Source organism: Paractinoplanes rhizophilus (assembly GCF_042664765.1).
Classification (GTDB): domain Bacteria; phylum Actinomycetota; class Actinomycetes; order Mycobacteriales; family Micromonosporaceae; genus Actinoplanes; species Actinoplanes rhizophilus.
Genome location: NZ_JBHTBJ010000047.1, coordinates 1 through 50,799, shown reverse-complemented (window position 1 = coordinate 50,799; position 50,799 = coordinate 1). Strand labels below are relative to the sequence as shown.

The following is a 50,799-nucleotide window of genomic DNA, read 5'->3' as shown; positions in this document are numbered from 1 at the left end:
TACACCGTCACCCTCACCGCCGCCGCCTGAACACATCACACGCCACCCCGGACCGGCCACCGGCCCGGCACCCCCACCTGCCCAAACACCCCACCATGGCCAAGCTTCTATTTTCCGGTCAGAGCAAAGCGGCGCGCACCCCCAGGTCAGACCACGGAACAGACCTCGATCCCGGCACCTCCTAGAGGCTGTGGGCCTCGATGTCGCCGCGCATGGTGGTGGCCCGGATCTCGAGCCCGGCGCTGCCGTCGTTCTGGAGGGCGTTGCGGACGCGGCCGTAGCTGGTGCCCGCGTCCAGGGTGGCCGATGTGCCGGCGGCGGCGCCGATCGAGATGCTGCCGTCCATGGTGGTGAGCACGACCGCGCCACGCGCGGCCTCGGTGATCCGGATGTCGCCGCGGTTGGTGCTGATCTCGGCGGGACCGGTGAGCCGGCCGACCTCGACGTCGCCGTCGATCGCGGTGATGCGGACGCCGGCGGCCTCGTCGATCTTGATCTGGCGGTACGCGCCCTCGAACGCGACCTCGCCGAGCCGGCCGACACCCCGCAGCTCGGCGGCGGCGGACTTGCCCTCGACGCGGGACCCGGCCGGCACCTGGACGGTGACCTCCACCGAGCCGGACGGGCCGAAGAGCTCACGTCGGGGCTCGGGGGTGTCGACCCGCAGCACGCTGTCGGCAAAGGCGACCGTGGTCCGCTCGGCCGCCTCCACGTCACGGCTCTTGCCGGGGTTGGCGGGGCGCACGTCGACGGTGGTGTCGCTGCGGGTCGCGGCGATCACCTGGACCCGCCCGGCGGCGAGGTGGATGACGGCCGTGACCGGGGTGGGGGTGTCGAACTTCTGCATCGCGGTCTCCCTCATTGTTTCCGACATGAGAAACGCTACGTTGCTTTCCAGATTCCGACAACATACTGATCGGCATATCCGCTGTTCCAGCCCATTATTTCGTTGCAACAGGTCGGACGAGTAACGCAACATTGCATTGCAATGGCGGGTGGTGAACGCTATAGTCGCCGGGTACCGGAAGGAGACCGCGATGCCCGGAGGCCGGCTGACCCAGCAGGAGCGCCACCAGATCGCCGTGGGGCTGGCCGACAGCCTCGCCTACGCCGAGATCGCCCGGCGGCTCGGCCGCCCGACCTCGACGATCACGCGCGAGGTGATGCGCAACGGCGGCCCCAACGCCTACCGTGCCGACCTGGCCCACCGTGCCACCGAGCGCCGTGCGCACCGCCGTCGTCCGGCGACGCCGAGCGCGGCGCCGCCGGTGCTCGGGCGCAACGCCGAGGCCATCGCGGAGTACGAGGAGAATCTCACCACCGTCCTCATGGCCTCTGGCTTGCCCAAGATGTCGGCCCGCGTGCTGACCTGCCTGTTCACCACCGACGCCGGCAGCCTCACCGCGGCCGAGCTGGCGCAGCGGCTGCAGGTCAGCCCGGCGTCCATCTCCAAGGCGATCGCGTTCCTGGAAAGCCAGAGCCTCGTCCGCCGCCAGCGCGACGAGCGCCGCCGCGACCGCTACCTGGTCGACGACGAGCTCTTCTATCAGGCGACGCTGGCCAGCGCCCGGGCCAACGACCAGCTCGTCCGGGCCGCCCGCCAGGGCGTCGCCATCCTCGGCCCGCACACCCGGGCCGCCGCCCGCCTGGAAAACATCGCCCGCTTTCTCGACTTCATCAGCGAGAGCATCACCCGCGCCGCCACCCAGGTACGCGAGGTCCTGCACACCGGTCCCGCCGATCCAGCCGGTCCCGCCCGTGCCGAGTGACGCGATCCGGCGGGCCTACGGGTCCGTTGTCGACCTCTACATCGAGCTGTTCGGCACGACCGAGCTGACCCACGCCGACGACCTCGCCTTCATCGCCGCGCATCTGGGCGGCGTCCGCGGCCCGGTGCTCGATCTCGGCTGCGGGCCCGGCCACCTCACCGGTTACCTGCGCACCCTGGGCGCCGACGCGAGCGGCATCGACCTGGTTCCCGAGTTCATCGCGCACGCGCGCGCCACCGACCCCGGTGGCGATTACCGCGTCGGCTCGATGGACGCGCTCGATGCCGCCGACCACTCCGTCGGCGGCATCCTGGCCTGGTTCTCGCTGATCCACCGCCGCCCGGCGGAGGTCGACGGCGTGCTGAGCGAGTTCCGCCGGGTGCTGGCGCCGGGCGGTGCCCTGGTGGTCGGCCTGTTCGAGGGCGACGCGGTCGAGCCCTTCGACCACAAGGTGGCGTCGGCCTACCGCTGGCCCGCCGACGAGTTCGCGGCGCGGCTGGCGAGGGCGGGCTTCGCCGAGGCCGGCCGCGCGCGCCGGATCGCCGAGGGCACCCACCGCCCGCTCGTCGCGCTCGCCGCCCGCGCCGCTTAGATCGCCAGGACGCCTGGCTGCCCGCGCCGCTCGGATCGCCCGCGCCGCCTTACGGCCCGCGCCGCCTGGCGGCCGGTGCGCCGGTGCGGTGGGGCGGTGGGCGGTGGAGCGGCGGGGCGGGCATAGTGGCACCGTGACCGCGCCGTCCTGCCCCGTCGAGACCCGCCTCTACGAGAACGGCCGGGCCATCGCCGAGGACTTTCCCGCCGAGCAGGTGCCCGACATGCTGGCCCGGCACCCCGAGGCGGTGCTCTGGCTCGACCTGTACCGCCCGAGCCCGGCCGACCTGACCGTGGTCGCCGAGGAGTTCCACCTGCACCCCCTCGCCGTCGAGGACGCCACCCAGGACCACGAGCGCCCGAAGCTCGACCGCTATCCCGACCACCTGTTCCTCAACGTGTACGCGGTGGACGTCTCGACCAAGCCGGAGGAGCCGCCGTTCGGCAAGACCGAGATCAGCGCGTTCGTCACCGGGCGGGCGCTGATCACGGTGCGCAAGGCGCCTAGCGACACCGCGAAGTTCATCGAGCGCTGGGACGCCGACGCCAAGCTGAACGCGGCGGGCGGCGTCGGCTTCCTGCTGCACGGGCTGCTCGACGAGGTGGTCGATGGACACGTCGCCGCCGCGGAGGAGCTGGACGTGGCGATGGACGGCGTCGAGGACGCGCTGCTCGAGGAGGGCGGCGCGCCGCGCGAGGTGCGCATGCACGGCCTGCGGCTGCGCAAGACGGTGGCGGCGCTGCGCCGGGCGGTGGAGCCGATGCCGGAGCTGGTCGCCCAGGCGATGCGGCCCGAGCTGGCGCTGGTCGACGAGCACCTGGCGCCGTACTTCCGGGACGTCGAGGACCACTCCCGGCACGCGAACGACCAGGTCGAGCACCTGCGCGAGCGGATCGAGAGCCTGTTGCAGGCGGACCTGGCCGAGCAGGGCAACGTCCTCAACGACATCACCCGCAAACTGGCGGCGTGGGCCGCGGTGATCGCCGTCCCGACCGCGCTGACCGGCTACTTCGGACAGAACCTGCCGTATCCCGGCTTCGCGAAGACCTGGGGATACGTGCAGAGCCTGGTCCTCATCGCGGTGTCGGCCGGCGGCCTCTACTGGTACCTGCGACGGCGCCACTGGCTGTAACCTGCCGGGTGACTTCGCGGGGGAGGTGGCATGCTGGCCTTGGTCTTGAGCGCCGTCCGCAGCCGCCGCGCCCAGGTGCTGACCGTCCTCGTCCTCACCGCGCTGGCCACCGCCGTGGCCGCGGCCGGGCCGTGGTTCGCGATCGCCGGCAGCGCCCGGGCCGCCGAGGCCGATGTCGCCGCCGCCGCGGCCGGCGATCGCACCATCTCGATCCGCAAGATCATCGAGACCGGCGGCGACCCGGCCGGCGCCGTCGACCAGTTCGCCGCCAACGCCCGCGGGCTGGTCCCGCTGCCGGCCACCGACCCGGTCAGCGGCCTGACGCTGCCGCTGATCATCAGCCGCGGCGGCCAATCCCCGACCATGGCCATCGCGTACCGCGAGGACGTCTGCGACCACCTGCGCCTCGACGGCCCCTGCCCGGCCGTCCGGGGCGAGGCGGCGATCAGCGTGCACACGGCCCAGCAGCTCGGCCTCGGCCGCGGCGGCCGGGTGGAGCTGCGCCGCCAGCCCGACTCGCAGCCACTTGCGCTGCGCGTCGTGGCCACGTATTCGCTCGACGACCCGGCCGGCGCGTACTGGAGCAACCCGCTGTTCGTGGCGGACGCCGGCCTCGACCCGGCCTTCACCACGATCGACACCTTCGCGGACGAGGAGCTCGGCGACCCCACGGTCAGCTACGACGTGCAGGTACCCGACCGGCTGATCCGCGGCGACGACGGCTACGACCTGGCCGGGGTGCTCCGCAAGGCCGACTACGATCTGGGCCGGCAGGGGCTGCGGCTGGTCAACACGGGCGGCGCGCTGCTGCGCACGATCGCCCGCGACCGCGAGGCCATCCGCCAGGGCGTGCTCGTCGCGGTCCTGCAGGTGCTGGTGCTCGCCTGGTTCGCGATCGGGCTGGCCGGCCAGTACACCGGGCGGGACCGGCGCGGTGACGCGGCCCTGCTCAAGCTGCGCGGCAGCGGCCGCGGTGCGATCGTGCGCCTGGCCTGGGGACAGCACCTCGTGCCGCTGGTGCTGGGCGCGCTCGCCGGCCTGCCGCTGGGCTACCTGCTGGCCCGGTGGCTGGCGGGCCCGGTCGGCCCCGAGCGGCAACCGGCGGCGCTGGCGTTGTCGGCCGCGGCGGCCGCGAGCGTGCTGGCCGGCGGCCTCGCCGTGCTCGCGCTGATCGAGCTGGTGGCCCTGCGCCGCCCGGTCTCCGACCTGCTGCGCGAGGTCAGCGGCGGGCGTGGCGGCTGGCGGGCCGGGCTCGCCGACGTGCTGCTGCTCGCGGTGGCGGTGTCCGCCGTCTATCAGGCCCGGTCCGGCGTCGCCGAGGGGCTCGCGCTCGCCGCGCCCGCGCTGGTGGCGCTGGCGGTGGCGCTGCTGGTGGCCCGGCTGCTCGGGCGGATCGCCGACCGGGGCGGCGGCGTGGCCGTGCGCACCGGCCACCTGCGGCTGGGTCTGACCGCCGTGCAGGTGTCCCGCCGGCCCGGCGGCGACCGGGTGTTCGCGCTGGTGGTGGTCGCGGTCGCGGTGTTCGCCACGGCCGTGGGCGGCTACGCCGGCGAGCGTACGGCCCGGGCGCAGCGCAGCGGCGCCGAGCTGGGCGCGGCCCGAGTGCTGACCGTGCGGGCGCCCAACCGCACCGCGCTGCTGACCGCGGTGCGGGCCGCCGATCCGGCCGGCGACCAGGCCATGGCGGTGACGGTCGACCGCACGAGCAACCCGCCGGTCCTGGCCGTCGATAGTGGACGCCTCGCCGCGATCGCGCGCTGGCGGCCCGAGTACGGCCCGATCGAGGCCCTGCCCACCACCGCCGGCCCCGAGCCGTTGCCCCGGATCACCGGCGGCCGGCTCGCGGTGCGGGTCAGCCACCGGGGCACGGCGCCGATGGAGCTGACGCTGATGCTTCAGCACGAGGGCACGGGCGCGCCGGTGCCGGTGTCGTTCGGGCGGGTGGGCACGGGGGAGCGGACGCTCGAGGCACCGGTCGCCGGCTGCGCCGCCGCACCGGGCTGCCGCATCTTGCGCTGGGATGTGCACGGTCCGGAGCCCATTTCCGTACGGGGACTCCAGCAGCTCGATCCGCCCGGCGTGATCCTCGACCCGGCCCGCCTCGCCGACATCGCCCGGTGGCGGTCCGGCACGACGGGCGTGGCGCTCGACCTGACCGCGGCCGGCGGCGCGCTCACCCTGGCCCTCGACGCCGGCCAGGACCGGCTCCAGGAACGCGGCACCACCGCGTACGCCGTCGACACCGTCCTGCCGCTGCCGGTCGTGCTGGCCGGCGCCGCCCCGGAGGGCTGGCAGTTCGGCGAGCCCACCCTGCTCTCGCTCGGCAGCGAGCCCACCCCGGTGCGGGTGGTCCGCACGGTCGCCGCGCTGCCGGTGGTCGGCCGCGGCGGGGTGCTCGCCGACCTCGACGCGACCCGGCGGGTGATCGGCGACGCCACCCCGCCCGGCGAGTTCCAGGTGTGGCTCGCGCCCGGCGCCCCGCCCGGCATCGTCGGCGCGCTGACCCGGGCGGGCCTCACCGTCGCCACCGACGAGACGGTCGGCGACCGCACCGCCCACCTCGCCGGCCAGGCGCCAGCGGTGGTCACCCGCTTCTCGCTGATCGCCGGGGCGGTCGTGCTGCTGCTCGCGGCGGCGGCCGTCGGGGTGGCCGGCACGGTGGACCGCCGCTCCCGGCTCGAGCAGCTGCGGGCGCTCCGCGTGCAGGGGCTGCCGGGGCGGGTCGCGGTCGTCACGGCGTACGCGGGAATCGCCGCACCGATTCTCGCCGGCCTCGCCGCCGGTCTCGCCTCGGCCGCGCTCGCGCGGCCGCTGGTGCGCATCACCCTGCCGCCCTTCACCGACGGCTGGGACGTGCTGCCCGCGCCGAGCGCGCTCGGTCTCGCCCCGCTCGCCCTCGCCGGCCTGATCGCGCTGCTCGCGCTGGGCCTGACCGGATGGCTCGCGGTGCTGCCGCTGACCCGCCGCCTGCGCCGCGAGGCGGGCCGATGATCCGCCTCGTGCTGTCCATGGTCTGGATCCGCCGTGGGCAGTCGCTGACGCTCGCGCTGCTCGCTCTGCTCGCGGTGGCCGCCGCGGTCGCCGCCCCGGCCTACCTCGCCGCCGCCGACCGGGCCGTCGCCGCCGGGCAGATCGCCACCGCCACCCCCGCCGAGCGCGGCATCGTGCTCAGCTCCGGCCAGGACGACCGGGGCGGCAACAACGGCAATCCCGACTTCAGCAACGTCGGCGCCGCCCTGGCCGGCCTGCCCGGCTTCGAGTACCGCTACTCCGCCGAGTTCCCGGCCATCGGCATCGAGCCCGACAACGTCATCCCGTCGCGGGTCGTCTTCCGCCAGGACGCCTGCGGCCACCTGCGCATCGTCACCGGCCGCTGCCTGATCGGCGAGGGCGAGGCGATCCTCGGCGCCGAGACCGCGAGGCGCGCCGGGCTCGCGGCCGGCGACGCCGTCACGCTCACGTTCGCCAAGAGCAACAACGACGACCACAACCCGCAGTACGTCCCCGACGGCCAACCCAAGCGGCTGTACGTGGCCGGGACGTACACGGTGCCGCAGCCCGGCGACGTCTACTGGGGAACGCACGGCTACTTCACCGCCGTGCCCGGCCACGGTCCCGGCGAGCCGGTCTTCATCGGCGCGGCCACGCTCGCGGTCATCGACCGCGGCCGCACCGAGAAGGCGATCGACGGCACCGCCGGGCCGCAGGCGTTGAACGTCGACCGGCTGCCGCAGCTGCGCGCCGGCCTGGAGCGGCTCAAGTCGCAGGCCGCCCAGCTCGGTCCGACCGTGCAGATCAACACGGACCTGCCGTTCCTGCTCGACCGCATCGACGGCGGCCGCGGCAACGCCCGCCTGCTCGTGCCGGTGCTGGCCGTGCCGCTGGTGCTGCTCGCCTGCTTCAGCATCTTCCTGGCGGCCGGCTACGGCGCGCAGGGCCGGCAGCCCGAGCTGGCGATCGTCGCGCTGCGCGGCACCCGCTGGTGGAACCGCTGGTGGCTGGCGACCGGGGAGAGCCTGATCGCGATCCTGGCCGGGGCCGCGGCCGGCTGCGTCGCCGGTCAACTGCTCGTCGACGCCGTGGCCGCCGCCCGCTTCCCCGGCGTGGGCGTGGCCGCCGGCTGGTCGTCGCTGCGGTACGCCCCGATCGCCGCCCTGGCCGCCGGCGCCGCCGCGGTCCTGGCCCAGCGCCGTCAGCTGCTGAGCCCGGTCGCCACCCTGCTGCGCCGCAACCCGACCCGGGCCGGCCCGCGCGCGGTCGCGGTCGAGGCCGTCGTCGTGCTGCTCGCCCTGGTCAGCGGTATGCAGCTGGCGGTCTCCGGCGGCGAGCTGGCCGGCGTCGCCCTGTTCGCCCCGGCGTTCGGCATCCTGGCCCTGTCGCTGCTCGCCGCCTGGGCCCTGCTGCCGGCGGTCACCGCCTACGCCGGCCGGGCCCTCGGCACCGGCCGGCTCGGGCCGGCGCTCGCCGCCTTCCAGCTGTCCCGCCGCCCCGGTGCGCAACGGCTCTTCGCGCTGCTGGTCGCGACGGTCGCGGTGGCCGGGTACGCGGCGTGCGCGGTCGACGTCGGCGCGCGCGGGCGCGAGGTGCAGGCGAGCCTGGGCGTGGGCGCCGAGCGGGTGCTGAGCGTCGACCCGGTGCACCGCAGCCGGCTGCTGAACGCGGTCGAGCAGGCCGACCCCGGCGGCCGGTTCGCCATGGCGGTGGTGCGGCTGCCCAGCTCGTCCGCCGAGGAGTCGCTGGGCCTCGCCGTCGACACGCGGCGGCTGGAAACGGTGGCGTCGTGGCCGGGCGGCGGACCGTCCGCGCGCGAGGTGGCCGCGCGGCTGCGGCCCCCGGCGGCCGAGCCGATGGTGCTGCCGGGCCAGGATCTCGCGGTCGACGTGACCACCACCGGGATGACCAAGGGCAAGGAGCTGAAGCTGCTCGTGGCGGTCTCCTCGGCGGCCGGCCTCGGCGGCGAGGTGGTCGACTTCGGCACCCTGCGGCCCGGGCGCAGCAGTTATCAGCAGCGGGTCGCGGCGTGCCGGCAGAAGTGCCGGCTCAACGGCATCCAGCTCACGATCGCCACCACCGCCATCGGCATCACCGGCCGCGTGGTGATCCACTCGCTCGGGCCGGCCGGCGGCCTTCCGCTCGCCGACCCCGCGCGCTGGCGGGTCGGGGAGGTCGGCGCCATCGCGGCCGAAGCCGGCGGCCTCGCCATCGACGCGACCGCGCCGGGCGGCCTCCCGGCCGGCGTGTGGGTCAAGCCGGTCGACGCGCCGTCGCCGTTGCCCGCCGCGTACGCCGGGGCGAGACCGCCCGAGGACCGGATCACCGGGCTGGACGGCAAACCCCTCACGGTGCGGCCGGTCGACCGGCTGCCCGCGGTGCCGCGCATCGGCGATCGGGCGAGCATGGTCGACCTCGAATACGCCGACCGGCTGGCGGCGGACGCGGCCGTCGCGGTCGACCCGCAGGTGTGGCTCAACGAGCAGGCGCCCGCCGACATCGTCGACCGGCTGGCCACGCAGGGCCTGACCATCACCGGGGACACCAGGTCGGAGCAGGTGCGCGAGCGGCTCGCCGAGCAGGGGCCGGCCCTGTCGCTGTCCTTCTACTACCTGGCAGCCGGCCTCTCCGTGCTGCTCGGGGCGGGCGCGCTGGTGCTCGCGGCGGCGGTCGACCGGGTGCGCCGCGTCGAGGATCTGTCCGCGCTGCGCGCGCAGGGGCTGCGGCGCCAGGTCGCGGGCCGGGCCACGCTGTGGACGTATCCGGTGCTGGTCGCGGTCGCGGCGGTGGCCGGCGTGCTGACCGCGCTGGCCGTGTGGGGGCTGACCGGGTGGGCATTGCCGCTGGCCGGGGCCAGCCCGCCGCCGTTGCCGCTGCCCGGGTGGCCGCGCTTCGTCGTCGTGCTCGCCGCCGGGGGTGCGGTCCTGTCGGTGCTGGCGGCGGTGGCCGCCGCGACCGGGCGAGACCTGCACCGCCGCATCGAGCCGCGACCCGCATCGATTCGCTCCGGTGCGGGGCCCGCTCCGGCGCGCTCCGTCCCGCGACCCGCGCCGGGGCACCCCCGTTCGCGGTCCGCGCCTAATCTCGAAACGCACCTGCCCGCAGCGACGCTAGGAGACGAACGTGAAGACACTGACCGTTGAGGCCGCCGACCTCGCCTGGGACGGTGGCCCGCCGGTGCTGACCGGCGTCACGGTCACCGCCCGGCCCGGCGAGATCCTGGCCGTCACCGGCACCTCGGGCGCGGGCAAGACCACGCTGCTCAGCGCGATGGCGGGGCTGCTGCCGCCGGTCGGCGGCAAGGTGCTGATCGACGACGAGCCGCTCGGCGACCGCGACCACGCCGTGTCGCTCGGGGTGGTGCTGATCCCGCAGGACAACGGGCTGGCCGCGATCCTGACGGCGGCCGAGAACATCTCGGTCGCGGTGATCGCGACCGGTGGCACGCCCGCCGAGGCGCGCCGGCGGACCGCGGAGGCGCTCGAGCCGCTCGGCCTGTCCGGGCAGGCGAACCAGCTGATCGAGGAGCTCTCCGGCGGTCAGCAGCAGCGGACGGCGATCGCGCGGGGGCTGGCGCTGCGGGGTGACGTCCTGCTGGCCGACGAGATCACCAGCGAGCTGGACGCGGCCAACCGGCAGCGGGTCATCGAGCTGCTGCGGGCCGAGGCGACGCGCGGGGCGGCGGTGGTCTTCGCGACGCACGACCCGGAGGCGGCCTCGGCCTGCGACCGCGAGCTGCATCTGGTCGACGGCGAGGCGACCTGGGCGCGCCCCTGAGCGGCGCGCGCTAGACACCTTTTGTGATCAAGGTCTGGCCGGTGTTGGTGGAGATAGACCTGTTCCGGTGAGGTAGCCGTCGATCAGACGGGTGCGGTATTGCATGCGTTTGAGGCGGTTCTTCACCGCGGCGGCGAGGCCGGTGGCGGTGTGCACGGCGAGGTTGGCCAGGCTGCCTTTCATCGTCGACCAGACCTTCTCGACCGGGTTGAGCTCGGGCGCGTACGCGGGTAGCTCATAGACGCGCAGCCACGACCGGGCAGCCATGGCCGCCCGGATGGCGGGGGTCTTGTGCAGCGACAGCCGGTCCCAGACCAGCACGATCGGGGCCTGCAGCTGCTGGTGAGCTGCGTCCAGCAGCCGGATCAGGTCCGGCTCCCGGAAGCCTTTGGGTTCGCCCTTGCGGCCGCGATACAGCAGGGTGCGATAGATCAGCCGGGAGCGTTCGCCGGGCCGGTAGCAGCACAACCCGGCCACCGAGACCCGCACGGTGCCCTTGGCGGTGACCTTGAGAATCGGCGTTTGCCCTTTGGGCGCCCAGGTGGTGGCCTTGTGCGCCTTCAGCGTCTGGCCACACTCGTCGGCGAACACGATCCAGGCGGACGTGCGGGCGGCGACTCTTTTACCGCCGGCCACTGGTACCGGCGCCACCGGGCGATCGCGGCCTCGTCCCGCTCGATCGCGCGGTGGATTGGCAGCTGCGGGGTGTAGCCGAGCCGGCGCATCGCCTGCCACGCCGTGGTGATCCCGACCCGCAGACCGAACATCGTCGCGATCAACGCCACCACCCGGGCCAGAGTCCAGCGCTGGTCCTCGCCGTAGCCGGCCGCAGCCGGACCCTGTTCCAGCCGCGCCTTGAGCCGGGCCAACTGCTCGTCGGACAGTTTCGGGTCCGGCCCCGACGGCCCTTTCGAGGCCAGCGCCTGGGCGCCGCCGGCGACCCACGCCCGCCGCCACTGATACGCGGACTTCGTCGACACCTCCAGCACAGCGGCGACCTCGACCGCCGACTTCCCGTCAGCGAACATCTGCGCCGCTTGCTGCCGCACCCGCTCACGCCGTGCCCGTTCTGCCTGGTCAAGACCACCGCCATCGCCGTATCGCATACCGATCAGCAGAGCCGACACGGACCTACCGCGACGATCACCCTCAAGCGTCACAGTGGATCTGCGCCAGACCCCCAACCCGAAAGGTGTCTAGCGTGGCGCCGCGCGGCCGGTGGCTCTGTCAGGCGGCGTGGTCGGTGCCGCCGGGGACCAGGGTGACCTCGCCATCGATGTGCTGGACCGTGAACAGGGTGCCGGGCGGGTAGCTGCCCAGCACCTCGGGCGGCAGCTGCACCGTGCCGTCGCCGGCGACCACGGCGAAGTCCTGGCCGTCGCGGCCCTCGGCGCCCACCCGGCCGTCGCGGATGGTCACCGCGCGGCCCAGGCGCGCGCCCACCTCGTTGTCGTGGGTGACCACCACGATCGTGGTCTGGCGTTCGGCGTTCACCGTCTCCATGGCCGCCAGGACCTCGTCGCGGCCGGCGGTGTCGAGGCGGCTGGTGGGCTCGTCGACCAGCAGCAGGCCGGGGCCGGTGGCGATGCCCACGGCCAGCGCGGCGCGCTGCCGGCCGCCAGGGGTCAGGTCGGCGAGGCGCTGGCGGCCCTGGCCGGGCAGGCCGACGAGGTCGAGGATGCGGTCGGGGTCGTCGAGCTTGATGCCGCGGGTGTGCGCGGCCCGGCGCTGGGCGAGCCAGATGTTGCGGTGCAGGGACGCGTACGGCAGAAGGTTTCGCGAAGCGCCCTGCAGGACCACACCGATCTCGGTGCCTCGCAGCCGGGAGATCTCGCCGTCGGAGAGCTTGCCCATGTCGTACGTGCCGATGTTGATGCGGCCGGCCGACGGCCGCATCAGGCCGGCCAGCAGCGCGATCAGCGTGGATTTGCCGGAGCCCGAGGGGCCGACCAGCGCGAGCGTCTCGCCCGGCGCGATGGACAGGTCGACGCCGGCGAGCGCGACGACGTCGCCGGCCTCGGCTCGATAGATGTGCACGACCCGGCGGCAGGCCACGGCAAGTCCGTTCATGCGCCCACGCTAGCGGCTACTCGGGCAACGCGTCGTCCCACATCCCGGCGAGCCATCGCTGCAATCCGATGAAACCCCGCGGCGCGAGGGCGTAGAGGTTGCGGGTGCCCGCGCTCTCGTGCACGACGAGGCCGGCGCCCTCGAGCACCTTGAGGTGTTTGCTGACCGCCGGACGCCCCACCGGCAGCGCGGACGCCAGCCTGCCGACCGGCGAGGGCCCGTCGGCGCGCAGCCGCTCGACGATCCGGCGGCGGGTCGGATCGCCCAGCGCGTCCAGCGCGACTTCCCATTGGTCGCTCATGAGTAACGGTTACTGTAGGGGAACCGAAGGTCGCCCGCAAGTGTCCGGCGCCGGGCTTCTAGGGTGATGCCCGTGCGCGACATCGCCGTTTTCTCCGGATCCGCCCATCCCGAGCTCGCCGCCGAGATCTGCCTGCATCTGGGCGTGCCGCTGATGCCCACCCGGACCTCCCGCTTCGCCAACGACTGCATCGAGGTGCAGCTGCAGGGCAACTGCCGGGAGCGGGACGTCTTCCTCATCCAGCCGCTCGTTCCGCCCGTACAGGAAAATCTGGTGGAACTGCTTTTCATGCTCGACGCCGCGCGGGGTGCGAGCGCCGGGCGGATCACCGTGGTGCTTCCGCATTACGCGTACGCGCGCAGCGACAAGAAGGACGCGCCGCGCATCTCGATCGGGGGCCGCCTGGTCGCCGATCTGCTGACCACGGCGGGCGCCGACCGCGTGCTCGCGATGACGCTGCACGCGCCGCAGGTGCACGGCTTCTTCAGCATTCCGGTCGACCATCTGCACGCCCTGCGCGAGCTGGCGACACACTTCCGCGGCTACGACCTCAGCAACACCGTGGTCGTCTCGCCCGACCTGGGCAACGCCAAGGAGGCGGCGGCGTTCGCCCGGATGCTCGACATCGACGTAGCGGCCGGCGCGAAGCAGCGCTTCGCCGACGACAAGGTGGTGATCAGCTCGGTCATCGGCGACGTCACCGACCGCGACGTGATCGTGCTCGACGACGAGATCGCGAAGGGCAGCACCGTCTTCGAGTTGCTGGCCCGGCTGCGGGAGCGCAACGTCCGCAGCGTGCGCGTGGCGTGCACGCACGGCCTCTTCGCCGGCGACGCCGTCCGGCGGCTCTCCGACGAGAAGGAGATCGAGGAGATCGTCTGCACCAACACGGTCCCGATCCCCGACGCGAACCGCACCGGCAAGCTGACGATCCTCTCGGTCGCGCCGGCCCTGGCCGAGGCGATGCGGCGAATCCACAACGGCGAATCGGTCAGCGCATTGTTCGCCTGACGTTGTTCGCCCGGAAACCCGTCAACTCACCGCCGAGCGGGCCAGGGCCACGGTGGCGGCGTCCTCGGCCAGCGCGGCCGGGAGATCGAGGCCGTGCCGGCCGGCGAGGGCGCGCCAGCCCGCGCCGGCGTAGCTCGCGGCGTAGGCGGCCGCGCCCGCGACAGCCGCCGGCAGGAGCACCGAGCGGCCCTGGCGGTGCGCGTAGATGGCGGCGGACAGCGCGCCGATGACGACCCGGCCGGCCAGCGGCGCCGGGGCCAGGCGGCTCGGGGTGCCCGGCAGCTTGTCGACGACCAGTTCGCCGAGCGCGGCGAGCCGGGCGGCGACGCGCAGCGTGCCGCGATCGGCCAGGGCGGCCAGCGGGGTGACGCTGCGCCCGCCGGCCGCCGCGCCGAGGGCCGCGGCCCGAAGCAGGATGCTCATGACGGCTACTTCTCCGCGGAGCCGGGCTCGGCCATCTTGCGGTGCATCTCGGCCTTCATGCGGTCCGGCATCACCTTCGCCGCGACGCCCTGGGCCTTGGTCTTCAGGGAGCCGGCCACGACCTTCTGCTTCTCCTTGAGCATGGCCTCGAAGCCCTGCTTGGCGACGTCGGCGGGGTCGTCCTTCTCGCTCGCGCCGACCTTGGTGTCCGCCATCTCGGCGCGGTGGAAGAAGTTCGTCTCGGTGGGGCCGGGCATCAGCGCCGTCACGGTCACGCCGGTGTCCTTCAGCTCGGCGCGGATCGCCTCGGCGAAGGACTGCACGAACGACTTCGAGGCGTTGTAGACCGCCTGGTAGGTGCCGGGCATGGTGGCGGCGATCGACGAGGTGAACAGCACCTGGCCGTGGCCCTGCTTCACCATGCCGGGAAGCACGCGCTTGGCCAGGTGGACGGTCGAGGTGACGTTCACGTCGATCACGTTGAGCTCGTCGGCCAGCTCGGTGTCGCGGGTGAAGTCGCCGCCGATGCCGCGGCCGGCGTTGAGGGCGATCGCGTCGATGTCCCGGCCGGTCTCGAGGATCGCCGCGTACACCTGCTCGACCCCCTCGTAGGTGGCCAGGTCGGCGCGTACGGGAATGACCTGGTTGTCGCCGTCGCGGCGCAGGTCGGCCGCGGCCTGCTCGACGGCGGCGTCCTCGGCGGCGATCAGCAGGTCGTAGCCGTGCGCGGCGAACTGCCGGGCCAGCTCGAAGCCGATCCCGCTGGACGCCCCGGTCACCACGGCGAATTCATTGGTCGCAGTTGTCATACGGATCGGGATGCCCCGACGGCGTGGCCTTAATCCGGATGTGGCCCGGTCGACCGTGACCGTGCGGGACTGCCCGGTGAGCGGGGGACGGGGAGGGCGTCCCGACCCCCGCTCCGGTCCAAACGGACGGATTGGTGTATCTGGGAACCGGTGTCACGCGTTAGGCAGCGGGCCTCCCTTCATTAGCGGGGATCGATGTTGGGAGCGCTCCCAGACGACTGTAGCGGTACGCCGGGGAGTTGAACAGAGGTCGTCACGTGGTTGCCGAACAGGTGACCGTCGGGGTGCTGGGCGTGCCCGACGCGAGGAAGCCGAAGGTGGCGCTTCCGCCCGCGCTCAGGCTGCCGTTGTAGCTGACATTCGTGGCGGTCAGGACGTTGCCGCTGATCGAGGAAGTCGCGTTCCAGGTCTGCTGGACGCTCGGCGCGTTCGGGTACGTCAGGCGTACGGTCCAGCTCTTGATGGCCGACGATCCCGCCTTGACCGTCACGTCCGCCTGGTATCCGCCGGACCACTGGCTGGTCAGCGCGTACGTGGCCGAGCAGGCGCCGGTGACCGGGGGAGTCGTGGTGGGTGGGGTCGTCGGCGTGGTGGTCGGCGGCGTGGTGGGCCGCGTCGTGGGGGGCGTGGTGGGCGGGGTCGTCGGCGGCGTGGTGGGCGGCGTCGTCGGGTTGGTGCCGCCGCCGAAGTCCACGTCGCTGCACCAGTAGTACGACTGGTCGAGGTGGCTGGCCTGCCAGATCGTGTAGATGATGGCCCGGCCGGTCCGGCCGCTCAGCGACACCGGGATGTTGAGCTGGACGCCGCTGTCGACCGGGGTCCACTGCGACGCCGGGGTGTTGCCGACGACCGCGACCCGGGTCAGATCCGACCACTTGAGCGCGGTCGTCGCCGGGTTGAAGCCCGGGTTGGTGACGTAAATCCAGAAGTAGTCGGCGCCGTGCGACGCCTGGTCGAACACCTGCATGGTGAAGTTGTTGCTGATCGACGTGGCCTTCCAGTTGCCGACCGTGTCCAGCGCGTTGTAGCGGCCGCTCTGCGTGCGGCCGCCGCTGCACAGCTGGCCGTCCGGGATCGCGCCCTGGTGGTTGCCGGCCACGCCCTCGCGGAAGAGGCCGTTCCAGTTCCACATGGCGCTGGGATCGGCCTGCCACGCCTGCCAGCACATCGGGTCCTCGGTGGCCATGACCGGGTCCTGGAACCGGCTGCCCCAGCGCTCGAAGCAGCCGTAGTTGCGGGACGCCGGGCTGATGACGTTGCCGTGCGCCTGGGCCGGCGCGGACGGCAGGGCCACGACCGCGATCGCGGCGACGAGAGCGCCGGTGACGGCGCTGACGAGTAGTTTTCTGATCTTCATGAGGGCTCAGTGCTCCGTCGAATGAGCGGCCCCGGTGGACGGGGCCTGGTCATGGGGGAATCGGCGAAGGCTGCCCTCGGCCTTCACCCGGCGCGTGACCCGGTGGTGACGCCAACCATCCCTGCTGAATTGACATCTGTCAATGCTGAGGGGATACGGGGACGCGCCGGACGTGCAAGTTGCGCGAGAATGCCCCGGAGGCGTCGCGGCACCGGGGCCGCGTCAGCTCGCCGGGTGCTGCCAGGAGGTCCGCCAAGATGTCGGAGCGTGACGCCGCGGATCTGCTCCGCGACGCCAAACGGGTCGCCGTCTTCACCGGCGCCGGGATGTCCGCCGAGTCCGGAATTCCCACTTTCCGGGACGCGCTGACCGGTCTCTGGTCCCGTTTCGACGCCAAGACCCTCGCGACGCCCGAGGCGTTCGCCCGAGATCCGGCACTCGTCTGGGGCTGGTACGAGTGGCGCCGCGCCGAGGTCGAGCGCGTCCGGCCCAACGCCGCGCACGACGCCGTGGCCGCGATCGAGGCCCACGTGCCCGGCACGGTGGTCATCACCCAGAACGTGGACGACCTGCACGAGCGTGCCGGCTCGCGGGCGCCCATCCACCTGCACGGCAGCCTGTTCGCCCCGCGCTGCTCCGCCTGCGCCCAGCCCGCGCCCCCGCCGATCGGTACCGCGCCGAGCGCTCCCGGGCCGGGCGCGGCGCCGGCGCCGCGCACTCCCGAGCCGGCCCCGGTGACCGGTGGGCCGGCCGCGCTCGACGGGGAGCGGGACGGCCGGCGGAAGCCGCCGGAGTGTGCGCACTGCGGCGCGCATGTGCGGCCCGGGGTGGTCTGGTTCGGCGAGGAGCTGTCGACCGAGGCGCTCTCCGCCGCCACCGAGGCCGCGTTCGGGTGCGACCTGCTCTTCACCGTCGGCACCTCCGGCCTGGTCTATCCGGCCGCCGAGATTCCCTACGTGGCGGCCCGCTCCGGCGCCGCGGTGGTGCAGATCAACCCCGAGCCGACCGCCCTCGACGCGGTCGCCGACGTCAACCTGCGCGGCCCCGCCGCCCGCATCCTCCCCGACCTGGTCGCCCGCGCCTGGGGCCCGCCGTAGTTCCCGATGCCACCGGGCGGCCGGTGGCCGTCGAGCGACCGCGCCGGGCGCGCGTAGCTTCGGGGAATGGCCGTTCTGATCGCGCATGTCAGCGACATCCACGTCGACGCCGGGCGGCGGAGCGCCGAGCGCGCCGGGCGGGTCTTCCGGTATCTCGCCGGGCTGCCCTCGCCGCCGGACGCGGTCATCGTCACCGGGGACATCGCCGACCATGGCGCCGAGGCGGAGTACGAGCGGGTGCGCGGGCTGGTCAGTCTGCCGTATCCGGTGCTGTGGTGCCCGGGCAACCACGACCAGCGGGGGCCGTACCGCAAGGCGTTGCTCGGCGAGGACGCGAACGACAAGCCGGCCAATCGGGCGTACGAGATCTCCGGGATCTTGATCCTGATGGTGGACTCCAGCATCCCGGGGCGCGACGACGGCGTGCTCGCGGACGACACGATCGCCTGGCTGGAGTCGGCGCTGGCCGGGCGGCGCGAGCTGCCCGCGCTGATCTGCTTCCACCATCCGCCGGTGACGCTCGGGGTGCCGTTCGTGGACGGCATCCGGCAGTTCCGCGCCGAGCGGCTGGCCTCGGTGGTGGACCGGAACCCGCAGGTGGTGGCGCTGTTGTGCGGGCACGCGCACACGGCGGCCGTCTCCACCTTCGCCGGGCGGCCGCTGGTGGCCGCGCCGGGCGTCGTCTCGACGTCGATGCTGCCGTTCGAGACGGAGGAGATCGTCGATCTCCGGCAGCCGCCGATGATCGCCTTCCACCTGATCGGCGATGACCTCCGGCTGACGACGCACTACCGGGTCGTCCGCTGAACCTGGCGGCTCGTTCATCGGTCTCCGCCGTCGCGGGCAAGCTCGTTAGTTGCAATGCCGCCGAACCGGCCGCACGCACCCCACCCGGCACGGATCATGTCGGCATGGGTGTCATGGCTTACCCCCTCCGGTACGCGCTCGCCGACCTCGCCCTGGCGCTCAGCCGGGCCGCCGAGAACGCCGCCGAGGTCCGCTCCACGGCGGCGCGCGCCGCCGCCGACATGATCGGCGACGGGGCCGGCGTGCAGCTTCTGCGCGACGACGGCCGCTACGACTCGATCACCTATCAGCACGTCGACGACGAGCGGTCGGCGTCGCTCGGCCGGTTGCTCGATCACGGCGGCCAGCTGCCCGACGACGAGTTCTCCACCGCGCTGGCCGCCGGCCGCCGGCCCCTCGTGCTCGCCGGCGACGGGGTCGAGCCGCTCGCCGGGGACGAGCACGAGATCCACGCGGCCGTGCTGTGCCCGGTGATCGTCGACAACACGTACGCCGGGTATCTCGTGCTGACCCGGGAGACGCCGGGCGCCTTCTACTCGACCGCCGAGGTGGAGCTGGCCCGCGACATCGCCGGCGAGCTGGCGCTGGCGTGTTCGAGCGCGCGGGCGCTGGAGCGGCTGCGGGCGAGCGAGGAGCGCTACCGGCGGGTGCTCGAGACGATCCCCGAGGGGGTGCTGCAGCTCGACCCGGACGGCGTCGCCACGTACGCGAACGAGCCGATCGGCGTGGTGCTCGGCATGCCCCGGCACCAGCTCGTCGGGGTGTCGCTGCGCGGCTTCCTCGACGACCAGGGACAGAAGGAGCTGACCCGCCGGATCGCCGAATGCCAGGCGGGCCGGTCGACGGTCGGCGCGACCCGCTTGATGCGGGCGGACGGCTCGAAGCGCAGCGTGCGGATGAGCATGATGCCGCTGATGGACGAGCAGGGCCAGTTCACCGGCGTGGTCTGCATGGTCACCGACACCACCGACCACATCGACGCCCGCGGCCTCAAGCGGCAGCTCGACCACCTGCGCCGGCTCGACAGCCTGGGCCAGCTGATCGGCGGCATCTCGCACGACTTCAACAACCTGCTCACCGTGGTCGGCGGCTCGGCCGACATGATCCTCTCGCAGACCGCGGACGGCTCGCCCCCGCACCGGCTGGCCCAGGACATCCTCGAGGCGGTGAACACCGGGCGCACGCTCACCCACCAACTGCTCGCGTTCGGCCGCAGCGAGGGCAACCGGCCCGAGATCATCCCGATCCCCGACCTGCTCACCGACGTGCAGTCGCTGTTCAGCCGCACGCTCGGCGAGCACATCGGGCTCGACCTGGCGTTCGGGCCGGACGTGTGGCCGGTCAAGGCCGAGCGCGGGCCGCTGGAGCAGGCGCTGGTCAACCTGGCGGCGAACGCCCGGGACGCGATGCTGCACGGCGGCATGCTGCGCGTCGCTGCGGTCAACGAGGTGCACGAGACCGGCCAGCCGCCCGAGGCGGCGCCGCAGGGCCGGCTGGTCCACCTGGTCATCACCGACACCGGCACGGGCATGACCGAGGAGGTCCGGCAGCGGGCGCTGGAGCCGTTCTTCACCACCCGGCCGACCGCCGCCGGCCTCGGCCTGGCCACCACGGCGGGCATCGTGCAGGGGATCGGCGGGCACATCGAGCTGGAGTCGCAGCCGCGGCTCGGCACGACGGTCCACCTCTACCTGCCGGCCGCCGAGGAGCGCCGGCCCGCCGAGGCCCGGCAGGGCGCCGCCCAGGTGATCGGCAACGTGCTGATCGTCGAGGACCAGCCCGAGGTGGCCCAGCTGGTGCAGCGGCTGATCGAGCCGGCCGGGTACGCCATCACGGTGGCCACCGACGCGCTGACGGCGGTCACCCAGGTCGCCGCCGGCGCGCATCCCGACCTGCTGATCACCGACGTCGTGATGCCCACGATGACCGGTCCCGAGCTGGCGTCGGCGCTGCGTACCCACCATCCGGACCTGCCGGTGCTCTACATGTCCGGCTACACGGCGGCGTCGCTCGGCCCGCAGTTGCACCTCGACGAGAACAGCATGCTGATCGAGAAGCCGTTCACCCGCTCGACGCTGCTGGGCGCCATCCGCACCCTGTGCGGCCCGCAGCCGGCGCCGGGAGCGTGAGCGGAGCGGACCCGGGGAGGTATCGCCTCACCCCTCGAACGAGCGCCGTGGCCGGGGGTGACGCGAATCCGGCTACTCCTACCAAAGGTGCGAACTTGGGCGCACGGGCTTGCAGTCGATCCGGACAAACAGCAGGATTCCGGGGCATCGCTGACTGCCCGGAAGGAAGCTTGAGTGACCAAGGATCGCACGAGCAGCGTCGCACGCGCGGATTCCGACGGCGCGTCGACCATGGATCTCACCGGGCGGTGCGTGGGGAACTCGTACGTCCTCCAGCATCCGATCGGGCAGGGCGCCACCGGAACGGTGTGGCGGGGCGTGGACCGGGCCTCCGGCGTGCCGGTCGCGGTCAAGCTGCTGCACGAGAGCCTGCTGCGGCAGCCGAAGCTGGTCACCCGGTTCGTGCAGGAGCGGACCATCCTGCTGATGCTGCGACACCGGAACGTGGTGCGGGTGCGTGATCTCTTCAGCGTGGGGGAGACGCTCGGCCTGGTGATGGACCTGGTCGACGGCGGCAGCCTGCGCGACCACCTGCGCGAGTACCACACGGTGCCGCCGGGGGAGGCGGCCCGGCTCGCGGCCCAGGTGGCGGCGGCGCTGGCCGAGGCGCACGAGCTCGGGGTGATCCATCGGGACCTCAAGCCGGACAACATCCTGCTGCGCGTGGAGGGCGGCAGGCTGGACACCCGGCTCACCGATTTCGGGGTCGCGCGGATCCTCAACACGCCCAGCATGACCACGCCCAACGCGGTCGTGGGGACACCCCACTACATGGCGCCCGAGGCCTTCCACGGGGTCACCGCGAGTGCGGCGACCGACGTGTACGCGCTGGGCGTGCTGCTCTACGAGCTGGTCAGCGGGCGCCCGCCGTACGACAGCGACTCGATCCCGGACCTGATGCGCCGGCACATGGAGGGCAATCCGGCGCGCCGGCCGGGGATCCCGGACGGCATCTGGGACGTGATCACGTCGTGCATGTCGATCAAGCCGAGGCTGCGGCCGGCGGCGGCGGAGCTGGTCATCGAGCTGTCGGACGCGGCGGCCCGGTTCCGGGACGTGCCGGCGCTGCCCCGGCCGGCGGCCTCGGGCGCCCGCGAGATCGACCCGGACAAGGCCGACGTCGCCGATGCGGGTCTCGACGTGGCGTGGCGCAGCGACGTGCCGCGGCAGGGCGGCGCCGCCCGGCCGAGCGCGCGGTGGGTGGACAACCCGCGCCCGGCCGGGGCGGCCCGCCCGGCCGGAGCAGCCAGCGCGGCCGGAGCAGCCAGCGCGGACGAGGAGAAGACCCGGCCGCGGCTGGGCGGGGACGACCCGGACGCGGTGAGCCTGCTGCCGCTGCCACGAAACGCGGACCGGAGCGCGGCCGGGGAAGCGGACCGGAGCGCGGCGGGGGATGCGGACCGGAGAGCGGGCGGGGAAGCGGACCGCGGCGCGGCCAAGCAAGCGGACCGGAGAAGGTCCCGGCCCCGGGCGATCACGGCGATCATCGCGCTCGCGATGATCGCGGCGGCGGTGACGGCGACGGCGTGGAATTACCGGCCGGACGCGGGCGGGGAGCGGGCCGCGCCGGAGAAGTCGCCGATCCTCGCGGCGCCGACCGCCTCGGCCCGGCCGTACCGCGGGCCGGTCGCCGCCGGCAAACCGAAGCCGGGCGCCGGCACCAGCGCCGCGGCGCGGCCCGAGCCGGACGATCAGGCGCCCGCCGACGCCGTGCGGTTGGTTACTCCGTCACCCGTACGATCAAATGCCACCGCACCCAGCGTGACCAGGCCTCGCTCACCGCAACCCGAAGCGAAGGCCTATGGGCCGTGGCAATGCGCGCAGTCGATCGCGTTCGACATGGCGACGCGGCTGCCGCTCGCACCCGAGCCGTGCCAGATGCTCGGCCGCGACATCCAGTACCAGGCCGCGCTGACCGCGCCCGGCGGCGGGACCGGCAGCATCACCGTCGCCCTCCAGGACGCGAGCAGCGGACGCACCGTGGCCGGGCCGAAGACGTGCGGGAACCTGACGTTCGGCGGCAAGGCGGCGACGCAGGGATGCGGACCGGCCGCGGCGAATCCGGCAAAGGGCAGGAAATACGCCGTGGTGATGTCCTACCGGTACGTCCGGGACGGCCGGACGGTGGCGAGCACGGCGAAGGGCTCGACCTTCGCCTGGTGAGAGCGCTCGCCCGGACCGGATGGCGAAGATCACTACGACCCGGTGACTAATGGGCATTGAGATGTGACAATGTGTGGCGCTGTGCGTCGCATTGGTGCGGCGGTGACCGTACGAGAAAGATCCGGGGGCCCGGGTGGCCGAAATCGAGCATCAGACCCAGACCGTCGCCGTCGTGCCCGCCCCCCGGGCGCCGAGCGCGGGCGAGAGCGGCGGGGAGACCGTCGCGGCGCCGAACGCGCCGAAACGGCTCCGGTCCTGGCGGCGGCTCTGGTCCTGGCACCGGCTCTGGTCCCGGCGCGAATGGATCCTGGTGATCCTCGGTGGCCTGGCGCTCGCCGTCGTGCTGACCTGGCCGACGCTGCGCGACCCCCGGCACACCGTGCCCGGCGACATCGGCGACCCGTCGTTGTTCGCCTGGCAGATCGCGTGGGGCGGGAACGCGCTGCTGCACAACCCGATGCACCTGTGGGACTCGAACACGTTCTACCCCGACCCGCATTCGCTGGCCTTCACCGACACCGTCCTCGGCTACATGCCGTTCGGCCTGATCGGGTCCGGGATGGAAGCGGCCATCCTGCGCTACAACATCCTGTACGTCCTGCTGCACGCGCTCGCCTTCGTCGGCGCGTACGCCCTCACCCGCCAACTGGGCGCGCGCCCGCTCGGCGCCGCGGTGGCCGGGGTCGCCTGGGCCTACGCGCCGTGGCGGCTGGCCCACGCCGGCCACCTGAACGTCCTGTCCTGCGGCGGCATCGCCCTGAGCCTCGCGATGATCGCCCGCGGCCACGGCTGGTCGTTGCGCGACGGTCACCGCCCGGAACGGCACCATCCCGGCTGGGCGCTGGCCGGCTGGCTGGTCGGCGCCTGGCAGGTCACGCTGGGGCTCGCCATCGGGCTCGCGTTCGCGTACGTGCTGCTCGCCATCTGCCTCGCCGCCGTGGCGGGCTACGCCTGGTCCTGGTGGCGGCGCGGCCGGCCCAGCTTCGGCCGGCGCCTGCTCGCCGCCGACGTGATCGGCGGGCTGACCTTCGGCGCCGTCACGGCGTACATGGGATACGCCTACCTCCTGGTGGTGAAGCTCCACCCCCAGGCCGACCGGAGCCTGGCCTGGACCGAGATGTACTCACCGCCCTGGCGCGGCCTGCTCACCGCGCCCGACGGCTCGTGGCTGTGGGGTGACCGGTACGCCGCGGCACGCGAGCAGCTGTCCTGGCCGCCGGAGATGGCGCTGCTGCCCGGCCTGGCCCTGATCATCCTGGCCGCGGCCGGCATGTCCTTCTCGGTCTTCCGGGCACGCCACCGCGCCCTTCTGCTGCTCGGCCTCGCCGTGACGGTGGTGCTCACGCTCGGTGCGACCCTGCCGGGGCACGGCGACCCGGGTTACCTGACCCTCTCCAAGCACCTGCCGGGCTGGATAGCGTTGCGCACGCCCGGTCGCATGACGTTGTGGAGCAGCCTGTTGCTGGCGATCCTGGCCGCGGGCGCGGTCAGCGCGTTCGCCGCGGGCGCGCGGGCCGTCGCGCCCTGGCCCGGCCGTGGGCAGCGGGCGCTGCTGGCCCGCGGCAAGTTCGTCGTGCTGCGTCTGCTCCTGCTGATCCCGCTGGTCGCGGTCACCGTCGAAGGCATCAACCGCACCGAGCATCCCGAGGTGCTGCGCTATCCGGCCGCGATGGGCGTGGCGCACGAGCCGACGCTGGTGCTACCCAGCAACGGCAGCCTCGAGATGTCCGTCATGCTGTGGACCACGAACGGATTCCCGCGCGTGCCCAACGGCTTGATCACGTTCGAGCCGGAGGCCCAGCAGCGGATCCGCGCGGAGAGCACCACCTTCCCCGATCGGGCCAGCGTCGCCGCGCTGCGGGCCGAGGGCATCCGGTCGGTCGTCGTGCTGCCGGAGTGGCTGGGCGGCAGCCAGTGGGAGGGCGTGCCCGACCGCCCGGTCGACGGTCTCGGCATCACGCGCGAGGAGATCGACGGCGCCATCCTCTACCAGCTCGGCTGACGACGGGGGCGGCGGCGCCGGCGTGAAAGGAAATTAACTCGCGGCCGGAAACGTTGGTGGCTACCGTGATCCGCATGTTCGCCCACGGTCCGCAGCTGCCCCTCGCGGTGGCTCCCGTGTGCGTTTTTCCCGGCGCCGATACCCGACTCTGACCCTTCCCCACCGGCAGCAGAACCCCGGGGAAGGGTGGCCGCCGCATGCGCGAAGCGGGTTCTGACGCGCCCCGCCTGGCGACGGGGTGTGTACCACCGAATTGCCTTACATCCAGTGAGGACTGAGAAAACCATGGCGAAGAGCCAGTTCATCCGTACCAAGCCGCACGTCAACATCGGCACGATGGGGCACGTCGACCACGGCAAGACGACCCTGACCGCCGCGATCACCAAGGTTCTCGCCGACCGCGACCCGGCCACCAACCGGTACGTCGCGTTCGAGGGGATCGACAAGGCCCCGGAGGAGGCGGCGCGCGGCATCACCATCACCATCGCGCACGTCGAGTACGAGACCCCGAACCGCCACTACGCCCACGTCGACATGCCCGGCCACGCCGACTACGTGAAGAACATGATCACGGGTGCGGCGCAGGTGGACGGCGCGATCCTCGTGGTGTCGGCGCAGGACGGGTCGATGCCGCAGACCCGCGAGCACGTGCTGCTCGCCCGGCGGGTCGGCGTACCGTACCTGGTGGTGGCGCTGAACAAGAGCGACGCCGTCGACGACCCGGAGCTGCTCGACCTGGTCGAGCTCGAGGTCCGCGAGCTGCTGAGCGAGTACGGCTTCCCCGGTGACGAGGTCCCGGTCGTACGCGTCAGCGCCCTGAAGGCTCTCGAGGGCGACCCGCGGTGGGTTCGCTCGATCGTGGAGCTGCTCGACGCGGTCGACAGTTACGTGCCGGTGCCGCCACGGGAGCTGGGCGAGCCGTTCCTGATGCCGATCGAGAACACCCTCTCGATCAGCGGCCGGGGCACGGTCGTCACCGGCAAGGTCGAGCGGGGCACGCTGCGGGTCGGCGAGCCGGTCGAGGTGGTCGGCCTCGGCCCGACGGTCAGCACCGTCGCGACCGGGCTGGAGATGTTCGGCAAGTCGCTGGAGCAGGCCGAGGCCGGCGACAACGCCGCGATCCTCCTGCGCGGGGTGAAGCGCGAGCAGGTGCAGCGCGGCCAGGTGGTCGCGGTGCCCGGCAGCGTCACGCCGCACACCAAGTTCAAGGCGACGATGTACGCGCTGACGGCGGCCGAGGGCGGGCGGCACACCCCGTTCGCGGCCGACTACCGCCCCCAGTTCTACTTCCACACCACGGACGTGTCCGGCGGGATGGACTTGGGGGACCGCGACCTGGTCATGCCCGGCGACACGCTCGACGCGGTCGTCGTGACGCTGGGCAAGCCGATCGCGCTCGAGGCCGGACTGGGCTTCGCGGTGCGGGAGGGCAACCGTACGGTCGCGGCCGGCACGGTGACCGAGCTGTTGGACTGAGAAAAGGTGCGGCCCGGCGGCAAGCCGGGCCGCACCGTTTACGAGAGGCGCAAGTAATCCAGGTTGAAGCCGCCGGTCTCGCAATAGACCGTGACCACCTGGTCGCCGGCGGCCAGAGTCACCGGCACATGCACCGACTGGTAACTGCCCCAGCCGCCGGTGTCCGGCACGGAAGCCGTGGCCAGCTTTGTATCCGAATTGTCCCGCAGGGACACCGCGTCGGAGGCCATGGCACCGGTCCCGTTCGCGACCCGCAGTTCCAGGTCGTAGGCGCCGGCCGTGGCCACGTCCAGGCGATACTGCAGCCAGTTGCCGGGCGCGGTCCAGCCGACGTTCTTGCCGCCGCTGGCCGCCGCGTTGGACTCGATGAAGTTGACGCCCTCGGTCCAGCCGTGCTGCGCCACGTACGCCTCCGCCTCGACCTTCTCGCCGATCGGCGCGCCGTGCGGGGCCACCGTCAGCGTCACGGTGGTGGCCGCGCGAGCCTTACCGTCGGTGACGTAGAAGGTGAGACTCCGCGTGCCGGCCGTGGTCGGGTGCACGGTGACCACGCCGGTGCGGGCGTCGAGGGTCACCCCGTCCGGCAGGTCGGTGGCATAGAAGGCGAGCCGGTCCCGGTCCCGGTCGGCCGCGCCGAGCCGGAACGACGTGGTCACGTACTGGTCCGCCGGCACCGGCGCGACCGGCGCGAAGACCGGCGCGTGGTTGCGGTGCGGCTTCTGGCCGCGGGCTTTCCAGGTGTACGTGGCGTAAGCACCCGCCGGCACGGACACCACGAAACTTTCTCCGCCCAGGATCACGCGGACGCTCGACGCGACCGGGTTCGCGTTCCCGATGATCGCCTTGTAGTCGTTTCCGGACCGGTAGACGACGTTGCTGACACCGTGCTCGGTCGCGCTGGACTCCAGGCGACGATCCCCGGGCGACAGGTAGCGGGCGAACTGTCCCAGCGGATACAGCTCATCGCGTACGGAAAAGGTCCGGGTGTCGGTGTTGACCTTGACAAGCCGATCGGGCCACTTGGTCGTCGCGGCGATCTCGTCCCAGTCCACGTTGTTGTCGCGCTTGTCGGTCCAGTGCAGGGTGCCGCCGTCCTGGTCGGTGGCCTGCGCCCAGAGCACGTAGGAGCCGGCGTCGAGCCGGAAATAGCCGAGCACGGTCGCCGGGTTGAGGTCGCTCGTCTCGGTCATGTGCACCGGCTTGCCGAACTCCTCGTAGGCGTCGCGCATCACCGTCGGATCGCCCCAGTACGGGTGGAACGCGATCGCGTCGGCCGCCGTGCGCGCCGCCGGGTCGTTCATGATCCGGTAGTAGTTCTTGGTGGCGGTGCTGTTCGGGTCGCGCCAGTCCCAGAAGTTGAAGTCGTGCACGTAGAGCTCGGTCCTCAGGCCCGCGCGACGAGTCTCCCGCTTGATCGCCACCGCCAGCTTCTGCTGCTGCTCGACGCTGATGTCCATCGCCGGATACACCACGTCCATGCCGGGCTCGTTCAGCAGGGTCAACGCGTCGACCTTGACACCCTTGGACGCGTACGCCCGCAGGTACTTCACGTAATACCGCGCGAACACGTCGATGCAGTCGTCGCGCAGCTTGCCGACCTGGTAGTGCTCGGTCGTGCTGCCCGGCTTGAGCGCCACCTCGCCGAGAAACTTGCCGTTCGTCTTCATCCAGGCCGGCGCGCTCCACGCCGACGCGAAGAAGGTCGCCTTCGGGTTGTACTTCAGGATCAGCCGCGCGGTGTCCACGATGTGCAGGTCGACGTCGCGCTGGATGGAGAAGTATTTGAGCCCGAAGTCGCTGCTCACCCCCGCCGGCAGCTCGTCGTACGACCAGAACGGCAGGTGCTCGATCAGGTCCGGGCTGCCGATCGTCAGCCGGAACCGGTCGAGCCCCGCGCCCGTCTTGGGGTCCACCAGTAGGCGGATCGCCTTCTCCCGCTCGCTCGGCGTCAGCTTCCAGAGGTTGGACACCGACGTCTCGTCCAGCGAGAAGCCGACGCCGCTGTAGCCTTGCTTCACCGCGCTCGGGTCGATCACCACGGTCGCGTCGGTGGCCTGCCCACGGTCCTGGCCCACCCGCGTGGTCGGCAGCTTTGCCCAGGCGCGCCCGGCCCCGGTCGAGTAGGTGCCGCTGACCGTCGCCCCAAGGCCGCCGTGGCCATGTGCCAGCGCCGGTTGCGCTCCTGCCAGCATCAGCGTGGCAGCCAGCGCCACAGTGGTAGATCGCCTCACGAGCCCTCCCGGGATAGATCGCTCACTATCCCGCGGAGTTTATTAACCTCTTTAACTAAGGCGCAACAGTCCACACAGGGACGTAAGGCCCCACGCCTGCTTCGCCCACCGCACCCAATACGCCAGGCCGATCTCCGAGCGGAGGCCGGAGTGCGGGGCGGAAGCCTGCGGTCTTTTGTCCGTTCGTTCACCAGTTAGCTGAACGCCGCGACGCCTTCGGATTCCGTGAAACTTATTGCCGAGTCGGATGATCGAGTAGTTGGCTGGGCCAGGTGGGTTTGCGGGAAAATGGTTTATGCGGCAGCTGCAGTTGTTCACCACGGCGCAATTGGCGACGATGCGCGACACGACAAGGCGCCGCAACTATTCCGCCGAGGCCGAGGAATTCCGCCGGGAGCACCAGCGGCATCGCGAATGGGGTATGACACAACGCCACGCACGGAAGCTGCGCTCGATTTACGGCCACATTCCGAGCGACGAGGAATTGACCGCCGGGTGGCACGATCGCGGCGCGCAGGCGTCCGTGTCCGGAACGTCCGAGCAGGCACCCAGCCGGCCGGCAGTCCCGTCAGAGTCGACGCCCAGCATGCCGGAGCAGACGGTGCCGGAGCAGGTCGACCCGGAGCAGGTTGACCCGGAGCAGGTCGTGCCGGAGCGGGCCGTGCCGGAGCAGGTCGAGCCGGAGGCCGCCGTGGCGGAACGGGTCGCGGGGCTGGGCGCGGCGGAAGGCCGGCCGGAGCACGGTGTCGGGGCCGGTGGCCGAGCCACAAAATCCGAGTCGGCACTCGACGAGGCGGTTGTCGCGGTGGCGTCGGCCCGGCGTGCCCGGCGAATACATGCCGCAACTGGTTGCGGGAAAGGGGCGTTTGGCGAAGACGACGCCGTGCGCCCCGGTGAGCAGACGCTCAACAATACAATTGTGCTCGATTCACGCCGTTGGCCGGCGAGCTGGACGACCCGCTTCGCCCGGAGCCCGCCGCTGCGCTGGAGGCTGCCCACGGACGGCCGATATCGCCGTTTCCGAGGTTCGCGCCGGCGCATTTCACCAGCATGTCCGGACTTCGGCAAAGGCGACCAGGCCATACGGGATGACGGCCGGCGCGGCGAGACCTTTCAGGTCGCCGGGAAGACCGCTCGGTAGAAGGGTGTCGCTCGGAACGGGCCGCCGTGGTGCGGGCTGCGCCAGACCGGGCGGCCGTCCACGGCCAGGTCGTAGTCGGGGTGGATGGCGTCGTCGCTGGTGGTTCGGGTCAGGGTCAGCGTCAGGTGGTCGCCGGCGGTGACCGGGGCTGGAGCGGGGAGCGGCACGTACACCGGGGCCCAGGCGCGCGTGTCGCCGGACATTGCGTCTACCTCGCGGCCGCCCCGGGATGAGAGGGCCACCCGGGCCCACAGCAGGACGCCGGTCATGGTGGCGGTCCGGGCGATCCGGAGCGTCACCTCGCTCCGGCCGTCCGCCTCCGGGCGGCTCTCGGGCTCGAAGATGACGGACTCCAGCGGCGCGCAGGAGGAGATCAGCGTGTCGGCGGCCGGGCCGGCCAGGCACAGACGGAGGTCGAAGGGCGCGCCGGTGGTGTCGAAGATGGCGTGCAGGTAGGGGAGCGACTCGGCGGCCAGGCGCAGCGGGGCGGCCGCGGACAGGTCGACCGCGGCGGCGAAGGTCTGGATGCGGAACGGGATCCAGAGGCAGGTGGGGGTGCAGAGGCGGGACCGGGCGTCGTTCAGGACGGGGATCGCGCCCTCGGCGGTGGCGATGTTGCCGACTATCTCGGACACGCAGACCTCGGCCCGGGTGGGCAGCGCCTGCTCGGTGGAGAGGCCGGGCAGGACCGTGACCCGGTCGGCGAGACCGGCCGATTCGACCGCCGAAGCGGCGCGGGTGGCGAAGTGCGGGTCGGCCTCGATGGCGTAGACGTGGCGGGCGCCGGCGTGGGCCGCCTCGATGGCCCACAGGGCGTCGCGGCCGGTGCCGATGTCGAGGACCACCTTGCCGGGAGCGGCGGCCCGGATGGCGTCGCGGTAGGCGCGATGACGGTCGTCGCACGCGTCGAAGGCGTCGTAGACGTGGTCGTCGTACACGCGGTACTCGCCCATGGAGGGGAAGAGCGCGAAGCGGGGGCCGGTCACCCGGCCCATTCTGCCGGGGCTACTCCTTGTCGCCGGTCTCGCGGCGGCGCAGGTCCTCCTCGCGGCGGCGGAGGTCGGCCTCCCACTTCTTCATCATCGACTCGTCCTCGCGCAGTGAGGTGGCCAGGTTTTTCAGGAACTCGGGATCGTCGTCGGGCGCGAGCTGGGCGTCGCGCTGACGGGGACGCTCCGCCTCGGGGAAGCCGTTGCCGGGCCGCCACATCGTGCCGTTGCTCAGGCGGACCGGCGGGGCCGGGCGGCCGGCCACGAACCAGGCGATCGCGCCGACCGGCGAGAACAGCAGGATGATGAACACCCACGCCACCCGGGGCAGGGCCCGGATCGCGAACTCCTCGGCCGACAGGCAGTCGATCAGGGCGACGACCAGCAGCGCCAGGTCGAGGAGGACGAACAGCGAGTAGAGGCGAACCATGGGCGTAGATACTGCCAAACCCGGGAGGAATCGGTGGTCCCGGAAAAGGTGCAAATCGGTAGTGTGTGGCCCGGCGCTGTCGCTTTCCCAGCGCCGGGCCGCTCGCTATCCGGCCGCGCCGGCGAAAGCGGGCAGGTAGCCGTACGCGTATCCGTTCTTGTTGGGGTGGAAGGAGTTCTGCGGCGGGGCGATGGTCAAGCCGTTGAGGTACGGCGCCGACGCGCAGATGCCGTGGCCGGCGAACTCGTCCCGTACGTCGGAAAAGCCGAACCCGGCAGCCCGCGCACGCTGGGCGATCAGATCGTCCAGCACCTGCGCCCCCTGGTTGAGCGCCCGGCGCTTGGTCAGGCTCATGCCGGCGAGGCCGCAGTAGGACGACGACGTGTCGAACAGCAGGGGATAGCCGAGCACGACCACGTTGGCCTGCGGCGCCTTGGCCCGGATCGCCGCGTAGGTCGCGTCGAGCTTGGCGGGCAGGGTGGCGCTGATGTCGGCCTCGGCGGCGGCGACCTTCTGGACGCACGTCGCGTCGCTGGAGACCTGGCAGCTCAGCACGGTCGGCGCGAAGCCGGCGTCGTTGCCGCCGATGGTGATGCTGATCAGATCCGTGCCGCCGGGGATGAACGGCACCTGGAGGCTCCGGACGTCGCCGGTGACGGCGCCGCCGCAGGTGAGGTTGGTGAACGACTTGGGCGCGTTGCGGCTCGCCCACAGGGCGGGGTAGCCGTTCGGGCTGCGCAGGCAGAGCCCGGTCTGTCCGGGTGCGCCGACGCCCGAGGAGTAGGAGTCGCCGAGCGCGACGTAGTCGACGGAGGACGCGGCCGCCGCGGGGGCCGCGACGCCGAGGGTGAGCAGTGAGACGGTGACGAGAAAGCCGAGGACTTTGCTCATCGGATGGCCTCCGGTCCGTGGGGGAGGGAAGCCGAAGCGCTCCGGTTACCGCAAAGTAAGTCAAGGGGGCGGGAAAAGATACGTCGTGATTTTCCCGTTACGAAGTAGTAACATCCATCGATGTGACCTGCATCTATGTCATGCAGTGGTCGCGCGCGTACCGCTCGTGGCGATCTTTCATGGGCGCCACAGGCGGCCCTCAGCATGTGCACAGTTGATCGCATTACCGTCTTCACATGGAAGAAGAACGGGCACGTCGGGTCGTCGACACGCTTCGGGCACGCAACGTCTTCGCCCATGTCAAGCTGCCGCAGGCCGGCATCACGCAGTACGGCATCCGCGTGGTGCTGCCGGACGGCCGCGAGGCGATCTGGGACAACGACGGCACGGCCGGGCTCGAGGCGCAGATCATGCGCAACGGGATCCTGGTCGGCTACGTCGCCTCGATCCCCGACTCGGAGAATTTCGGCGACGGGCAGATCGTCGAGGCGATCGCCACGGCCGACTACGACCGGCCGGTCGGCCGGTCCCGCCCGGCCACGCCCCGCCCGGCCGCACCGAGCCCAGCCGGCCCTCCGCCGCGACCGCCGGCCTCGTTCGCCCGGCGCCTGCGCGGAGGCTTCCGCTAGGCCCTGTTTCGTAACCCGGCCAAGTGCGAGGCGAGGTCCAGGGGTCGGTTGGCGTCGCCCGCAGGGCGGTCGCATCCCGGTGTTGGATGTGGCCGTTCTGCGGGTGCCGTCAGGCGGCGCCTGGGCCACGCCGCAGCCCTGGCCGGGTTACGAAACAGGGCCTAGGGCTCCGGGTTGATCAGCTGCTCGAGCCGGTTCATCGCCACCGGCCACAGCTCGGGGGTCAGGCCGGTCAGCAGGGCCTCGGCCATCGCCCGCACCACCTGATTGATGGTCTCGTCCATGGCCGGGTCGAGCTCGACCTCAGGCGCGGGCGCGGGCTCTTCGGCGACCGGCGGCGCGGGCTGCTCCACCAAAACGGGCTGCTCCACCAGAACGGGCTGCTCGATCGGCAGGTCCTCGGGCGCCCCGATCAGGTGCAGGTGCGCGGTCGAGCGGGTCAGCGCGATGTACAGCAGCCGATGCCCGCGCGGATCGTCGTCGAGGATGTGGCCCGGCTCGACCACCACGGCCGCGTCGAATTCGAGCCCCTTCGCCTCGTGCGGCGCCAGCAGCGCCACCCCCGCGATCCCCGGCGCGTCGTCGGCGGCCGAGTGCCAATCGAGCCCCTCGGCGTCCAGTCCCGCCTCGATCTCCTTGCGGCACCGGGCCGGGCAGAGCACGGCCACCGACCGGCCCTGCTCGGCGTGCCCGGCCGCCGCGGCGGCGACCAGCGAGGCCCGGGTGGCCGGGTCGGCCGGCACGATCACCGGGTCGGCCGCGCCGTCGCGTACCGGATGGGGCGCCGTGACGCTCGGTGCGGCCATCGGCAGCAGCTCCGCGGCCAGATCGAAGATCTGCCGCGGGATGCGATAGCCGAAGCGCAGCTCCCGGTGCTCGTGCGGGTGCGCCGACGGCAGCTGCGTGACCAGGTCGTGCCAGTCGTCGCGGGCCCAGAGCCCGGTCGACTGCGCGACGTCGCCGACCACCGTCATCGACCCGGTCGCCGACCGCCGGGCCACCGCCCGCATCTGCATCGGCGACAGGTCCTGCGCCTCGTCGACCACCACGTGGCCGAAGCCCTTGGGATCGCCGTCGATCAGGTGCGCGGCCTCGTCGAGCAGCGGCAGGTCGGCCGCGCTCCACCCGTCACCCGGCGTCCGGTGCAGCGACGCGATCTCGCGATCGGTGAACTCGCCGCCGGCCGCCGACGCCAGCAGCTCGCGCGAGCCGAACAGCTCGCGCAGGAAGCCCTCGGGGTCGAGCGCCGGCCACAGCCGCTCGGCCAGCCGGTTCGCCGCCTCCAGCACCAGCCGCGGGTCGCGGGTGCCGGCCACCAGCGTGGCGCGCAGCAGGATCCGCCGGTCGATGGGGGAGGCCTCGCTGGCCCGGGCCGTGTCGATCACCCGCTGGAGAGCAGCCGGGTCGAGCGTGACGGTCTGGCCGTCGATGTCGATCGAGTCGGGCAGCTCGCCGGGCGGGCTGCCGGGCCGCTCCTCGAGCGCCCGGGCCAGCAGCCCCGCCATGCGTGCCTCGCCCTTGAGCCTGGTGACCTGCGGCGACTCCTCCCGCACGTCCTCGATCGGCGGCAGCAGGGCCGCCACCGAGCGGTGCGCCACCCGGTCGTAGCCCCAACCGGTCAGCACGTCGTCGGTGAACCGGGCGAACGCCGCGGACGGGCCCACCACCAGCGTCTCGGCGTCGTCGACCAGGCCCTCGTCGATCAGCCAGGCGACCCGGCGCAGCGCGGTCATCGTCTTGCCGGTGCCCGGCCCGCCCTGGACGATCACCAGCCGGTCGAGCGGGGCCCGGACGACCTCGTCCTGCAGCGCGCGGACGGTGGCGACCAGGTCGGGCCCGTCCGCGCGGCGGTCGCGGGCGAGCGCGGCGAGCAGGTCGTCGTCGGCCGGGTCGGCCGGGCGGGAGGCGGGAACGCCCGCGTCGGCTTGGCGGAACACGGGCGGCCGGCCGGTTCAGGAGCCCGCGAGGGGCAATTCGAGGCGGACGGCGCCGCGCACGTCGAGGAAGACGCGGTCGGTCGCCCGGACCAGGCGCAGCACCACGTCGTCGCAGTGCGGGCAGCGGGCCACCCGGCCCATCTCCTGCCCCCACAGCATCAGCGCGCCGATCGCCTCGGCCGCGCCACAGCCCGCGCAGGTGTATTCGGCCGCGGTCACGTCGAACGCGAAGATCTCGCGCAGGTCGCCGGCCATGGCGTTTCCGTCGAGCCTGTTCATGACGTGCCTCCGAAGCGTTCCGTCCGGATGCGCTTGGGGTCGTGGCCGAGCGCGACGAGGATGTCGGCGGTGGCCTCCACGAAGGTGGTCGGCCCGCAGACGTAGCAGTCCGGCTCGAACTCGGCCGGCCACCCGCGCGTGTTGATCGTGGCCACGTTGACGCGCATCGGGGCGTTCGGTGAACCCTCCGGCGCCTTGCGCGTGTAGTTCAGATAAAGATCGAAACCGGGATCATCGCGTACGTGCCGGGGTAGCTCCGCGCGGTAGAGCACGTCGTCCGGCGTGCGCACCGAGTAGATCAGCCGGAACGGTTGCCGGGCCCGGGCCAGGCCGCGGGCGCGCACCATCGCCATCAGCGGCACCACCCCGGAACCGCCGCCGAGCAGCAGCACGGGACGCCGCTGCGCCTCGCGCCAGACGAACCAGCCGCCGACCGGCCCGCGCAGCTCGATCTGATCGCCCACTTCGAGCACGTCGGTAAGGTACGGCGATACCTCGCCGTCGTCGAGACGTTGAATGGTCAATTCGACGGTTGCCGACTTTTCGTCGCGCCAGGCCGAGGCGATCGAGTAGCTGCGCTGCGCGCTGTACCCGTCCGGGGCGGTCAGGCGCACGTCGACGTGCTGGCCGGGCAGGTGCCCCGGCCAGTCCGGCACGTCGAGCACCAGCGTGCGCGCCGACGGCGACTCCTGACGCGCCTCGGTGACGGTCGCCGCCCGCCAGATCAGTCGCCCTGATAACGCTGCTCGAGCCATGGGTCTCCGTACATGTGATAGCCGGCCGCCTCCCAGAAGCCCGGCTCGTCCTCGGCCATCATCTGCAGGCCGTTGACCCATTTCGCGGACTTCCAGAAGTACAGGTGGGGGATGAGCATCCGGGCCGGGCCTCCGTGCTCCGGGTCAAGATCCTCACCGTCGAACTTATAGGCGATCCACGCCTTGCCGTCCAGCAGGTCTTCCAGCGGCACGTTCGTGGTGTAGCCGCCGAAGCTGTGCACCATCGTGTAGTCCGCAGCAGTCTCGACGTCCGCGAGCAACGTGTCTATAGAGACGCCGCGCCAGGTCGTGCCGAGCTTCGACCATTTCGTCACACAGTGGATGTCGACCGTCACGTCGTCGTGCGGCAGGGCGGTGAACTCCTGCCAGTTCCAGCTCTTGCGCTCGCCGGTTTCGGTGGTGATCGTGAAGCTCCACCGGTCGAGCGGGATACGGGGAGTCGGGCCGGCGGAGAGCACCGGGAAGTCGTGGGTCAGATATTGCCCGGGTGGCAGGCCGGGGACCGACTCGCGCCGGCGGCCGCCGAAGCCTCTCGAAATGATGCCCATGGTTGACGAGTAAACCGCACGATCATTGCCCGCTCCACTGGTTGCCGGGTTCCGGGTGCCCGCGCTCACCGCACGCTTTGCCATTTTCGAGCGGTTTGTGAGGTTAGGTGAGATCATCGAGGCGACCGCGGACCGCTACGGAGAGCTGGGCATGGGCCAGGACCACGGGATCTATGTCTCGGCACGGCAGCGCCGCCGGCGGCGGCGAAAGACCGGCGTGGCGGTCGCGGCCGTGGGTCTGCTGCTGGGTGCGATCGCGTACGGCGGAACGACCTGGTACCTGGGTCGCCGGGCCACGGTCGCCCTGGAACCGGCCCCGTCGGTCGCCCCGGCCACCCGCGCCACGCCGGTGCCCGCCCCCGCCGAACCGCACATCGACCTGGCCTCCGGCCCGCCGCCCGGGACCCTCTCGGCCGAGCGCCGCTCCTGGCTGCCGTCGCCGGTGCCGTCGCCGAGCGCGCTCACCGACGACGAGCTGGCCGCCTCGCAGGTGAGCCGGCTGCTCGAGCCCCACCCGAGCGGGGTGGCCGCGGCCGACATCGGAGCCACCGTGCGCAACGAGGTCGGGCCGGACGGCGCCCAGTTGCGGGTGGTCTCGGCGCGCTTCGACCTCACTCCCCGCTGGAAGCTGCTGGCGGTGGCGGACGCCGGGCAGCCGGTCGGGGCGGCCCGATGCACGCAGACCTTTCGGACCGACGGGTCGGCCGCCCCGGTGACCCGGCCGGGATTACTGCTGTGCTGGCGGACGTCGCCGTTCAAGAGCATCGTCGTGGTCGCCACCCGGGCCGCGGGCCGCCCGCAGCCGGCGGTCGGTGGCGCCGTGATCTCGCGGGAGTGGGCGAACATGGGCTGAAAGCCGGGCGGCACGGCCACCCGGCCATCATGATCGTCGGCTCAGCCGTCCTTGCTGTACTGGCTCCACTCCTGGCAGTCCTGCCCGTTGTGAATCGGGCCGCTCGAGGTCCCGGGGCAGACCTTGAGCCCGATGTACTGACCGCCCTTGACGTTTCCGCCGGGGAACGGATCCCAGACGACGGCGGGGGCGTAGTAGCCCGAGCCGTTGAACTTCGCCCCGAGGTACTTGCCGTCCAGCCAGGCGTAACCCCAAACCCCATAGGCCGCGTACGGGTCGTACTGGTGGATGAGGATGTAGTCGTCGTTCTTCCCGCCGCCCGGCTTGCCCTCGCCGTAGTCGACGAACTCGACGCAGGAGGCGTTGTTGGTCCACTGCGAGCAGACTTGGAAGCTGTCGTTGGTACCCGCTCGAGCCGGGCTGGCGAGGACCACGGTGGCGAGGATGACGGTGCTGAGGATCGTCAGAGCTCTTCTCATTCTTTCCCTTCCACTGGTTACTTTGTGCTACTTCGTGCGCTGGCGCCGTTGCAGGGCCAGCGCGGGCTTGCGGCGTACGGGTGCGAGAGGGTCGACGAGGACGCCGGCGCCGGCGCCCGGCCTGCTCTCCCACCCGCGGATCTTCGAGGCGACGTGCCGCAGGCGCGCGTCGCCCGGTGGCACGTCGATCTGGAAGTGCGACTCGTCGACCGGCGCGAGGTCACCGCCCCAGCGCACGACGCCTTCGCAGTCGGCGAGGATGTCGCGGATGACGTCGTACTCGTGCGGGAAGAAGCCGTTCCGCGTTCCCGGCGGGTACCAGTCGGCCCGGATGTCGACCGCCGTGCCCGAGGCGTGGTTCGTCTCGTGACGCGCCGGGAAGACGCCGGCGGCCCGATGCCCGCCGACCTCGCCGTGGCGCAACTGGTCGATCTCGTAGTGGAAACGGCGAATCACGTGGACCAGGACCACTGTTACGTCGCCGCCCAGCAGCGCGACCGAGACGTCGGTGCCGGGCACGCGGATCGTCCGGACGGCGTCGCCGGCCCCTCCGCCGGGCCGCACCGGCCACCCGTTGGCGCCGGTCCGGCCGGTGCGAACCGGGCCGGCGAGCGCGGCCGCGGGTACGGCTCCGACCGTGACCAGACCGCCGGCCAGGGCGCCGCCGGCGACCGCGCGAAGGACGTGGCGGCGGGACAGTCCGCCGCGAATCTCTGCCATCTCAGCCTCCGTCATTGGGCGCGCAGCGCGGCGTTGTGGGACTCGAAGACCGAGTAGAGGCCGAGCCGCTGCCGGCCGCCCTCCTCGGCTCGGGAATCCGTCCCCTGGTACCTGATCAGCACCTTCAAGGTGTCCTGTTGGCTGTAGGTGAGGCTGGGGCGCGGCGCCCCGACGTCGTCGGCGCCCCAGATGTGCACGTGCGGAACGGTGCCGATGTTGTAGATGGGGTCGCTGTTGAGCCGCTGCCACACCTGCCAGATGTCGTCGTCGTCGGCCGCGTCCAGCTGGACGCCGCTGAGGAAGCCGTGCCGGATGGAATAGTTGCGGGCGGCGATGGCGGTCGCCGCGAAGATCTGGCCCAGGCCCGTCGAGCAGTCCCGGACCCCCGGCAGTCCCTTGTGGTAGGACCGCACGAAGTCGTCGGAGACCAGGTCTTGCTTGGTGAAGTGCCTGATCTCCCACATGATCGGCACCTGGATGAGCGCTTTGCGCATGCGCAGCCGCTGCGACAGGCTGGTCATGAGCTTGTCGAACTTCAGCACGATGTCGAACGCCTCGGTGGTGGTGTAGCTCTGCCACAGTCCCGAGGTGGACTTCTCCGGGATCCCGAGGGATTCCAGGTAGGCGCGCACGTCGGCGAGCAGCGCGGGGCGCCGGCCCGCATCGAAGTCGACGTCGACCAGCTCCTCGGGCCGATCCGGCTGGAAGGAGCTCTGGCCGGCGTCCCGCCCGGAGGCGATGTTGTTGTCGATCTCGATGGCGCCGTCGCCGCTGCCCACGGTGACCGTGGCGATCTGATCGAAGGCCCAGTCGGTGGGCAGCGGGTAGCCGAGGTTGCCGCTGAAGCCCGTCGACATGTCGGAGACGAAGCTCGCCGAGGTCAGGCCCGCCGCCGCGACCCGGCTGCACACGTTGCGGGCGCCGTAGACGCCGACCAGGTACGGGCTGTACTCCTCGACGGTCTCCTTGATGGCCCGGAAGTGCGGGATGATGTTGCTGGTGACGTCAGCGTCCACGGCGTCGTAGTCGACCGCGAAATAGATCCGGGTGGCGGGGCCGAACCCGTGGTACCGGGCCCAGTTGATCGCGTCCAGGGCGTCCACCGTGCCCTGGTGGGGGTGGAAGTAGCCGGCCTCGCCGCCGTACGTCTGGTAGATCGGGAAGACGCGGAGGCCCTCCTGGGAGGTCGTCTCCAGCTCCCACGGCTGGATCATCTTGTTCAGGCTGGTGCCGGCGACGTTGCACAGGTACCGTCCGACGATGCGGTAGCCGGCCGACCGCAGCGCGCGGGCCCGGGCCGTGGTGATCTCGGTGACGCAGTCCAGCGCCGTGCCCTTGCGGGTGGCGTCGCCCGTGGAGACCAGCAGCGACGCCCACGTCCGGTAGTCGCCGGTCCCGTTCACCGGCAGCTTGACGAAGTCCTGGAAGGAGCGCACGGCACTCGCCAGCGCGGAGGTGAACGTGCTGATGAACGACACGCCGGCCCGGCGGTTGAAGAGCATCGCGGCGCTGAACAACTGCACCCACACGCCGGTCGAGCCGTCCCGGACGGTGTTCGCCTTCAGGCCGGACTGGGTGCCGGGCCCGAAGACCCCGTTCGCCACGTCGTCGCTCATCCCGAGCTCGAACTGGATCGCCAGCATCAACGCCTTCTGCACGTCCCGGGAGAAGTGCCCGTCGCACGGGACGACGAAGAAGTTCCGCCGGTTCACGTACCGCGCGTTCATCCACTGCTGCACCGAGCGCACGGACTGCTCGCCACCCTCGATCAGCACGTAGGCGTCCATCGTCAGCAGCGCCTTGAAGACCTTGGGCACCACGCCGCGCGGATAGACCCCGGCGACGCCCATGTTGGTCTTCATGTCGGCCACCCCGGCCGCCGTCCGCTCGTCGTAGAGGCCGGAGATGTCGCCGCCGTCGTAGCCCTTGCAGTACAGGCCGGACTGCACGATGCGGACGACGTTGCCCGGGGCGCCGGACTCGAGAACCGGGAATCTGGCCTCCAGGGCGGCCAGGGTCGCGGGCCCGAAGTTGTTGGAGAGCGCGGTGATGCCGAGCTCGTGCTGCAGCGCGCGGGTGAGCGCGTACATCGTCGCCCATCCGGTCTTGCCGTCGACGTCGAGCTGCGGGATGCCCGGCACGCCCTCGTACGTCGTGTTGATGAAGAGCTGCGCCCGGCGCACCATCTCATCGGCCATCGGCGATCCCCTCGCTGTGTCGGAAGTCAGCGATCTCGATGGTGGAGCGCCGGAGTGCAAGCCGCGTGCAAGTACAATGGACGCTCGTCAATGGAGGCTGAGCCGGGGGGCAGCGTCATTCGCGAGCTCGGAGAGGCCGCCGCCGATCTCACCGTCGGCGTACTCGGCCCACTGCGCGTCCTCCGGGCCGGCGAACCGGTGCGGCTGGGCCCGCAACAGGCCGCTCTGCTGTCGGTGCTGGTGATCGAGGCGGGCCATGCGGTGCCGGCGACCCGGCTGGTCGACCTGCTCTGGGCGGAGCCGAGCCCGGCGGGTGGCATGGCGACGCTGCGCAGCCACGTGGCCAACCTGCGGCGCCTGCTAGCGCCGGGCAAGGGGCGTGGCCGCGAGGTGCTGGCGACGGTCGGCACCGGCAGCACCGCGTACCAGTTGCGCATCGCGCCCGACCGGATCGACGCCGGCCGCTTCCAGCGCCTGGTCGAAGAGGGAACGCGGCTGGCGCGGGCGGGCGAGACGGCAGCGAGCGCGGAGGCGCTGCGCGACGCGCTCGCGCTGTGGCGCGGACCGGCGTTCGCCGACGTGGCCGACCGGCCGTTCGCGGCGCCGCGGATCGCCCGGCTCGCCGAGCTGCGGCGCGCGGCCCGCCGGGCGTACGCGGAGGCCATGCTCGGGCTCGGGCGGTACGGTGAGGCGACCGGCGATCTGACCGGCGCGGTGGCCGACGACCCGTTCGACGAGGCCCAGCGCCGGCTCCTCGCGCTGGCGCTCTACCGGCAGCAGCGGGTCAGCGCGGCGGCCGAGGTGTGCCGGGAGGGCATCGCGCTGCTGCACGAGCGGGGGCTCGACGCGCCGTACCTGGAGGAGCTGCAACGTACGATCCTGCGCCGGCAGGTGCCCGCGGCGCCGGGCCGCCCAGGGCCGGAACGCCTGGGGCCGGACCGCCTGGGGCCGGAACGCCTGGGGCCGGAACGCCCGGCGCCGGACGTCGGCGCCCCCTGCCTGCTGCCCGCCTCGCTGCCCCGGCTGGTCGGGCGGGACGCGCAACTCGCCGCGGTCCAGCGGCATCTGCGCGATCCGGAGCGGCGACCGGCCACCATCGTGATCACCGGGCCGGCCGGCGCCGGGAAGACCAGCTTCGCGGTGCGCGTGGGTCACCAGGTCTCGACCGCTGACTTTCCGGACGGGCAGCTCTACGCCGATCTGCACGGCACCCATCGCGAGCCGGCCGATCCGATGGAGGTGCTCCGCACATTCCTGCGCGCGCTCGGCGTTCGCGGCCAGGCGTTGCCGGACGACCGCACCGAGCGGATCCACCTGTACCGCACACTGCTCGCGCACCGCCGGATCCTGGTCGTGCTCGACGACGCGGCCGATGCCCGGCACGTGCAGGACCTGCTGCCCAACGGCCCCGGCTGCGCGGCGCTGGTGACCAGCCGGACCAGCCTGGCCGGCCTGCACGGCATCCGCCTGGCGTTGCCGACCCTCACCGCGGACGAGTCGCTGGCGCTGCTCGGCGAGGTCATCGGGGCCGAGCGGCTCGCGGCCCACCGGGACGACGCGCGGGCGGTCGTCGACCTGTGCGCCGGCCTGCCGCTGGCCGTGTGGGTGGCCGGCGCCCGGCTGGCCACCCGCCCGCACTGGTCGCTCGGCCCGCTGCGCCGGGCGCTGACCGACGAGCGGCGCCGGCTGGACGAGCTCACGGTCGGCGACGTCGCCGTGCGGGCCAGCATCGAGCTCAGCTTCCGCCGGCTGGATGCGGAGACGAGCCGGGCGTTGCGGTGGCTGGGCCTGCTGCGGGCCGACGACATGGCCGCGTGGACGCTGGCGGCTTTGCTCGACGTGTCGTCCCAGCACGCTGAGGACCTGCTGGACCACCTGCACCAGACGCATCTGGTCGAGGTGGTGTCGGCCGGCTCGGTGGGCATCCGGTATCGCGTGCACAGCCTGGTGCGGCTGGTGGCGCACGAGCGGGCGATGGCGGAGGACAGCGCGCGGGCCCGGTCCGACGCGCTGCGCCGGCTGCTGACCGCCACGCTCGACCTGGCCGACCGGGCGGACGCGGCGCTGAGCGCCGACTTCCTCGGCAACGGCCGGCCGGCATCGGCGGAGTGGCGTCTGCCCCGGGCCGAGGCCGACCGTCTCATCAGCGACCCGATGGCCTGGTTCCAGCGCGAGCACGCCTTCCTGATCGCCACCCTGCGCGACAGCCTGGCCTCCGGCCTCACCGAGCCGGCCGGGCGGCTGGCCGCGGCGCTCACCACGTTCTTCCAGATCCGCGGCCTGTTCGACGAATGGCGCGGCATACAGACCCACGCGCTGGCCGCCGCCGTCGCGGCCGGCGACCGGGGCACGGAGCGCCGGCTGCACCGCAGCCTGGGCGAGCTGGACACCATCCAGGACCGGTACGCGGAGGCGATCGCCCACTTCGAGGCCGCCATCGACGACGGCTCGCCGGACGAAGCGGCGGTCGTCTCGGGGCTCGGCTACCTGTACCGCCTGCTCGGCCGGTACGACCAGGCGTGGGCGCACTTCGAGCGGGCGCTGGCGTCGGCCACCCGCAGCGGCAACGTCAACGGCCTGGTGTACGCCCTGGCCGGCGCCGGCATCGTGCGTCTCGAACAGGGCCGGTTCGAGCCCGCGCGGGACCTGTTCGACCGGGCCCTGCGGCTGAGCCGGGAGGCCGCGTACCGGCCCGGCGAAGCGCAAGCCCTGCGCGGCCTCGGCCACCTGGCCCGCGTGCTCGGCGACCCCGACGCGGCCGCCGAGCGCTTCCGGGCGGCGATGCGGGTCAGCTCCGCCCTGGGCGACCGGCTCAACGAGACCCACGCGGCCTGCTGGCTCGGCGAGGCGTTGTTCCGGCAGGGCTCGCACCGGGAGGCGCGCCGGCTGCTGGCCCGGTCGTTGTGGGTGTACCGGGAGCACGGCAACGCCTGGGGCGAAGCCGCCACCCTCTGGCTGCTCGCGAACGCCCAGCTCGAGGTGGGCCGCGCCGGGCCGGCGCGCGGCCGGGCCGAGGCGGCGGTCACCATCTGGCAGCGGATCGGCTCGCCGTACTGGCTGGCCCAAGGGCTGGAGACGCTCGCCGACACGCTGCTCGTGCTGGGCGACGCGGGCCGGGCCGACGAGGTGCGCGCGCGGGCGAGCGCTCTGGGCGCACCTTGCCGGTAATCAGCGGATCTTCAGGATCGGGCTGGTCACTCCCCTGAGCGTCGCCGTCGACGGCACCACGACCCGGTACCGGGCGGCCGATTTGAGGCCGGTCACCTTCAGCTGGGCGGCCGATGCCGTCACCGTCTTGGCCACCACCCAGCGGCTCCGGTCGAGGCGCTGCACCTGGGCCCGCTGGCCGGTCGCGCCGGTCAGCGCGACCTTGAGCGTGCGCTTGGCCGGCGAGGTCACCCTGATCTGCGTCCGCACCGTGAAGGCGCTGACCCCCGAGGTCGCCTCGAGCGTGGTGGCCGACGCCGGGACCAGGAGCTTCACCTGGAAGTTGCCGGTCGCCTTGCGGGTGAACGTCACCACGCCGGCCGAGTTGGTGGTCGCGCCGGTGAAGGCGAAGCTGCCCTTCGGCAGGGCCACGCCGATCCGCACGGGCTTGCCGGCGTACGGCTTCCCCGAGGCCGTGACCGTGTACGTCACCCGGACGGTCGATCCGTAGACCGGCGCCGACGTCGAGGCGGCCACCCGGATCGCCGGGCGGACCTTCGGCTTGGTCGGAGTGGGGGTGACGGTCTTGCTCGGGCTCGGCGTGACGGTCTTGCTGGGCGTCGGGATGACCGTTTTGCTGGGGGTCGGGACGACCGTCTTGCTCGGCGTCGGCGTCGGGTTCGCCGTTGGGGCCGTGGTGGGCACGGTTGTCGGGGCTGATGTTGTCGGGGCTGATGTTGTCGGGGCTGTTGTTGTCGGGGCTGTTGTTACCGGAGCCGTTGTTGTTGCGGGCGCCGAGGTGGGCGCGCTCGTGGCCGGGGCGACCGCGGTCACGGCGGCGAGCGCATCGATCCGGCCGTACCCGTAATCGGTGTCCTTCCCGGCCGGGCCGAGGTCGACCGCCGAGCTCTCCAGCGCCGACTCGATCGCGTCCGGGGTGAGCCCCGGGTTGGCCGCCTTCATCAGCGCCGCGACCGCCGCCACGTGCGGCGTCGCCATCGACGTGCCGTTGTAGCTGGCGTAGCTGCCCTTCGCGACCGGCACCGTGCTCAGGATGTTGCTGCCCGGCGCCGCCACGTCGACGTAGCTGCCCTGGTTGGAGTAACTGGCGACCTTGTCCGCCGCGTCAGTCGCCGCCACCGCGATCACCCCGGCGTCGGCCGCCGGATAGCTGACCGGGCTGCCGTCCTGCCGCTCGTTCCCGGCCGCCGCGATGACCGTGACACCCTTGCTGCGGGCGTACGCGATGGCGTTGCTCATCGTCGTGGACTGACCTGGCCCGCCGAGCGACATGTTGATGACCTTCGCCCCATGGTCGGCCGCGTAGATGATCCCGCTGGCGATGTCCGAGGTCCAGCCCGTCCCGTTGGCGCCGAGCACCCGTACGGGAAGAATTTTTGCTCCCGGAGCGACCGCCGACACGCCCGTGCCGTTCCCGGTGAGCGCGGCGATCGTGCCCGCCACGTGCGTGCCGTGACCGTTGGGGTCGGTGCTCGTGCCCTCGGTGCCGGCCACGAAGTCCTTACCCGGCAGGATTTGGCCGGCCAGGTCGGGGTGGCTCGCGTCCACGCCGCTGTCGATCACCGCCACCGTGACACCCGCGCCGGTCGACTGCTGCCAGGCGTCCGCCACGTGCAGCTTGCCGAAGTCCCACTGCTGCGCACGGTAGGGGTCGGTCCCGGCCGGCACGTCGAGCGCGGTGACCGCCGAGTCGACCTCGACGGCGACCGCGCCCTTGCTCTGCTGGGCGTCCTTCACCAGCTCGGCCGCGGTTCCCCGATCGGTCGCCGTGCGCACCTCCACCACCGGCTTGCCCTTGGTGATCGAGGTCCGGACCACCCGTACCGGCTTCGCCGCCGACACGCTCTCCGGCAGCATCTGCTGGGCGCTCTCGCTCAGTCCGCTGACGACCGGCTGCCAGTCGGCCGCCGCCTGAGTCGGCAGCCCGAGGGCGGCACCGCCGGCGATCGCACCGACGGTCAGGGCGCCCGCGGCGTACCGGCGCAGGTGTTTCCTCATCGCTGTCCTCACTCACGTTCCGGGGGTCGAGGACAAACGTCGGTCGCGCTGAGCGCTAGTTGGGGATTCGCCGGGTGCCGTTGGGTTGCGAGTTCTCGGGAAACTCTCAGCGACTGCTTGCTGGTTTTGGCCCGCTATGTCCCATTGGTTGCGACCATGAGGGTTCGGGGTCCGCCCCGTTCGCGGGCGGGCCGACAGCGCGATCAAGGGATTGGGACATGACTGTTCACGACGACGATCGGCCCGGCGACGACGGCGTCCATCGATCCGCGCCGGCCTTTTGGTCACGGTTGAGCCGCAGGCAGGCGCTGGCCGGCGCGATCGGCCTGGCCGCGGTCCTCGGCGGCGGCAGCTACCTGCTCACCACCCAGCTGACCAGCGGCAACGACACGACCGCGACCTCCGAGGTGGGCCCGCTCGGCACGATCAGCGCATCCGCGTCGGGTACGCCCGGCCTCGCTTCCGCAGCTCCGTCGGCCGCCGGCTCGGCTGTCACTCCCACGGCCGCCGCCCAGGCCGTTTCGCCCGGGCCGGCCTCGGCCGCCGCGACCACGGCGCCCGCGCCGACGACGGATGCCGCGAAGGTGAGGAAAGAGGTTCAGGAGGCCCGCGAGAAGGCCGCGAAGGACGGTGTCTCGCTCAAGCGGCCGCTGTCCGCCAAGGGTGGTCCGATCGAGGGCTTGTCGACCCGGACGGAGAACACCGCGAACGGCACGATCCGGATCACGACGGCGAAGAGCGACCTGACCGGCACTCAGGATCTGCTGATGGCCGCCGACGCCGGCGAAGTGGTCGGCAAGGCGCGTTGCACGCAGCGACTTCGTTTCAGCAACGCCGCGTCGGCACGGACGATTCCGACGGTATTGCTGTGCTGGCGAACCTCGGCCGACCGTAGCGTCGTGGCACTCGCTGTATCTCCGAAAGGCAAGCCCGACGCAGACGTGATCGGCTCGATCATCAGCCGGGAGTGGGGACGGCTGAAGTGATGTCTCGCCGGAGGATACGGGCATTCGAGTGAATCGGGCGCTCGGCGCCGGGGGGCGGTGCGGGCGAATGAGCGACGCGTCGGTCGAGAACACAACGGGCAGCGGCCCGGACCACCCGGTCCGGGCCGCTGTTGCGTAGGGGTTTGTCAGGTCCGCCGGTCAGTAGTCAGCGACGGTGAATGTGGCGGCGCTGGAGATGATCGAGTTGTTGTATTGGGCATCGGTGTCCTGGGCATCGAGAGTGCCGTTGTTGACAACGGTAAGGGTGTAAGCACCGTCCGGCACCTGTACCCTCTCGTTGACCTCGACCGCAGCGACTGTGCCGCCCGTCGGCCGTGAAATGCCGACCGTGACTACGCCTGCGTTGGGAGCCGATACCGAGGTGACTACGGTTCCCTTTTGAATGTTGCCGGCCGGGGTCAGTGGGCGGCCGATGTCATTCGCGGTGATCGTACCAGCGGTAACTGCGGTGAGTGTCGTGTCGCCGTTTCCAGCCGTCGCAGCGATCGCTGCCCGTGGCGCGCCGACGACTACATCGGCGGTTGTAACGGCGTCATCGACGAGGTCCTCGGAAAGCTGGACCTGTGTCGGACTGATGACCTTGATGATCGTACTGTTGGCGGCAACCTCGGGGTTACCCGCCTGGGTCACCGGCATACCGAGGTCCTCTGCGGAGAAGGTGATGGCGGGGTCGTTGGAGGTGAGAAGATCGGGTGCCACAGTGGTGGCGTTGCCGGTCGTGATCGTCCGGGCTGCGCGGAGCTGGAACTCCGTGTTGGTCGGGTCCAGGGCCAGCATGTGGAGCCGGCAGATGACCTCGTTGTCGCTGATCACCAGGACGTCAGAGCACTCGGCCACACCCGGATTCGCCTTGTTTGTCGGGGTGACGGCGTCGGGGGCCGGATCATAGGGGCCCTGCGAGAGATAAATGTGGGCGCCGGCATCACCAGGGGCGCCGTTGAAGTCGAAGTTCAGGAAGCCGGAGCCGGTGACGTCCAGGTCGACGAACTTGGACTCGTTTGGCGTGGTGTTCGGCGCCGCAGCGACGCCGAATTGATAAGTGTACGCATTTTGCATGTACACCGTGCCGGTCGGGGTCGTGACAGCGAGCGTCAGGTCGCGGGCGGCGCTATGCGGCGGAGTGACCGCGGAAAAGGCGCCGTTTCCCAGCGATTTGATCCCGGTCAGCGGAACGCCGTCGATCGTCACTGACTTGATGCCGGTGGTACCCACCGTGGTCGGAAAGCCGCCGCCGGTGACGGTGATGGTGCTGCCGCCGCCTGAGGGACCGCTGTTCGGCGTCACCGAGTCCAGCGTGGCCTTGACGCCGACGCTGTAGGACCCGAAGCCGATCTGTGCGGCGCCGGTATCGCTGCTCTGGTAGACACACACGTTCCACTTCTGGAGGGCGTTGTTCGCCGCCTCCGTGACGACCGCGGCCGGCACCGTGACCGCAAGCATGTTGTTCGTGACTTTCCGGGTATTCGTGGACAGCACGTTGCCCACCGTGGTAGTGATGTCCGCTCCGACTTTCTCGGTCTGCGCTGTTGCGTTGTACGTCGTCTGACAGGTGGGAATGGAGAAGGTTACGAACGGGGAAGTGACGCCGTTCAACCACTCGCTGGCCGCCGAGACCGTGATGGACGTGGCTTCACCTTCGGGGCCGGCGGGCGGGTTCGTGGCGACGCTGATGCCCGCCGCGTACGCGGGAGCGGACATCGCGGCGGCGACCACGACGCTCAGTGCCGCTCCTGACGCGAGGCCGGCGCGAACACTGCACCGGCTGGTACTGGGATTGGACTTACTCATGCGAGGTCCTCCTACGGCCGTCGTTGGCCGCTTCGTCGGGGTTTCCGGGCCCACGCTCGTTTGGGGTCCGCGGGCCGTCTCGCCGGAAGCGTAACTAAAAGTGATGAGCTGATGGCTTAGAGTGAGCAATTTCGATGAATGGCGGCCGGCCGAAAACATTCGTCCGACCAAGAGGAGGCGAACTCCTTATCACGAGCTCTGCCGCTCCGGTCGGAAACGGCTTTCGCCGTTCTCACCCAGCTTGGACCACTGCCGTTCGATCGAAGCCACGCTCTTGATTCTTGACGGCTTGCCGTCCAGATCTACCGCGACGGTGTAGACGCTCTTCTCGCTGCTCGTTCGCCAGCAAAGCAGGAGGTTCCGGCGGACGGTCGCCGTCTGGTTGTTACTGAGCCGAATGCGCTGCGTGCACCGTGCGTTGCCGATCGGCTCCCCCTCGTCGCCGACCCATGCCAGTTCGCGCTGTCCGGTGAGGTCCGACCTCGCCGAGACCACCCGCATCGTAGAGCGGCCGGTTCTCAAGCTACCCCGGCTCGGATTCCACAAGGTCCTTGATTGGCCGCTGGATCCGCGGCACGGCCGACTTGATGGATATCTGGCCGAGCGAGGCCGCCTTCCGCACGGCCGTCGCTCGATGTTTCTGATTCTCGGACGGCCCCTGGGCTGATGGCGCGATCGAGGGCCGGGCCGCGGGCCCGGTGACCGGCTTGGACGACGCTGTCTGCTCTTTGGGCACCGGACCGTGAGCCTTCGACGCTGACCTGCCGCACCCGCCGATTCCCGCGGCGAGGAAGAGAAACAAGGTGGCGATGGCGAACCGCTGGGTGTGACGGCTATCGGCGGTGTGCCTGATCCTCATCCGTATCATTGGTTTCCCTCGCATCATTCGTTTCGGGCCGCACACTTTCCCAGCCGTCATCCTTGCGCGCTTTCAAGACTTGTTTCGGCGGAAAGGGTGGATATCTGGCCGTGTCTCACGTCGGCGAACTCACGCTGCTCCTATAGATGTCAAGCGGCTAGCGCACCGGCGCCGAGCGGGATTCGAATCGCCTGAGCCGGTAGAGTCGTCGGCCCGTCGGCGTGTGTTCTGGTGGCCAGTTCCAACGGTGAATGGAGAGCAACCTTTTCTCGTACGCGGGCAAAAGAATGCCCAGGCCCCTGAGGCCCGGGCATTCGTCAGTTGGTCTTGTCCGTCAGATCAGCGTGTTGTACACCAGGATCGAACCCCCCGTCGGAACCAGGATCGGCGCGGTCGCGTCACCGGTACTGTCGGGGTCGGCCGGGGTGAACGTCAACGGCGCGACCCCCGAGGTGGGTGCGGTCGTGACGACGAGTTTGCAGTACGCGACAGTGTCCGAGGCGGTGACGCAGGTCTCGGCGACGGCACCACCCGCTCCGTCGGCGCTCCATGCCGTGGCGCCAGTGAGGCCCTTGCCTGTGACCTTGATGTAGTAGGTTCCCGCTGTCGACGGTATGTTCGCCGAGTCGGTGCAGTCCGGCAGCGTAGCGGACTGCTGGCCTGGTGTCGCCGCCACCCAGGTGGCCGCAGCCGTCGCCGCCGTACCGGTGCACGCCTGAATCTTCGAGATGACCGCGGGGTAGGTCAGGGAATTGGCGTCTGCTGTCCCGGTGATGCCGTCGTGGACGAGCATGATGCCGACGAGATTGCCGGCCGGAGCCCCGGGCGGAAGCGTGACGTTGACGTTACTGGCGTCGTTGAAGCTCACCGAGGTGAGGGAGACGTTCGGCGAACCCGCGACTGTGCTGTAGACGTAGCCGGTAATGTTCTCCTTTGTAAATGAGCTAGATGTTGTGCCCGACGGCAGGCCGGTGACCGGAACGGTCAACGTTCCGCCGCCATTTGGGTTCGCAACAACAGTGCCGTTGTAGTTCGCCACCAGCTTCTCGCGGTAGAACAGCTCGCTTGCAGTCGAAACGCTGATACCGCTCGAGGTACCCGTTCCCGTCGTGTTGACCACCTGCACTTTGACTGAGCCGGTGCCCAGCGCCGGGTCTCCTGCCGCCGAACCGGTGCCGACAGCAATGGACGGCACGGAGACGACAATCTTGGTGTCGGAAACAACGGTGTACCGCGTCGCCAGGACGAAGCCGGCTGTGTTGCTGGCGCTGGCGCCGAGGAACCGGACCTGCGAACAGCCCGAGTTGGTGCCCGGGTAGGCGACGGGCGCGACGTTGCAGGCTGAGTCCGCCTGGTTGTCGACCATGCCGGTAAAGCCGCTGCCGGTGATCTCGATGGTGGTACCCGCGGTGACCACCTTGTTGGAGGTGGAACCCGCTACGAAGGCTTTGGTGATGGTAGGCACTGGCAGGACTGCCTGCGCTTGGCCAGCAAAAATGGTTCCACCGGACACGGCAATCGTCGCGGCGGTGAGCGCCTGGGCTCCGCGACGCGCAAAAGCCCTGGGTTCTTTACTCATGAATCCTCCACATTGCTGCAGGGCAACGACCCCGCCTGTAGACTGACCTGCCAATGCGAAACGGACTGTTCTTGCAGCAGTTGTCCGATGGCAAGTCTTGCAGAGACAACCATGATCCTTTGATGATTTGCGCACTTCGGAGAAGCCAGACGATTGCCATCTGTCGGCGAGTCTGACGAATGTCTGACCAATCCCTTTCACGGAACCTCCGACGGTCGACCGTCTGAAAATGTAGGGTCTGAGGCCATCCGACGGCCCCTCTTTGCCAGGGCTTTCGCAAGGTCGAAGTATGACCGTTTTAGGTGATTCCTAGGAGTCGTAGGGATCGGTAGGGGTCTCGGCCGTTTCGGCGTAAGGCTGGCGCGATCGAGGTGACGCCGTCGAGGCGGAGAA

The 50,799-nt window shown here is 71.6% G+C and carries 41 protein-coding genes; 18 read left to right on the top strand and 23 right to left on the bottom strand.

Going from position 1 to position 50,799, the window contains the following annotated elements:
- Positions 1–181: 181 nt before the first annotated feature.
- On the bottom strand, positions 182–847 hold the full coding sequence (locus tag ACFQS1_RS35465; RefSeq protein WP_378976469.1) for a DUF4097 family beta strand repeat-containing protein: 666 nt from the start codon (positions 845–847) through the stop codon (positions 182–184).
- A gap of 190 nt (positions 848–1,037) precedes the next feature.
- On the opposite strand from ACFQS1_RS35465, the gene ACFQS1_RS35460 reads away from it, so the two are divergent.
- The 6 genes from ACFQS1_RS35460 (at position 1,038) to ACFQS1_RS35435 (ending at position 10,261) form a co-directional block, all read left to right on the top strand.
- Complete coding sequence (locus ACFQS1_RS35460) at positions 1,038–1,769, top strand: helix-turn-helix domain-containing protein (RefSeq protein WP_378976467.1); 732 nt, start codon at positions 1,038–1,040, stop codon at positions 1,767–1,769.
- Positions 1,759–2,361, top strand: a complete 603-nt coding sequence (locus tag ACFQS1_RS35455; protein WP_378976465.1) for a class I SAM-dependent methyltransferase — start codon at positions 1,759–1,761, stop codon at positions 2,359–2,361. The genes ACFQS1_RS35460 and ACFQS1_RS35455 overlap by 11 nt, the downstream gene beginning before the upstream one ends.
- Positions 2,362–2,494: 133 nt before the next feature.
- Positions 2,495–3,493, top strand: coding sequence for a magnesium transporter CorA family protein (locus ACFQS1_RS35450; RefSeq protein ID WP_378976463.1), 999 nt, complete (start codon positions 2,495–2,497; stop codon positions 3,491–3,493).
- Positions 3,494–3,523: 30 nt separating this feature from the next.
- Positions 3,524–6,484, top strand: coding sequence for an FtsX-like permease family protein (locus tag ACFQS1_RS35445; RefSeq protein ID WP_378976461.1), 2,961 nt, complete (start codon positions 3,524–3,526; stop codon positions 6,482–6,484).
- Entirely contained in the window at positions 6,481–9,627 is a 3,147-nt protein-coding gene (locus ACFQS1_RS35440; protein WP_378976460.1) for a hypothetical protein, read from the top strand. Before ACFQS1_RS35445 ends, ACFQS1_RS35440 begins: the two co-directional genes overlap by 4 nt.
- A complete protein-coding gene (locus tag ACFQS1_RS35435) occupies positions 9,608–10,261 on the top strand; it encodes an ABC transporter ATP-binding protein (protein WP_378976459.1) in 654 nt (217 codons plus the stop codon). The genes ACFQS1_RS35440 and ACFQS1_RS35435 overlap by 20 nt, the downstream gene beginning before the upstream one ends.
- Positions 10,262–10,288: 27 nt before the next feature.
- Here ACFQS1_RS35435 and ACFQS1_RS35430 read toward each other — a convergent pair whose 3' ends face one another.
- From ACFQS1_RS35430 to ACFQS1_RS35415, 4 genes are all read right to left on the bottom strand, one after another.
- The gene (locus tag ACFQS1_RS35430) at positions 10,289–10,852 is read right to left on the bottom strand and encodes a transposase (protein WP_378976457.1); all 564 of its coding nucleotides are present in this window, start codon (positions 10,850–10,852) and stop codon (positions 10,289–10,291) included.
- Complete coding sequence (locus tag ACFQS1_RS35425) at positions 10,822–11,388, bottom strand: winged helix-turn-helix domain-containing protein (RefSeq protein ID WP_378976455.1); 567 nt, start codon at positions 11,386–11,388, stop codon at positions 10,822–10,824. The genes ACFQS1_RS35430 and ACFQS1_RS35425 overlap by 31 nt, the downstream gene beginning before the upstream one ends.
- Positions 11,389–11,488: 100 nt before the next feature.
- On the bottom strand, positions 11,489–12,331 hold the full coding sequence (locus ACFQS1_RS35420; RefSeq protein ID WP_378976453.1) for an ABC transporter ATP-binding protein: 843 nt from the start codon (positions 12,329–12,331) through the stop codon (positions 11,489–11,491).
- A 16-nt stretch (positions 12,332–12,347) separates the two neighbouring features.
- Complete coding sequence (locus tag ACFQS1_RS35415) at positions 12,348–12,632, bottom strand: ArsR/SmtB family transcription factor (protein ID WP_378976451.1); 285 nt, start codon at positions 12,630–12,632, stop codon at positions 12,348–12,350.
- 72 nt (positions 12,633–12,704) lie between these two features.
- Here ACFQS1_RS35415 and ACFQS1_RS35410 point away from each other — a divergent pair, with 72 nt between their 5' ends.
- Positions 12,705–13,643 carry a ribose-phosphate diphosphokinase gene (locus tag ACFQS1_RS35410; RefSeq protein ID WP_378976449.1) on the top strand — a complete coding sequence of 313 codons (939 nt, stop codon included), beginning with the start codon at positions 12,705–12,707 and terminating at the stop codon, positions 13,641–13,643.
- 21 nt (positions 13,644–13,664) lie between these two features.
- Here ACFQS1_RS35410 and ACFQS1_RS35405 read toward each other — a convergent pair whose 3' ends face one another.
- From ACFQS1_RS35405 to ACFQS1_RS35395, 3 genes are all read right to left on the bottom strand, one after another.
- Complete coding sequence (locus tag ACFQS1_RS35405) at positions 13,665–14,066, bottom strand: hypothetical protein (protein ID WP_378976447.1); 402 nt, start codon at positions 14,064–14,066, stop codon at positions 13,665–13,667.
- Positions 14,067–14,071: 5 nt separating this feature from the next.
- Positions 14,072–14,875, bottom strand: a complete 804-nt coding sequence (locus tag ACFQS1_RS35400) for an SDR family NAD(P)-dependent oxidoreductase (RefSeq protein WP_378976445.1) — start codon at positions 14,873–14,875, stop codon at positions 14,072–14,074.
- A gap of 253 nt (positions 14,876–15,128) precedes the next feature.
- Positions 15,129–16,232 carry a lytic polysaccharide monooxygenase auxiliary activity family 9 protein gene (locus ACFQS1_RS35395; RefSeq protein WP_378976443.1) on the bottom strand — a complete coding sequence of 368 codons (1,104 nt, stop codon included), beginning with the start codon at positions 16,230–16,232 and terminating at the stop codon, positions 15,129–15,131.
- Between the two features lie 257 nt (positions 16,233–16,489).
- Here ACFQS1_RS35395 and ACFQS1_RS35390 point away from each other — a divergent pair, with 257 nt between their 5' ends.
- The 6 genes from ACFQS1_RS35390 to tuf all read left to right on the top strand — a co-directional run bounded on the left by ACFQS1_RS35390 (position 16,490) and on the right by tuf (position 25,906).
- Positions 16,490–17,329, top strand: a complete 840-nt coding sequence (locus ACFQS1_RS35390) for an SIR2 family NAD-dependent protein deacylase (protein WP_378976441.1) — start codon at positions 16,490–16,492, stop codon at positions 17,327–17,329.
- A 66-nt stretch (positions 17,330–17,395) separates the two neighbouring features.
- On the top strand, positions 17,396–18,136 hold the full coding sequence (locus ACFQS1_RS35385; protein ID WP_378976439.1) for a metallophosphoesterase: 741 nt from the start codon (positions 17,396–17,398) through the stop codon (positions 18,134–18,136).
- 113 nt (positions 18,137–18,249) lie between these two features.
- Positions 18,250–20,265, top strand: a complete 2,016-nt coding sequence (locus ACFQS1_RS35380) for a hybrid sensor histidine kinase/response regulator (RefSeq protein ID WP_378976437.1) — start codon at positions 18,250–18,252, stop codon at positions 20,263–20,265.
- 174 nt (positions 20,266–20,439) lie between these two features.
- Positions 20,440–22,428 carry a serine/threonine-protein kinase gene (locus ACFQS1_RS35375; RefSeq protein WP_378976435.1) on the top strand — a complete coding sequence of 663 codons (1,989 nt, stop codon included), beginning with the start codon at positions 20,440–20,442 and terminating at the stop codon, positions 22,426–22,428.
- 133 nt (positions 22,429–22,561) lie between these two features.
- A complete protein-coding gene (locus ACFQS1_RS35370; RefSeq protein ID WP_378976433.1) occupies positions 22,562–24,430 on the top strand; it encodes a hypothetical protein in 1,869 nt (622 codons plus the stop codon).
- Positions 24,431–24,715: 285 nt separating this feature from the next.
- Complete coding sequence (tuf, locus tag ACFQS1_RS35365) at positions 24,716–25,906, top strand: elongation factor Tu (protein ID WP_378976431.1); 1,191 nt, start codon at positions 24,716–24,718, stop codon at positions 25,904–25,906.
- Positions 25,907–25,944: 38 nt separating this feature from the next.
- Here tuf and ACFQS1_RS35360 read toward each other — a convergent pair whose 3' ends face one another.
- Positions 25,945–28,137 carry a carbohydrate-binding protein gene (locus tag ACFQS1_RS35360; protein WP_378976430.1) on the bottom strand — a complete coding sequence of 731 codons (2,193 nt, stop codon included), beginning with the start codon at positions 28,135–28,137 and terminating at the stop codon, positions 25,945–25,947.
- A gap of 295 nt (positions 28,138–28,432) precedes the next feature.
- On the opposite strand from ACFQS1_RS35360, the gene ACFQS1_RS35355 reads away from it, so the two are divergent.
- Positions 28,433–29,278: a hypothetical protein gene (locus tag ACFQS1_RS35355; protein WP_378976428.1), complete on the top strand. Its 846-nt coding sequence runs from the start codon at positions 28,433–28,435 to the stop codon at positions 29,276–29,278.
- Here ACFQS1_RS35355 and ACFQS1_RS35350 read toward each other — a convergent pair.
- From ACFQS1_RS35350 to ACFQS1_RS35340, 3 genes are all read right to left on the bottom strand, one after another.
- Positions 29,251–30,264, bottom strand: coding sequence for an SAM-dependent methyltransferase (locus tag ACFQS1_RS35350; protein ID WP_378976426.1), 1,014 nt, complete (start codon positions 30,262–30,264; stop codon positions 29,251–29,253). The two genes, ACFQS1_RS35355 and ACFQS1_RS35350, sit on opposite strands and share 28 nt — an antisense overlap.
- Before the next feature lie 19 nt (positions 30,265–30,283).
- The gene (locus ACFQS1_RS35345; protein WP_378976424.1) at positions 30,284–30,697 is read right to left on the bottom strand and encodes a PLD nuclease N-terminal domain-containing protein; all 414 of its coding nucleotides are present in this window, start codon (positions 30,695–30,697) and stop codon (positions 30,284–30,286) included.
- Between the two features lie 105 nt (positions 30,698–30,802).
- Positions 30,803–31,588 (bottom strand): SGNH/GDSL hydrolase family protein, encoded by a 786-nt coding sequence (locus ACFQS1_RS35340; protein ID WP_378976422.1) that lies wholly within the window; start codon positions 31,586–31,588, stop codon positions 30,803–30,805.
- Between the two features lie 236 nt (positions 31,589–31,824).
- Between ACFQS1_RS35340 and ACFQS1_RS35335 the strand changes: the two genes are divergently transcribed.
- Positions 31,825–32,217: a hypothetical protein gene (locus tag ACFQS1_RS35335; RefSeq protein ID WP_378976420.1), complete on the top strand. Its 393-nt coding sequence runs from the start codon at positions 31,825–31,827 to the stop codon at positions 32,215–32,217.
- Between the two features lie 161 nt (positions 32,218–32,378).
- Here the strand turns inward: ACFQS1_RS35335 and ACFQS1_RS35330 are convergent, their stop codons facing one another.
- The 4 genes from ACFQS1_RS35330 to ACFQS1_RS35315 are packed head-to-tail and all read right to left on the bottom strand — an operon-like array spanning position 32,379 to position 35,757.
- Positions 32,379–34,154, bottom strand: a complete 1,776-nt coding sequence (locus tag ACFQS1_RS35330; RefSeq protein WP_378976418.1) for a HelD family protein — start codon at positions 34,152–34,154, stop codon at positions 32,379–32,381.
- Positions 34,155–34,169: 15 nt separating this feature from the next.
- A complete protein-coding gene (locus ACFQS1_RS35325; protein WP_378976416.1) occupies positions 34,170–34,433 on the bottom strand; it encodes a DUF6510 family protein in 264 nt (87 codons plus the stop codon).
- Complete coding sequence (locus ACFQS1_RS35320) at positions 34,430–35,188, bottom strand: ferredoxin reductase (protein ID WP_378976414.1); 759 nt, start codon at positions 35,186–35,188, stop codon at positions 34,430–34,432. Before ACFQS1_RS35320 ends, ACFQS1_RS35325 begins: the two co-directional genes overlap by 4 nt.
- Entirely contained in the window at positions 35,158–35,757 is a 600-nt protein-coding gene (locus ACFQS1_RS35315; RefSeq protein ID WP_378976412.1) for a sulfite oxidase-like oxidoreductase, read from the bottom strand. The genes ACFQS1_RS35320 and ACFQS1_RS35315 overlap by 31 nt, the downstream gene beginning before the upstream one ends.
- A gap of 97 nt (positions 35,758–35,854) precedes the next feature.
- Here ACFQS1_RS35315 and ACFQS1_RS35310 point away from each other — a divergent pair, with 97 nt between their 5' ends.
- The gene (locus ACFQS1_RS35310; protein ID WP_378976410.1) at positions 35,855–36,610 is read left to right on the top strand and encodes a hypothetical protein; all 756 of its coding nucleotides are present in this window, start codon (positions 35,855–35,857) and stop codon (positions 36,608–36,610) included.
- A 41-nt stretch (positions 36,611–36,651) separates the two neighbouring features.
- Here ACFQS1_RS35310 and ACFQS1_RS35305 read toward each other — a convergent pair whose 3' ends face one another.
- Genes ACFQS1_RS35305 through ACFQS1_RS35295 form a run of 3 tightly spaced genes read right to left on the bottom strand, consistent with a single transcriptional unit; the run spans position 36,652 to position 40,007 of the window.
- On the bottom strand, positions 36,652–37,089 hold the full coding sequence (locus ACFQS1_RS35305) for a hypothetical protein (RefSeq protein WP_378976408.1): 438 nt from the start codon (positions 37,087–37,089) through the stop codon (positions 36,652–36,654).
- A gap of 27 nt (positions 37,090–37,116) precedes the next feature.
- Positions 37,117–37,809 (bottom strand): M15 family metallopeptidase, encoded by a 693-nt coding sequence (locus ACFQS1_RS35300; protein ID WP_378976406.1) that lies wholly within the window; start codon positions 37,807–37,809, stop codon positions 37,117–37,119.
- Between the two features lie 11 nt (positions 37,810–37,820).
- Positions 37,821–40,007, bottom strand: coding sequence for a glycoside hydrolase domain-containing protein (locus ACFQS1_RS35295; RefSeq protein WP_378976404.1), 2,187 nt, complete (start codon positions 40,005–40,007; stop codon positions 37,821–37,823).
- A gap of 90 nt (positions 40,008–40,097) precedes the next feature.
- On the opposite strand from ACFQS1_RS35295, the gene ACFQS1_RS35290 reads away from it, so the two are divergent.
- Positions 40,098–43,175 carry an AfsR/SARP family transcriptional regulator gene (locus ACFQS1_RS35290; protein ID WP_378976402.1) on the top strand — a complete coding sequence of 1,026 codons (3,078 nt, stop codon included), beginning with the start codon at positions 40,098–40,100 and terminating at the stop codon, positions 43,173–43,175.
- On the opposite strand, the gene ACFQS1_RS35285 is transcribed toward ACFQS1_RS35290, so the two are convergent.
- The gene (locus tag ACFQS1_RS35285) at positions 43,176–45,173 is read right to left on the bottom strand and encodes a S8 family serine peptidase (protein WP_378976400.1); all 1,998 of its coding nucleotides are present in this window, start codon (positions 45,171–45,173) and stop codon (positions 43,176–43,178) included.
- A 74-nt stretch (positions 45,174–45,247) separates the two neighbouring features.
- Here ACFQS1_RS35285 and ACFQS1_RS35280 point away from each other — a divergent pair, with 74 nt between their 5' ends.
- Positions 45,248–46,159 (top strand): hypothetical protein, encoded by a 912-nt coding sequence (locus ACFQS1_RS35280; protein WP_378976398.1) that lies wholly within the window; start codon positions 45,248–45,250, stop codon positions 46,157–46,159.
- Positions 46,160–46,318: 159 nt separating this feature from the next.
- On the opposite strand, the gene ACFQS1_RS35275 is transcribed toward ACFQS1_RS35280, so the two are convergent.
- The 3 genes from ACFQS1_RS35275 to ACFQS1_RS35265 form a co-directional block, all read right to left on the bottom strand.
- Complete coding sequence (locus ACFQS1_RS35275) at positions 46,319–47,968, bottom strand: IPT/TIG domain-containing protein (RefSeq protein WP_378976396.1); 1,650 nt, start codon at positions 47,966–47,968, stop codon at positions 46,319–46,321.
- 189 nt (positions 47,969–48,157) lie between these two features.
- Positions 48,158–48,469 carry a hypothetical protein gene (locus ACFQS1_RS35270; RefSeq protein WP_378976394.1) on the bottom strand — a complete coding sequence of 104 codons (312 nt, stop codon included), beginning with the start codon at positions 48,467–48,469 and terminating at the stop codon, positions 48,158–48,160.
- Between the two features lie 692 nt (positions 48,470–49,161).
- The gene (locus ACFQS1_RS35265; RefSeq protein ID WP_378976392.1) at positions 49,162–50,406 is read right to left on the bottom strand and encodes a hypothetical protein; all 1,245 of its coding nucleotides are present in this window, start codon (positions 50,404–50,406) and stop codon (positions 49,162–49,164) included.
- Positions 50,407–50,799 lie beyond the last annotated feature (393 nt).

Excerpts from the sequence above, each read along its gene's own strand:
- ACFQS1_RS35465 (WP_378976469.1), bottom strand. The coding sequence starts at position 847 with ATGCAGAAGTTCGACACCCCCACCCCGGTCACGGCCGTCATCCACCTC.
- ACFQS1_RS35460 (WP_378976467.1), top strand. The coding sequence starts at position 1,038 with ATGCCCGGAGGCCGGCTGACCCAGCAGGAGCGCCACCAGATCGCCGTG.
- ACFQS1_RS35445 (WP_378976461.1), top strand. The coding sequence starts at position 3,524 with ATGCTGGCCTTGGTCTTGAGCGCCGTCCGCAGCCGCCGCGCCCAGGTG.
- ACFQS1_RS35440 (WP_378976460.1), top strand. The coding sequence starts at position 6,481 with ATGATCCGCCTCGTGCTGTCCATGGTCTGGATCCGCCGTGGGCAGTCG.
- ACFQS1_RS35420 (WP_378976453.1), bottom strand. The coding sequence starts at position 12,331 with ATGAACGGACTTGCCGTGGCCTGCCGCCGGGTCGTGCACATCTATCGA.
- ACFQS1_RS35415 (WP_378976451.1), bottom strand. The coding sequence starts at position 12,632 with ATGAGCGACCAATGGGAAGTCGCGCTGGACGCGCTGGGCGATCCGACC.
- ACFQS1_RS35405 (WP_378976447.1), bottom strand. The coding sequence starts at position 14,066 with ATGAGCATCCTGCTTCGGGCCGCGGCCCTCGGCGCGGCGGCCGGCGGG.
- ACFQS1_RS35400 (WP_378976445.1), bottom strand. The coding sequence starts at position 14,875 with ATGACAACTGCGACCAATGAATTCGCCGTGGTGACCGGGGCGTCCAGC.
- ACFQS1_RS35395 (WP_378976443.1), bottom strand. The coding sequence starts at position 16,232 with ATGAAGATCAGAAAACTACTCGTCAGCGCCGTCACCGGCGCTCTCGTC.
- ACFQS1_RS35390 (WP_378976441.1), top strand. The coding sequence starts at position 16,490 with ATGTCGGAGCGTGACGCCGCGGATCTGCTCCGCGACGCCAAACGGGTC.
- ACFQS1_RS35385 (WP_378976439.1), top strand. The coding sequence starts at position 17,396 with ATGGCCGTTCTGATCGCGCATGTCAGCGACATCCACGTCGACGCCGGG.
- ACFQS1_RS35380 (WP_378976437.1), top strand. The coding sequence starts at position 18,250 with ATGGCTTACCCCCTCCGGTACGCGCTCGCCGACCTCGCCCTGGCGCTC.
- tuf (WP_378976431.1), top strand. The coding sequence starts at position 24,716 with ATGGCGAAGAGCCAGTTCATCCGTACCAAGCCGCACGTCAACATCGGC.
- ACFQS1_RS35355 (WP_378976428.1), top strand. The coding sequence starts at position 28,433 with ATGCGGCAGCTGCAGTTGTTCACCACGGCGCAATTGGCGACGATGCGC.
- ACFQS1_RS35345 (WP_378976424.1), bottom strand. The coding sequence starts at position 30,697 with ATGGTTCGCCTCTACTCGCTGTTCGTCCTCCTCGACCTGGCGCTGCTG.
- ACFQS1_RS35340 (WP_378976422.1), bottom strand. The coding sequence starts at position 31,588 with ATGAGCAAAGTCCTCGGCTTTCTCGTCACCGTCTCACTGCTCACCCTC.
- ACFQS1_RS35335 (WP_378976420.1), top strand. The coding sequence starts at position 31,825 with ATGGAAGAAGAACGGGCACGTCGGGTCGTCGACACGCTTCGGGCACGC.
- ACFQS1_RS35325 (WP_378976416.1), bottom strand. The coding sequence starts at position 34,433 with ATGAACAGGCTCGACGGAAACGCCATGGCCGGCGACCTGCGCGAGATC.
- ACFQS1_RS35320 (WP_378976414.1), bottom strand. The coding sequence starts at position 35,188 with ATGGCTCGAGCAGCGTTATCAGGGCGACTGATCTGGCGGGCGGCGACC.
- ACFQS1_RS35315 (WP_378976412.1), bottom strand. The coding sequence starts at position 35,757 with ATGGGCATCATTTCGAGAGGCTTCGGCGGCCGCCGGCGCGAGTCGGTC.
- ACFQS1_RS35305 (WP_378976408.1), bottom strand. The coding sequence starts at position 37,089 with ATGAGAAGAGCTCTGACGATCCTCAGCACCGTCATCCTCGCCACCGTG.
- ACFQS1_RS35300 (WP_378976406.1), bottom strand. The coding sequence starts at position 37,809 with ATGGCAGAGATTCGCGGCGGACTGTCCCGCCGCCACGTCCTTCGCGCG.
- ACFQS1_RS35295 (WP_378976404.1), bottom strand. The coding sequence starts at position 40,007 with ATGGCCGATGAGATGGTGCGCCGGGCGCAGCTCTTCATCAACACGACG.
- ACFQS1_RS35290 (WP_378976402.1), top strand. The coding sequence starts at position 40,098 with ATGGAGGCTGAGCCGGGGGGCAGCGTCATTCGCGAGCTCGGAGAGGCC.
- ACFQS1_RS35285 (WP_378976400.1), bottom strand. The coding sequence starts at position 45,173 with ATGAGGAAACACCTGCGCCGGTACGCCGCGGGCGCCCTGACCGTCGGT.
- ACFQS1_RS35275 (WP_378976396.1), bottom strand. The coding sequence starts at position 47,968 with ATGAGTAAGTCCAATCCCAGTACCAGCCGGTGCAGTGTTCGCGCCGGC.
- ACFQS1_RS35270 (WP_378976394.1), bottom strand. The coding sequence starts at position 48,469 with ATGCGGGTGGTCTCGGCGAGGTCGGACCTCACCGGACAGCGCGAACTG.
- ACFQS1_RS35265 (WP_378976392.1), bottom strand. The coding sequence starts at position 50,406 with ATGAGTAAAGAACCCAGGGCTTTTGCGCGTCGCGGAGCCCAGGCGCTC.